Origin of the sequence: Bradyrhizobium sp. WSM471 (assembly GCF_000244915.1) — a bacterium.
GTDB lineage: Bacteria > Pseudomonadota > Alphaproteobacteria > Rhizobiales > Xanthobacteraceae > Bradyrhizobium.
In genome coordinates this window covers 7,251,012-7,305,695 of record NZ_CM001442.1, presented here as the reverse complement: position 1 = coordinate 7,305,695, position 54,684 = coordinate 7,251,012, and the positions used below count along the sequence as shown (strand labels likewise).

Genomic DNA, 54,684 nt, shown 5'->3' with positions numbered 1-54,684 from the left:
GGGCGCTGTTATCAGCGGTGCCGGTACCCGATCCCAAGCTCAAGCGCGAGCGCATCCGCCTCAAGGGCGACGTTCCGAGCCCGATGAAGCCGCCGTCGGGCTGCCACTTCCACACCCGCTGTCCTATCGCCCAGCCGCGTTGCGCCGAAAGCGCGCCGGAGCTGAAGGAGGGAGCGGGCGGGCACTTCGTGGCGTGTCATCTCGCCTGACGCCGGGAAAAGCGGAGCGCGCATTCATGCGTGAAGCAGGCCGTGCTCCGAAAGGGCCTGCCTGAAAGCCTCAACCGAGGTATGGTGATGCGCGAACAGACCCGCCTCTCGCGCGCCGGCGACATTGGCCATGAGATCGTCGACGAACAGAACGCTCTCCGGTTTGAAGTCGAGCTCCGATAGACAGAGGCGGAAGCAGCGCGGGTCCGGCTTCGCCGTCTTGAACCGGGCCGAGGCGTAGATTCGCGAGCCGAACAGCGGCGGCAATTCTGGCAGCAGCGCAGCGATATGGTCGGCTACCAGCGTGGTGTTGTTGGTCAGGACGGCAATGTCGACGGTTTGACGCAAGCTGCCGGCAATCTCCAGCATCGCACGATTGGCCTGCATTGAACGGCGTCGCGCCTCAATCCACTCGTCCAGTGACAGCGGATAGCCGATGCGCTCGCCGAAACCCCGCAAATAGTCCGCGGCGTCGAGAGTGCCGGAATCGCCGAGCAGCTCGAAGCCGCTGTCCCAGATCGCCTTGTGGACGGATTCGCTCGTGGTCCCCGCAACCTTCGCCAGCCATGCGACACGTTTTGCCCTGTCGTACTCGCAGAGGACATTGTCCATGTCGAAGAGGACGAGTTTGATTTGACCAGTCACAGCAGCACTCTCGGATTGGCCGGACATCCGGCCGTGATCCAAGCCATACCGCGCTGGAGCGCAGGCGACAAATCCGGGGCAGCGCCTGATTACCGGAACTCGCGAGGCCCGTGTTCGTGACTGCCTCGCAAACGTCGTCCGCAGCTGCGCCGGCCAGGGCAGCGTGCGCAACGCCTGGTGAGCCGTATCACCCCTCCAGCGTGAAGCCGACGCGCAACGTCACCTGATAATGGCGAACGGTATTGTTCTCTATGTGGCCCCGGGTCTGCACCACCTCGAACCATTTCATTTCGCGAACGGTCTTTGCGGCGCGGCTGACCGCGTTCTTGATCGCATCCTCGATCGAGGTCTCGGACGATCCGACCAGTTCCAGGATCTTGTAGACGTGATCGTGCTCGGCTGTGGGCATCGCAAGTCTCCCCTCTTGTGCTGTGGCAGTGTGGCGTGTCGCCGACAATCGGCGCCTGTGGAAACGTCTGGCCTCGGCTTTGAACGGGCGTCGGCGCTTCAAGTTCCGTGCTTTGAGATCTGCCAGCTCACCTGGTTCGAGACGCTCCGTCTGCATCGACAGGCATGCTGATCGTTCTCGTGATCAGTGTGGTCTCCGCCGCAATCATCCATGACAAGCCGCTTGGCTCCCGCGAATGAGCGGCGCTGGCACTCACGCTCGGGGGACGCTTGCCTTGCAGCGGGTGTAGAGGCTCAACTCCGCGGACCGCAGCCTGACGCGCGGAGCCGAGATTGGTGCCGCAGTTCGGCGCTCCCCTACGGATCCAGCTCCGTATCCCAGTAGAGATAATCCAGCCAGCTGTCGTGCAGATAGTTTGGCGGGAACAGCCGGCCGTTACGGTGGAGCTGGTGCACGGTCGGCGCGAAGGCGTGCTGGCGCGGAAACATCTTGGCCTGCACCGGCGTCAGATTGCCCTTGCGCAGATTGCAGGGCGAGCACGCCGCGACCACATTCTCCCAGGTGGTCTGGCCGCCTTTGCTGCGCGGGATGATGTGGTCGAAGGTGAGGTCTTCGGGCGAGCCGCAATATTGGCAGGCGAAGCGATCGCGCAGGAAGACGTTGAATCGGGTGAAGGCAGGGTGCGTGGTCGGCTTGACGAAGGATTTGAGCGAGACGACGCTCGGCAGCTGCATTTGCAGCGTGGGACTATGGACCGCCTGATCGTAATGCGCGACGATGTTGACGCGGTCGAGGAATACCGCCTTGATCGCGTCCTGCCACGACCACAAAGACAGTGGGTAGTAACTCAGCGGCCGGAAGTCCGCATTCAGCACCAACACCGGCCAATGGCCTTGCGAGACATGTGCGTTCAAGTAACGCTCCTGGCCTCCAATGTACGCTGCGAAGCAGCACGTAACTGACATACTACATGCAGCGTGACGGGATTGTGAAGCCCGTCGAGCGACTTATTCCGGCGCAAGCAATGCGGCCGAGGGGTGGCAAAGCGCGCAAAACGCCGTGATTTCCAGGTCCGAGGCGGTGCGGGCAGCTTCGTCCTGACAGCGCGACGTGGATGTGCTGAGACAGCTACTCCCGTACCCGCTCCAGCTTCTGCAAGCACCGAGTGGCGCGCACCGCGGCCGGCATCTCCTCATCCGGAAAGCTGGTTTTCCAGTCGGTGACGCCGACCTCGCCGACATAGATGTCGCCCCTGGAATCCAGCGCGATGCCGTGCGGCGCCAGGAATTTTCCGCTCGCAACGCCCGGGCCCGCCTCGCCGCCGAGCCGCGCGATGCGGTTGCCTTTCGCGTCGACGATCGAGAGCCGCGGGCCGAGATTGGGCACCTTGCGGTTGACGGCCAGGCCAGGGCCGAGTTCCCCGATGATGAAGGTCGGGCTCTTGCCGCCGCCGCAACAGCACAGCGCACAGGGGCGGTGCAGATTGTTCCACTGCGTCTCGTACTTGCCGTTGCCGTCGAACACCTGAACGCGATGGTTCTCGCGGTCGGCGACATAGACAAAGCCGTCGGCATCGGTGGCGATGTTGTGCACGATGTTGAACTGGCCGGGATCGGTGCCGGGCTCGCCCCAGCTTGTCATCAGCTTGCCATCGGGTGTGAATTTGTGCACGCGCGCATTGCCATAGCCGTCGGAGACGTAGATTTCGCCCTTCGGCGACAGCGCGGTGTGGGTGCAGCGGTGGAAGGGATCGCCGCTCATGAACGGCGACGGTTTTTCGGGGATGCCGATCGTCAGCAGCACCTTGCCGTCGGTGGTGCACTTGCGCACGGTGTGGTCGCCGTCATCGGTGCAATAGAGATTGTCGTCGGCGTCGATGTGCAAGCCGTGGGCGCGCGAGAACAGGCCTTCGCCCCAACTGCGCAAGAAATTGCCCTCGCGGTCCAGCACGACCATCGGATGGGCCCCGCGGTTGAAGACGTAGACGCGGTCCTTGCTGTCGACCGCGACCGAAGCGACATCGGTGAGCTGCCATCCGTCCGGCAGCTTTGCGAAGTTTTCAACGACGCGGTAGCGGTGCTCGCCGGTGCCGAGAATGGCTGGCATGGGTGTTCTCCTCTTATTCGTGTCGGCGGTGCGCGATCGTCTCCACACTGTCATTGCGAGCGCAGCGAAGCAATCCAGGCTCTCTCCCCGGAAAGACGCTGGATTGCTTCGCTGCGCTCGCAATGACGAGGAGGCTCAAATTGCGCCCGCCTCACGCCCCAAGATCCCTTCTTCGATCGCCTTGATCTGGAGCGCGAGATATTTCGAGTTGATCCGGCATTGCGCGAGGCTGCCGGCGATGAACCAGAGGCCGGGCTGCCTGGTGCGCACGTACATATTGCGCAGCTCGAGGCCGTCGCCAAAGCCCCAGATCGGGCCGACCCGGTCGGCGACGCCCTCGCCGAACAGTCTCCGCACCAGATATTCCTGCGTCTTGTAGCCGGTCGAAAGCACGATCAATTCGGCCGCAACGGTCGTGCCGTCCTTCATCCGCGCGCCCTCGGGGACGAAGCCCTCGATGTCGGAAAACTGCCTGAGCTTGATCGCACCCTCGACGACGAGGTTGGAGCAGCCGACGTTGAAATAATAGCCGCCGCCGCGGGTGAGATATTTGAACTGCCAGCCAGTCCCGGCCTCGCCGAAATCGAGCTTGAAGCCGACTTTGCGCAATCCCTCGAGCAGCTCCTTGTCGAGTTCTTTCGACTGCTCCGTCAGCATCACATGGGTCTTTTTCGCCAGCGGCGTCGGCATCGAGGTCGCGATCAGATCGTTGTCCTCGAGCGTGCCCTCATTGTAGGTAGCATAGGCGAGTTGCGCCGACGGCTCGATATTGGTGACGAGTGTAGGTGAACGCTGCACCAGCGTCACGTCGGCTCCACTGGAGTGAAGATCCTGCGCGATGTCATGGCCGCTATTGCCGGTGCCGATGACGATGGCGCGCTTGCCTGTCCAGTTCTCGCCGTCCTCGTAGCGGCTCGAATGCAGCAGCGTGCCCTTGAAGTTGTCGAGGGTCGGAATGACAGGCACATTTGCGATGCCGCTGACGCCCGTTGCCATCACCACATGGCGCGGGTGCATGGTCCGTTTGCGACCGTCCGCGCCTCGCAACGTGACGGCCCAGTGGCCCTTCGCATCGTCGTAGGCGCCGCCCTCGAATTCGGTGCCGGTCCAGAAGTTCAGCTCCATCGCGTCGACGTAAGCTTCGAACCAGTTGGCGAGCTTGTCCTTGGGGATATAGGTCGGCCAGCTCGGCGGAAACGGCATGTAGGGCAAATGATTGACCTGCACCTGGTTGTGCAGGGTCAGCGCGTGGTAGCGCTTGCGCCAATTGTCCCCGACCCGTGCCTCGCGGTCGACGATCAGGGTGTCGATCTTCAACTGCTTCAGCCGCGCTGCAATCGCGAGCCCGGCCTGGCCGCCGCCGACCACCAGCACGGTGGGATCGCGATCGGCGTAGTCGCGCGAGGCGTTGCGCAGGTCGAGCCAGTTCGGTCCGCGGAAGTCGCGCGAATAGGCCTGGCCGCGCGGCCGCGAGGTGCCGAGCTGCTCCTCGAAGCCCTTAAGCTCGTCGAGCGCGGTGAGGAGCGTCCACGCTTTCAGGCGGTCGCCGTCGGAGGCGTCGGGCACGAGCCGGACGATGCCGCTGCCGCGCCCCAGTGCGGTCTCGAAATTGAAGATGGCTTCGATAGTGTTGGTCCCGGCACGCGTCACCCAGCGCGGTGGCGCCCGGTTCGGCGCGATCTTGAAGCTGCCCGGCGCGATCTTTGCGGCGAGCGTTGTCAGCTCCTGCTTGACCGAATCGCCGCCGGCGGTCGTTTGCAGGTTCCAGCTGAGTGCCAGCACGTCGCGCCAATAGCTGTCGGCGAGGAAAAGACGATCCAGCCCAGCGCCATCGGGTGCGCCAAGCGTGCGCTCGAATTCGTCGAGCCAGGCTTGCGCGGATGCGGCAATATCCTTCGTCCTGTCCAGCATGCGACCTCGTGCCGTCTTCGCGGCGTTTCCTCTGGGGTCGAACGCTATACCGTTTCGCAGGCAGTCAAAAGCCGATTACCCGAGCAGCGAGAACATGTGCCCCTGCTTCAGCGGAATGCGCCCGTTGACAGAGACCTTCCGCACTCTCGTGGTGTTCGAGGAGGGGCACACGAAAAAGGCTCCACCTTGGTGGAGCCTCCCTCGCGTTTGGGATTCACAGCCGCTCGCGTGGGGGCGAGCGGAACATCCCTATCTCACCCGCGTGCCGGCGCCGTACAGCTCACGCTCGCGGCCGACATCGTCAGGCGACAACGGCGGGCTTGCGGCATCGAAGCCGTTCCAGCCGGACTTTTGCCAGGCGGTGCTGCGTTCCTGCAGGTTCACGGCCTTCTCGTGCAGAAGGGCATCGAGACGCGTGCGGTCCTGGTCGGGTACCCGCGCCGATACCAGCGTTCCGCCGCGCCGGACGCCTTCCGCGTAGCGCGACGCATCGTCCGTGGAGACGCCGGCTTCGGTCAGCGCGCCGACGATGCCGCCTGTCGCGGCGCCGGCCGCGGCACCAACTGCCGTCGAAGCCAGCCATCCGGCAGCAACCACCGGCCCGAGTCCGGGAATAGCCAACAAGCCGAGTCCTGCAAGCAGGCCCGCCGCGCTTCCGATTCCAGCGCCGATGCCAGCACCCGTGCCGGCACCTTCGGCGCGATCGTCGACGCCGTCGCGGTCGCGGTCGACCTTGCCGGTGGAGGAGCCGTACCAATTATCGGAATTGTTCGCGACGATGCTGATGTCGGAGTGCGGCACGCCCGCGGCCTCCAGACGCCTGACCGCACGTTCCGCATCCGAATAGGTGTCATAAAGGCGAGAAATGGTGGTGGTCATGTTTTATCCTCCTTACTTGGCGGGGTTCACGTTGCCCTGAAAATCGACGCTCACGTCCGCCTTGGTCCCAGCCTTGTCGGCCTTACCGCGCCAGACGCCGTTATCGTCCTTTTTCAGTCCGGAAACATTGGAATAGCCCGCGCCCTCGATCTTCGACTTCGCCTGTCCCTCGGTGAAGCTGTTGCGGCCTGCGACGGGTGCGTTTGAGTTGTTGTGATCAGAGCTGTTGACGGCGTTGTTGCCCGGGCCGCTTTGTGCCTTTTGCGACTGTGCGCTTACGGGCATTGATCCGAGCAGCAGGACAGCCGCAGCGAGCGAAATTAGACGTGACATAGTTTATCCTCCGGCAGTGATTGTGCCGGTCGACAACAGACGAGATTCGAATTGGTTGCGGCAGCTCGGAAATCGAAGCGCGTGGATTCAGCGTTCTCGAATTCTCAAGAATCCAGGAACGATTGCCGCTCTTTCCCGTTATGCAGTCTGCACTTTGCCCGAGAAGACTGGCTCTTGCGTGAGCTGAAAGTGAGCTCCCGGCTCACGCTGCCCAATAGGGCTCCCGCAGCTTGCGCTTGAAGATCTTTCCCGTTGCCTCGCGCGGCAGCGCGTCGCGGAATTCGACGTTCTTCGGCACCTTGAAATTGGCAAGCCGCTCGCGCAGGAACGATCGGACGGCGTCGGCCGAGAGCTCGGCATCCGCCTCAGGCTCGACAAAGGCGCACAGCCGTTCGCCGAATTCCGCGTCGGGGATGCCGAACACGGCACAGTCGCGCACGCCGGGCATTCCGATCAGCGCGTTCTCGATCTCTGCGGGATAGATGTTGACGCCCCCGGAGATCACCATGTCGCGCTTGCGGTCGCACAGGAACAGATAGCCGTCCTCGTCGAGGTAGCCGACGTCGCCGACGCTGACCAGGCCGTCGCGGCCGGCCTCGGCCCTTGCCTGCGACCTGCCGTGATAGTCGAAATCGGGCACCGCCGTCTGGCGCATGTAGATTTCGCCGACTTCGTTGGCACCGCACGGGCTGCCGTCGTCGCGGAAGATCCTGACGATGCCGCCTTCGATGGCGCGGCCGACCGTGCCGGGCTTCTTCAGTGCTTCCTCGGCCGAGTGCCACACCGGGATCCCGGTCTCCGTGGAGCCGAAATATTCGTGGATGACGGGCCCCCACCAGTCGATCATGGCGCGCTTGACGTCCGGCGGGCAGGGCGCGGCGCCGTGCACGACGAAACGCAGCGACGACAGGTCGTAGCGTTGTCTGACCGCTTCGGGCAACCGCAGCAGCCGGACGAACATGGTCGGTACCATGTGAATGTGCGTGACGCGGTGGCGCTCGATCAGAGCCAGCAGTTCCTCGGCATCGAACCGCGCCTGGAGAATGATGGTGCAGCTGCTCCGAAATGCCAACATGCCGTAGGAATGCGGCGCCGAGTGATACATCGGCCCGTTGATCAGCACGATTTGGTTGTCCCGCGGCTTGATGCCGTAGGCGATCCCGCCCACACGTTCCGAGGCGGCCGCCTGTTCGGGCTGCATCGGCATGCGCCGCACGCCCTTCGGCATGCCCGTGGTGCCCGATGTGTAGATCATCGCTGCGGCCCGCCGCGGCGGCTCCTGCGCTTGCGGATGGTCGTCGCGCCAGCGGTCCCAATCGGTCAGTCCCACCGGGATCTCGGTCAGCTCTGGAGGGATCGAGAAGGTCGCTGCGAGTTCGGGCGGCGTCGCGACGACCAGGAGAAGGACATCCGCCGGTACGCCGTCGCGGATATGCGGCAGCAAATCGGCATGGCAGACGAGGATCTTCGCCCCGCTGTCAGCCAGGATGTAACGGACCTCCTCGGCCTTCAGATGCCAGTTGATGGGCACCACCGGACTGCCCAGCGCGGCCGAGGCCGCAACCACCTCGAACAGGGCGAAATCGTTGCGCAGCATCATCGCGACCGGCGCGGCCTCGGCAAGCCCCAGGGCGCGGAAGCCGCTCATCGCCCGCCTGATCCGGCCCCGGATGTCGTCATAGCTGATCTGGCGTTCGCCGCTGATGATCATGGCGTCTCCTCATTCCGCTCGTCTAGCGATCATCCAGCACGTCGCCGAAGCCGACCCAGCTCTTGCCGTTGAAGCGCCGGAGCTGAAGCTGCTGGAACGGCAGATAGTCGTCGGGGCCGGTCGTAACAGCCATTCCCGGCAGCAGCAGCGGCAACTTCACATCCTTCAACGAGGCCGCCTGGCGCATGATGTTGTCGCGGCTGATATCATCCTTGCACGCCTTCAGCACCGTCATCAGCAGCGTGGCATAGTGATAGCCCGCGGCGTAGTTGGAGTTGGAGAGGTCCGCGGTCGGCATGTAGCGCTTCATGAAGGCGAAGTATTCCTTCACGCCGGGATCGTCGGCCCATTGCGGGTCCATCGTGTCCTTCTGGTTGCTCGACGAGATCAGGCCGACCGCGTTGTCGAGCCCTGCCGGCTCCAGAAACGAGATCGAGGACGCCGAGGTCGGCACGAAGAACAGCTCCGGCTTCCAGCCGATCTCGGCCACGCCCTTGACCATCTGCGAGGTGAACTTGCCGAGCACGACGCCGAACAGCACGTTGGCGCCTGACGCTTTCAGCGTTGAGAGCTGCGAACTGATCGTCGGCGCGCTGGTCTCATAGCTTGCTTCCGCCACGATCATGCTTGCGGCCTTGGTCCCGAGCGCGCGCTTGAACCCCGCGACATAGTCGCGGCCGAAATCGTCGTTCTGCGACAGGATCGCGATCTTGGCATCCGGCTTGGTCTGCAAAATATATTTGGCATAGACCACGCCCTCGGACTCGTAGGCCGCCATGCCCGGCATCGTCCACGGGTTCTTCTGTGGATCGGCCCATTTGGTGGCGCCGGAGAGCACGAATAGCTGCGGCACTTTCTTGGCGTTGAGATAGCGCTGCACGGCGCTGTTGGTGGCGGTGCCGAGCGAGCCGAACATCATCAGCACCTCCTCTTGCTCCACCAGCTTGCGGGTCTGCTCGACGGTCTTCGGCGGCGAATAGGCGTCGTCCAGCGTGATGAACTTGATCTTGCGGCCGTTGATGCCGCCTTCGGCATTGACCTTCTCGAAGAACGCTTCCTGCGTTCGTCCGATTGTGCCGAAGCCAGAGGCCGGACCGCTATAGGGCAGGGTCTGCCCGATGCGAATCTCGTCGCTGCCTTCGGCATGGGCGCTGCCGCCAGCGAGCGTCAGCAACGACATGCCGATCAGTGCGGCTGCCAGCTTCATGGTGTCCTCCCGTTTTGGTGTTGGTCCGAGCTCGTCAGGCGCTGGCGCGCATCAGGAAATCCTGCCGGGCCTGGTCGAATTCCCGCTTCATCCGGTCGACAAGCTCGGCGACCGGCGGGGCGTCGGCGATCTGGCCGATACCCTGGCCCGAGCCCCAGATGTCGCGCCACGCCTTGGACTTCATGTTGCCGCCGGAGCCGAAGTTCATCTTCGTCTTGTCGGCCGCCGGCAGGTTGTCCGGATCGAGGCCGGCGGCGGCGATCGATGGGCCGAGATAGTTGCCGTGCACGCCGGTGAAGAGGTTGGTGTAGACGATGTCGTGCGCGGCGTGCTGTGTCAGGGCTGACTTGTAGGCTTCGTCAGCATTGGCTTCCTTCGTCGCGATGAAGCGCGTGCCCATATAGGCGAGATCGGCGCCGAGCGTCAGCGCGGAGGCGATTGCGAAGCCGTCGCTGATTGCGCCCGACAGCAGGATCGCGCCGTCGAACCATTGCTTGACCTCACGTACCAGCGCGAAAGGCGAGAGCGTTCCTGCATGTCCTCCGGCGCCGGCGCAGACCAGGATCAGGCCGTCAACGCCTTGCTCGGCGGCCTTGCGCGCGTGCTTGACGTTGATGACGTCGTGGAACACGAGGCCGCCGTAGGAATGTGCGGCCTCGACGATTTCGGCGGGCGGTCGCAGCGAGGTGATGATGATGGGCGCCCTGTGCTTCACACAGGTCTCCATGTCCTTCATCAGCCGGTCGTTGGAGGCGTGGCAGATCTGGTTGACGGCGTAGGGCGCGACCTTCTTGCCGGGATTGCGCGATTTGTATTCGCCGAGTTCGTCCTCGATGCGGCTCAGCCACTCGTCGAGCTTTTCGACCGGACGGGCATTGAGCGCCGGAAACGAGCCGACCACGCCGGCCTTGCACTGGGCGATCACCAGCTCGGGGCCGGAGACGAGGAAGAGCGGCGAGCCGACCACGGGCAGCTCGAGCGAATCCTTCAAGAGAGCGGGCAGCGCCATGATGTCCTCCCGAAAACGCAGCCCGCCGGCAGGCGGATGACGAGGCGTTTCCCTGTTGATCGTCGCGGGCGAGTTGCCGCCCATGTTTCATTTGACGCCATTATAGGGTTGGAGTGCGGCCTCCGATCGTTCAATATTGAACGGATGACTATTCAGATTTGAACAGAGGCCGCGCATGGACTGGGACCTTTGCAAGACCTTCGTCGCCGTGGCCGATACCGGCAGCTTCACCGGCGCGGCACGCCGGCTGCACAGCAGCCATCCCACTGTCAGCCGCAAGATCGCGGCGCTGGAAGCCCAGCTCGGCACCAGGCTGGTGGCGCGCGCCGCCGACGGCCTGGCGCTGACCGCGGATGGACGGACACTGCGCGAGCACGCCGAGGTGATGGCGGCGGCCGCGCTGCGGGCGGAGACGGCAGTCTCGGCCGGAGGACACAAGGCGCGCGGTACCGTCAAGCTGTCGATCGGCGCGACGCTGGCCTCGCACTGGCTGATGCCGCGCCTGCCTGCTTTCCTGCGCGCGCATGATCACGTCCAGCTCGAGATCATCACCCATCCGTTTCCGGCGAGCGTGCGCCGGCGCGAGGCGGATGTGGTGCTGCGGCCCTTCGACAGCGGCGAGGAAAATCTGGTCGGCCGCAAGATCGGCCGTCTCGGCACGGGATTCTACGCCTCGCGGGAGTACGTGGGCGGGCGGTCCTTGCCGGAACGGCGCGGCGAGTGGAAGGGGCACAGCGTCATCGGTTTCGCCGACCAGACCTCCAACGTCCAGCTTGCGCGCTGGAGCGACGTCGTCACGCGTCAGGCCAGGGTGGTGATGCGTTGCTCGTCCCAGGGCGACATGCTGGCGGCGGTGCGCGCCGGACTCGGAATCTCCGCCCTGTCGTGCTTCGTCGCGGAAAGCTATCCCGATCTCGTGCGTGTCGCGCCGCAGAAGCTCGCCAGCGTGGCGGACCTGTGGCTGCTCGCCCATCCCGACCTCGTCGAGCTGCCGGCGGTGCGGGCCGTCATCGACTTCGTCGCCGATTGCGCCCGGACCGATCGCGTCAGGTTGCGGGGCTAAGCTGATCCGGCGATGACGCCTTCGCGCTTTTTCACCGCGCGATAATAGCTCCACCACAGATGTGCCGCCGCGCCGCGCAGGGGGCGCCAGGGTTCGGCGAGCGGCGCCATCTGCTTCTCCGTCGGCCGCGCCTGCAAGCCGAGGCCAATCTTGATCCCCTCCTGCACAGCGAGGTCGCCGGCCGGCCAGGCGTCGCCATGGCCGAGGCAGAACAGCAGATAGACGTCCGCCGTCCACGGTCCGATGCCGGGCAGTGCGATCAGCGTGTGATGCGCGGCATCGGCGTCTTCTTCGGCGAGCACGTCGAGGTTCAGCCGCTCCGCCATGATCTCGCGCGCGAGATGTTTCAGCGTCTTGATCTTTGCGGCGGACAGGCCGAGCCGCCCCAGCCGGTCGGTGCGCGCGCGTCGCACCGCGTCATGGTCGAACGGATCGAAGGCAGCCGACAGTCGTCCCCAGATCGCCGCGGCGCTGGCGGTCGAGAGCTGTTGCCCGCAGACGATATGCGCAAGCCCGGCAAAGCCCGGCTCGCGCCGCCGCAATGCCGGCATGCCGGCCGTCGCTAGTACGGGCTTCAGGCGCGGATCACGCTTGACCAGCACGTGGACGGCCTCTTCGAGATCGGATTGGGTTTCGAGGTGGATGGTCATGGCTTGCTCAACTTGTCATGCGCGGGCTTGACCGCGTACCGAATATCTTACTCGGTCATTCCGGGGCGAGCCCGGAATCTCGAGATTCCGGGTTCGGTCCTGCGAACCGCCCCGGAATGACAACCGTGACGGTGAAGCCTGGCCATGATGAGTTCCGAAGCATGTCGCTACCCGTTTTCCGATTTGCCCCGAGTCCGAACGGCTACCTGCACCTTGGCCACGCCTATTCAGCGCTGTTGAATTCCGACCGGGCGCGCGAGACCGCCGGGCGGTTGCTGCTCCGCATTGAGGATATCGACGCGACGCGTTGCCGGCCGGAGTATGAGGCAGCGATTGACGAAGACCTAGCTTGGCTCGGCATTGCCTGGGAGACGCCGGTGCGGCGGCAGTCGGAGCATCTCGACGCGTATCGGGCGGCGCTGGACAGGCTCTCGGCGCTCGGCCTGGTCTATCCAGCCTTCGAAAGCCGCGCCGAGATTGCAAGGCTGGTTGCGGCGCGTGAAGCGGATGGGCCGTGGCCGCGCGATCCCGACGGCGCGCCGCTCTATCCCGGCGACGCCAGATCGCTGTCCGCCGACGAGCGCGATCGCCTCATCGACACCGGCGCGCCTTATGCGCTTCGGCTCGACATGGAGGCGGCCTGCCGCCGCGCCGTCGGCCTGAGCTGGAACGAACTGGGCGAGGGGCCCGATGGTGAGCGTGGCGTCGTCCCGGCGCGGCCAGAAGCCTGGGGTGACGTCATTCTGGCCCGCAAGGAGACGCCGACGAGTTACCATTTGTCCGTCGTTGTCGACGATGCGCTCCAGGACATCAGCGAGATCGTGCGGGGCCAGGACCTGTTCCACGCCACTTCGGTCCACCGTCTGCTTCAGGTTCTGCTCCGCCTGCCGGAACCCGTCTACCGCCACCATGGGTTACTTCGTGACGAGAGCGGCCGGAAGCTGTCGAAATCAACCAGCTCGACTGGCCTGCGTGAATTGCGCGCTGCCGGCGCCACGCCGGCCGGTATCCGCCAGCTGGTGGGATTAGGTTAAGTTTCTCTGGGGGTTAGCCAAACGCTACCGTGACTCCGGGTGTTCCGCCGTGCCATGCTCGCCTCACGGCCCGGGTTCGAAGGGGATACTTCGAAGGGGAGTTATGGCGGCGAAAACGCGCGCAGCGCGCACTACGGGGACGTCCAAGCGAGTGGCTCGGAAGCGCTCCGGGCCGACCGCCCGGTTGGGCAAGCGCAGCACCAAGCGGGTCGAGCCGGACGTCGTCCAGGCCGCGCTTGCCGCCTTTGCCCATGAGGTCCGCACCCCCCTGACCGGCATTCTCGCGATCAGCGACCTGCTCGCGACTTCGGATCTCGGTGAGCGGGAAAGACGCTGGGCGGACACGATCAAGGCCGGTGCCGAGCATCTGGCGAACCTTGCCACCCTGTTCGTCGATGCCGCCAGAACCGGCAAGGGCGTCGGGAAGGGGGGCGGGGGTGGAAGCACGCTGCGGCAGGATTTGTTCGACCTGCGGACCCTCGCCCGCAACGCCGGCGATTCGCTGGCCGGTCGCGCCGCGGCCAAGGGTCTCCAGGCCAAGGTCGATATCTCGGAGAAGCTGCCGGGGCTGGTGGTCGGTGATCCCGTCCGCCTGCGCGCCGCGCTTGAGAACCTGATCGACAATGCCGTGAAATTCACCGAGCACGGTGGCGTGGCGCTCACGGTCGCGCCTTGGCGTTCCGTCAAGAGCAAGGACAAGACCAAGAGCAAAGGCAAAGCAAAGGGTAAAGGCAGCATCGGCGTCGCCTTCGCCGTGTCCGACAGCGGGATCGGGCTCACCATGGCCGAGATCAAGCGGCTGTTCCGGCCGTTTACCCAGGCCAATGTCACCATCGCCTCGCGCTTCGGCGGCGCCGGCCTGGGCCTGTCGTCGGTGAAGCAGCTGGCGCGCGCGATGGGCGGCGACATCACGGTCGCCCCCCGGCCCGGCGGCGGCGCCACCTTCACGTTGACGGTGTCGGTGGATGCCACGGGATCGGGCAAGTCCAGCAGGGCGAAGCGCGAAGCCGGGATGGATGCAGTCCCGGCGCTGCGCTTGCTCAGCGTCGAGGACAATCCGTTCGGCCGCGTCGTGCTCAACACCATCCTGACCGAGCTCGGTCATCATGCCGAGTTCATCGGGCGCGGCGAGGACGCGGTGAACCGGCTCGCGCAGGGCGCCTTCGACGCGGTGCTGATGGATATGGTGCTGCCGGGCATCAATGGCGTCGAGGCGATCAGGCGGATCCGCACCATGGCGACGCCGTTGGCTCAGATCCCCATCATCGGGGTGTCAGGTCGCGGCGAAGACGAAGTCGCCTCACGCGAGGCCGGCGCCGACGCCTTTCTGGTCAAGCCTGTGTCTCCGCGGGCGCTAGCGACTGCGCTGCTTGCAGCGACACGCCGTGAGGAAGCCGCGACTTGATGATCGCGGCGTTGAGCTCGCCGCCGAAAACGAAGATCGCGGCGATGAAGTACAGGAACACCAGCGCGATGATCACCGAGGCGAGCCCGGCATACATCGTCACGTAATTGTTGGCGAAGCGCGCGAGGTACTGGCCGAAGACGATGCCCGAGATCAGCGACGCCACGATGGTGAAGACGATGCCGGGCAGGATCTGGAGGAACCGACGCCGTCCCGCCGGCAGCCAGGTATGCAGGATGATCAGCGCCACCACCAACGCGGCGACGGTGATGCCGTAGCGCAGCCAGGTGAGGATCCTCTCGTTGGATTCAACGAACAGAGGAATGTGCGCACGCGCCGCCTCGATGAGCAGCGGACCGAGCACGATCAGGAATGCCATGGCGAGCGCGGTGAAGGCCGCAATCAGCGTGTATGCGATCGATTCCAGCCGCAGCCAGTACCAGGGCCGCATCTCCACGACCGCATAGGCGCGGTTGAGCGCGACCCGCAGCGCCTCGACGCCGTTGGAGGCGAAGTAGACCGACAGCACCGCACCGATGGTGAATAGGCCGGTGCGGGTCGTGGTCAGCACGTCGTGGACTTCCCCCGAGATCGAATCCGCGACCTGCTTGGGCCAGACCTGGAGCATTAGGCTGGCCGCCTGATCGGCGAGTTCCTTGGAGCCGAAGAAGCCGGCGAGCGAGGTCAGCACGATCAGGAACGGGAACAGCGCCATCAGCGTCGACAGCGCGATGTGGCTCGCGATCGCCCAGCCATCGTCGGCCAGGAACGTGTAGAACGCGTCCATCACGACGACGTAGATGGTGCGGATTGCCTTCACGCGGCACCTGCACAGCTGTTGCCAAGCCCTCTTCCCGCACGCGGGAAGCGCATTCCGGCCTCTTCCCGCAAGCGGGGAGAGGCGAAGAGGATGGGCAGTTCGCGCAAATCCAGATTCATCCAGCTAGCTTCTGATATTATTGGCTTAAAAGCCAGATCGGGAACGCCATGGCGGACCGGCGCGCAGGGTGTTATCTACCCTCGGATGGCATCCCTCCTGAGTACTTTCATCCTGCCGATCGCGGCCGGCGCCGTGGCGTTGGTGCTGCTGCTCGGTCTCATCAACATGATGCGCGGCGGCTCGCCCAACACCTCGCAGAAGCTGATGCGCTGGCGCGTGCTGCTTCAGTTCGTGGCGATCGTCATCGCGATGGTCGCCGTGTGGGCGATGGGGCGTTAACATGGTCGTGCTCAACCGCATCTATACGAAAACCGGTGACGACGGCACGACAGCGCTCGGCTCGGGCGAGCGCCGGCCGAAATACGATCTGCGCATCGAGGCCTATGGCACGGTCGACGAGACCAATGCCGCGATCGGGGTCGTCCGTCTGTACACAAAGGATGCGCCGGAGCTCGACGCAATGCTCGGGCGCATTCAGAACGATCTGTTCGACCTCGGCGCGGACCTCGCGGTGCCCGAACGTGAGGGCAAGGCGGAGCGGCTGCGGGTGGTCGCGAGCCAGGTCGAGCGGCTCGAGCGCGACATCGACGCGCTCAACGACAAGCTGGCGCCCCTGACCTCGTTCGTGCTGCCGGGCGGAACGCCGGCCGCTGCCACCCTCCATGTCGCCCGTACGATTTGCCGCAGGGCGGAACGCGTGATGGTGGAACTGGCGGCCCGGCCGGAAGAGCCTGTCGGTGCCGCTGGCATTCAGTATATGAATCGCCTGTCGGACTTCCTGTTCGTGGCCAGCCGCGCCAGTAACGATGACGGCGCCGGCGACGTGCTCTGGGTTCCGGGCCAGAATCGCTGACCCATCAGGCGGCGCATTTCTGAGCGCCAAAATTACACCCCTTCGCGCGTTGACCGGGCCGGATCAGGCCTTTAGGTTCCGCGCCAGTTGATAAACCCCCTCCCAGATTGAGTGAAAGAGGATCGATGAAGGTCTTGGTGCCGGTAAAGCGGGTGGTCGATTACAACGTCAAGGTCCGCGTCAAGAGCGATGGATCGGGCGTTGAACTCGCCAATGTCAAAATGTCGATGAACCCATTCGACGAAATTGCGGTCGAAGAAGCGCTGCGCCTGAAGGAAGCCGGCAAGGCGACCGAAGTCGTGGTGGTTTCCATCGGGCCGGCGCAGGCGTCGGAAACGATCCGCACCGGTCTCGCCATGGGTGCCGATCGCGGCATCCTGGTGAAGGCAGAGGGCGCGGTCGAGCCGCTCGCCGTCGCCAAGATCCTGAAGAAGATTGCGGACGAAGAGCAGCCGGGCCTGATCATTCTCGGCAAGCAGGCGATCGACGACGACAGCAATCAGACCGGCCAGATGCTGGCCGCGCTGCTCGGCTGGTCGCAGGCGACCTTCGCCTCGAAGCTCGAGGTCGAAGGCAGTGACTTCAAGGTCACCCGCGAAGTCGATGGCGGCCTGCAGACCGTGAAGCTGATGGGACCGGCGATCGTCACCACCGATCTCCGTCTCAACGAGCCGCGCTACGCCTCGCTGCCGAACATCATGAAGGCCAAAAAGAAGCCGATTGCGAACAAGACCGTGGCCGATTACGGCGTCGACCCCACCCCCCGCCTCGAGGTCCTCAACACGACCGAGCCGGCGGGCCGCAAGGCGGGCGTCAAGGTCAAGGACGTCGCCGAGCTGGTGTCGAAACTCAAGAACGAAGCCGGGGTGCTCTGATGACGACGCTTCTGATTGCCGAACACGACAATGCGTCGCTCAAGGATGCGACCAACAAGGCCCTGACCGCAGCGGCCGCGCTCGGCGCGGACGTCGAGGTTCTGGTGGCCGGCGAGAACGCCAAGGCCGCGGCGGACGCCGCGGCAAAGCTCGCCGGTGTGAAGAAGGTGCTGCTCGCCGACGGCGCGCTTTACGCGCACGATCTGGCCGAGCCACTGGCCGCGCTGATCGTTTCGCTGGCTCCCGGCTACGAGGCCATCGTCGCGCCCGCGACCTCGCGCTTCAAGAACGTGATGCCGCGCGTCGCGGCCCTGCTCGACGTCATGCAGGTCTCGGAGATCACCAAGGTGGTCGCCCCCGACACCTATGAGCGTCCGATCTACGCCGGCAACGCCATCCAGACGGTGAAGTCGAAGGACGCCAAGAAGGTCATTACGGTGCGCACCTCCACCTTCGCCGCAGCCGGTGAAGGCGGCAGCGCGTCGGTCGAGAGCGTCGCGGCGGCGGCCGATCCGGGCCTGTCGTCCTTTGTCGGTGAGGAAGTCGCAAAGAGCGACCGTCCCGAACTGACCTCGGCCAAGATCATCGTCTCCGGTGGCCGCGCCATGCAGAGCCGCGAGAACTTCGCAAAGTACATCGAGCCGCTCGCCGACAAGCTCGGCGCCGGTGTCGGCGCTTCGCGTGCCGCGGTGGATGCGGGCTATGCGCCGAACGACTGGCAGGTCGGCCAGACCGGCAAGGTCGTGGCCCCCGAGCTCTATGTCGCCGTCGGCATTTCCGGCGCGATCCAGCATCTGGCCGGCATGAAGGACTCCAAGGTGATCGTCGCGATCAACAAGGACGAGGACGCGCCGATCTTCCAGGTCGCCGATTACGGCTTGGTCGCCGACCTCTACCAGGCGGTTCCGGAGCTGACGGCCGAACTCGGCAAGCTCGGCAAGTAAACGCGCTAAAACACCGGCCGGAGCCATAAACTCCGGCCGGTGTTGCTTTTTGAGGCGTTTTCTTTGGCGCGGGACACGCCTTCGAAGCGATCCAATCTAGGTTTCGAGGCCGGGTTCTGATTAAATCGGATCTCCCGGCTCGGGGGATAGGCAGGCGCGGTTGATAGCGCGCCGTTCCGGTGGATGAAATTATGGCGGCAGTAATCAAGAAGGTCGGCGTGATCGGCGCGGGGCAGATGGGCAATGGCATCGCGCATGTCGCTGCGTTGGCCGGCTTCGACGTGGTGCTCAACGACATTTCGACCGACCGCCTCAAGTCAGGCATGGCCACGATCAACGGCAATTTGACGCGCCAGGTCTCCAAAAAGGCCGTCAGCGAGGACGACAAAGCCAAGGCGATGGCGCGTATCGTGGCCGGCGAGAAGCTGGACGATCTCGCGGACTGCGATCTCGTGATCGAGACCGCGGTCGAGAAGGAAGAGGTCAAGCGCAAGATTTTCCACGAGCTCTGCGCCGTGTTGAAGCCGGAGGCGATCGTTGCCTCCGATACTTCCTCGATCTCGATCACGCGGCTCGCCGCCGCCACGGATCGGCCCGAACGCTTCATCGGCATTCACTTCATGAATCCGGTGCCGCTGATGGAGCTGGTGGAGCTGATCCGCGGCATCGCCACCGACGACCAGACCTTCGAGGCGTCAAAGGAATTCGTCGGCAAGCTCGGCAAACAGGTCGCGGTCTCCGAGGATTTCCCGGCCTTCATCGTCAACCGCATCCTGCTGCCGATGATCAACGAGGCGATTTACACGCTGTACGAAGGCGTGGGCAACGTCGAGGCGATCGACGCGGCGATGAAGCTCGGGGCGCACCATCCGATGGGCCCGCTGGAGCTCGCCGATTTCATCGGTCTCGATACCTGCTTGTCGATCATGCAGGTGCTGCATGAAGGTCTCGCCGACTCCAAGTACCGCCCGTGCCCGCTGCTGGTGAAATACGTCGAAGCAGGCTGGCTCGGTCGCAGGACCCAGCGCGGTTTTTACGACTACCGTGGCGCCAAGCCGGTTCCGACGAGATAAGCTGTCTCGTGCCACGGACGCTGCACAGCGCGTTAGCGATGCGCAGCAGAGCCGGGCCCAGAAGCCTCGTGCAGCTGAAGCATGGGTCCCGGCTCTGCGGTGCGTCACTTCGTGCCGCGCCGCGTCCGGGACACGGAGCAAGCCTACCTTTCATGTCCGGTTAACCGCTCGCCTCTAGGTTACGCGCGGTACGAGGGTTTGCGTAATGGACATGATGGCGATGGTCAGCAGCATGCTGGCCTCTCAGCAAGGCGCGCTGCAGTCGAATATCTCGGCGACGCTGATGAAGCAGAACGCGGATGCGGAGAAATCCACCGTCCTGACGCTGCTCGGCGCCGGACAGCCCTCGCTCGCCAATGTCGGCGCCGGTGTCGGCAGCAACCTCAACGTCACCGCCTAAAACATCGTCGCTTAGAACGACGCGGCGGCTTTGCCAGTCGCAGCCCGGATCAGCTTGAGCGCATCCTCGCTCGCCCATTCCGCCGGCCCCGCGATCGTCGCGATCTCGCAGCCTTGGGGATCGACCAGCACCGAGGTGGGCATGCCCAAAGCCCGGCCTATCGCCTTAAGATCCTGAAAAACCTTGGCTTTCTGATCGTTGAAATAGCCGAGCCTGATAAGATTGGCCTCTTTCAGGAACGTCTTGGGCTTTTCGGGGTCGCGGGTGTCGATATTGATCGCCACGACCTCGAAATTCGGGCCCGAAAGCTTGCCCTGGAGCTCGTCGAGCGCCGGCATTTCCTTGCGGCAGGGCACGCACCAGGTGGCCCAGAGGTTCACCAGCAGCGTCTTGCCGCGGAAATCCGACAGCTTCTTCGGCTTGCCGTCGGCGTCCTCGAAGGCCAGGTCCGGCAGCTTTAGCGGTGCGGTCGCCATGGTTAGCGCCGCCACCTCGCCATGGGCGAGCGGGGCGATCTTCTGTGCGGTGTTCACCGCCGCCCGGCAGGCGGGATCGCCGGATGGGGGCCGGCCCAGGCCCAGCCCGTAGAGCGCGGCAAAGCCAGCCAGGCCCCCGACCACGACGGTGGCGATGACGACGGGGATACGGCGCGTGGTCGACCGCGCTTGCGTTTGGTCGAGCCTGTCGTTGGGGTCGAGCATATCGTTTGTCATCCGGTCGCAGATATGGCTATCAGAGGCCTCTTAATACGGCTGGCAGCCGTCAGCAAACGTGCGGCGGCGACAGGCAAGGCGTGAGCAGGGGATCATGAGCAACAAGATGTGGGGCGGCCGGTTCTCGGAACGTCCCGACGAGATCATGGAAGAGATCAACGTCTCCATCGACGTCGATCGTCACCTCTTTGCCCAGGACATTGCCGCGTCCAAGGCCCACGCCGCGATGCTGGCCGCACAGGGCATCATCACGGCCTCTGATGCGAAAAATATCGGCAAGGGTCTAGACACGATTTTGTCAGAGATCGGCAAGGGCGGCTTCGAATTCAAGCGCGCGCTCGAGGACATTCACATGAATGTCGAGAGCCGCCTGTCCGAGCTGATCGGCCCCGCCGCCGGCCGCCTGCACACCGCGCGCTCGCGCAACGACCAGGTCGCGACCGATTTCCGTCTCTATGTCCGCGACGTCCTCGATGAGACCGACGCCGCGCTCGCCGCGTTCCAGCAGGCGCTGGTAGAGCGCGCGCTGGAGCATGCCGGAACTGTCATGCCCGGCTTCACGCACCTGCAGACCGCACAGCCGGTGACCTTCGGCCACCATCTGCTCGCCTATGTCGAGATGGTCGCGCGCGATCGCGGCCGATTCCAGGATGCGCGCAAGCGGTTGAACGAATCCCCGCTCGGAGCTGCAGCGCTCGCCGGGACCTCGTTTCCGATCGACCGTCACGCCACGGCGAAGGCGCTCGGTTTTGATCGTCCGATGGCGAACTCGCTCGATGCGGTCTCCGATCGCGACTTCGTGCTGGAGACCCTGTCGGCGGCCTCGATCTGCGCCGTGCACATGTCGCGCTTCGCCGAGGAGATCGTGATCTGGACCTCGCCGCTGGTCGGCATGATCCGCCTCAGCGACAAGTTCACCACGGGATCCTCGATCATGCCGCAGAAGCGCAATCCTGACGCCGCCGAGCTGGTGCGCGCCAAGACCGGCCGCGTGATCGGCGCGCTCAATGGGTTGCTGATCGTGATGAAGGGCCTGCCGCTCGCCTATCAAAAGGACATGCAGGAAGACAAGCAGGGCGCGATGGAAGGCTTCGCCGCGCTGTCGCTCGCGATCCGCGCCATGACCGGCATGGTCCGCGATCTCGTGCCCGATGAAGCGAAGATGAAGCTTGCTGCAGGCGAGGGCTACGCCACCGCGACCGATCTTGCCGACTGGCTGGTGCGGACGCTGAAGATGCCGTTCCGCGAGGCCCATCACGTCACCGGCCGCATCGTCGCGAAAGCCGCCGAGGGCGGCGTGGCGCTGCACGAGCTGCCGCTGAGTGAGATGCAGGCGATCGAAGCGAAGATCACGAAGGACGTGCTCGGTGTGCTCTCGGTCGAATCGTCGGTGAAGAGCCGGACCAGCTTCGGCGGCACCGCGCCGAAGAACGTGGCGGCGCAGGCCAAGGCCTGGCTGAGGCGGCTGGAAAAACAGCGAAAATTGGGCTGAGGGCAAAATTTCGCTTATGTTTCATGGTCATCCGGGTCTCGCCAGAGCGCGCCAATCTCTGTATGGTGCGCCGCGCGTAGTGGGGATTTCGTCGTGACGTCAAAGTTTCGCCCGGCCGGCTCGGGGTGGGCCATCATTGTCTTGAGCCTGACGGCGCTCGCGCTTGCCGGCTGTGGCCGCAAGGGCCCGCTGGATCTGCCGCCGACCGCCTCCAGCGCGTCCACGGCCAACGTCGCGCCACCGACCGATACCGAGACCGAAGCCCAGAAGACGCCGAGCGTGTTCAACCCCACCTATGGCGCGGACGCCGCACCGGCGGCGACCAAGGGCAGGAAGAAACCGTTTATCCTCGACCCGCTCCTGGACGAAAGACCCAGCCGATAGGTTGGGGCAACTGAGCCAACGCCATGAACCATTTTGACTATCGCAACGGCGTGCTGCACGCCGAGGCGGTGAACCTGTCCGAGCTGGCTGCAACCGTCGGCACGCCGTTCTATTGCTATTCGACAGCGACGCTCGAGCGACACTATCGCGTTTTCACCGACGCTTTCGCCGGCGATAAGGTGCTGGTCTGCTACGCCATGAAGGCGAACTCCAACCAGTCGGTGCTGCGGACGCTCGCCAAGCTCGGGGCCGGCGCGGACGTGGTCTCCGGCGGCGAATTGAAGCGCGCGCTAGCCGCCGGCATTCCCGCAAACAAGATCCTGTTCTCCGGCGTCGGCAAGACGGAAGCCGAGCTGCGTGCCGCGCTGGCCGCCGGCATCCTCTGTCTCAATGTCGAATCCGAGCCCGAGCTCGAGCTGCTGTCGCGCCTTGCGACCGAGATGGGGAAGACCGCGCGGATCTCGATTCGTGTCAATCCTGACGTCGATGCCGGCACGCATGCGAAGATTTCGACCGGCAAGTCAGAGAACAAGTTCGGCATCCCGATCGCGTATGCCCGCAAGGTCTATGCGCGCGCCGCAAAGCTTCCAGGCATCGAGGTCACAGGCACCGACGTGCATATCGGCAGCCAGATCACCGACCTCTCCAAGATGGAGATCGCGTTCCGCATCCTGTCCGAATTCGTGCAGACGCTGCGCGCCGACGGCCACAACATTTCGCATGTCGATTTCGGCGGCGGCCTCGGCATTCCCTATTACATGGACCGCGAGGCGCCGCCGGCGCCCGACGCTTATGCCGCCATGGTCAAGCGCGTCAGCCACAATCTCGGCTGCACGCTGATGTTCGAGCCGGGCCGCATGATCGTCGGCAATGCCGGCATCCTGGTCGCCAAGGTGATCTACGTGAAGCACGGCGACGGCAAGAATTTCGTCATCATCGACGCCGCCATGAACGATCTGATCCGTCCGACGCTGTACGAGGCCCATCACGACATCCTGCCGGTGACGCAGCCTGCGAAGGGGGCCGCGACCATCATGGCCGACGTCGTCGGCCCGGTCTGCGAGACCGGCGACTACCTCGCACTCGACCGCACGCTGCCGACACCAAGGCCCGGCGACCTCATCGCCATCATGACCGCCGGCGCGTATGGCGCGGTGCAGGCCGGCACCTACAATACGAGACCGCTGGTGCCCGAGGTGCTGGTGAAGGGCGACCAGTACGCCGTCGTGCGTCCGCGCATCGAGGTCGAGCAACTGATCGCGATGGATACGCCGGCGCCCTGGCTGTGAGGCTGTGATCGTCCACGATGAGCGCAGCTACCGCTGCGCCCATCGCTGCATTGACTCCTACTTCTTGAACCGGTCCCTGATCGCGGCGAGGCCGGAATCATAGACGCCGCCGAGGGCATCGACCGCTTCCTTCTCCCGCCCCGGGTCGGGCGTGTAGATGCCGGTCCATGTCACCACCGACGCGCCTTCACCCTTTGCCGTGACCTTGATGGTCGACTTGTACTGGCTCACCGGCAGTGGGCTCGACAGGAACGCGTAGGAATAGCTGTAGTCTTTGTCGTTCCGCGCAGTCTGCGTCTCCACGAACGAAGCCTTGCCGTCCCTGGTGACGAGCGTCCGGGTTGGCGGCGACTTGCCGTCCGCAATGCACTGCCCCACCGGCGGCAGCCAGTCCTTGATCGCGCAGAACGGCCCGATGACGGACCACACCTCGGCCGCAGCACTGCTGACCTCGATGCTCCTCGTCAGATTGGCTGCGGACGCCGGCATGACGCCGACGCCCAGGCTGAGGGCGCAAATCGCGGCGCTGCGAACCGAAACGAGCAATCTGGAAGCCGTCGAATCGTATTTCTTCATGGTAATCTCCTGTGTCCGGCGGGCCGCGATTGCGGCGGCCGGCTTGCCAATGCCGGTCGAATAGACGCTCACCACGGTCCGCGGCCAGTTCAGAGAATGAATCGCTGCTGATACAGAAACTGAACTAGGAAGCCGCGCGCCGCGGCCCTAAGGTTGCGCCTTCGCTTGTCACGGAGGCCCGCATGACCATCGGCAGCTACAGGCAGTTCTGTCCGGTCGCGATGGCGGCCGAAATATTATGTACGCGCTGGACCGTCGTGCTCCTCCGCGAGCTCATTGCCGGCTCGACGCGCTTCAACGAGCTGCGCCGCGGCGTTCCGCGGATGTCGCCTGCCTTGCTCTCGCAACGTCTCAAGGAGCTCGAAGCCGCCGGCATCCTTACGCGCCGGGCGTCGGCTTCCGAGCGCGGTATCACAGAATATCTGCTGACCACAGCCGGACGCGAACTCGGCCCCATCGTGGAGGCGTTCGGCATCTGGGGCCAGCGCCGCATCGAGTCGGATCTGTCGCTTCAGCATCTCGATGTCCAGCTGTTGATGTGGGACATGCGGCGGAATTTGAACACGACGCCGATGCCGACCCGCCGCAGCGTGCTGCAGTTCGCGTATCCGGAATTACCTTCGACGCAGCGATTGTGGTGGCTGATCGTCGATCCCGACGACAGTGTCGACCTCTGCTCGATTGATCCCGGTTTCGACGTTGACCTTTACGTGTCGGTTGATCTGCGAACCATGACGGCGATCTGGATGGGGCTCGATACCGTGCGCGCGGCCGTCGCAAGCCGGCGGATGCTGCTCACCGGCGACCGGCAGCTTGCCGCGGCCATGCAAAGCTGGCTCGGCCTCAGCCCGTTCGCCAAGGAACGCAAGCTGGCGAGCTGATGCAGGGCGGCGCAATTCAGTATTTGTATCGCCCCGCTACAGTTCCCGTACTGGCGAGCCCGCGCCGTGTTCTGGCACCCAAGTGATGCCCGCCTGTATCAACGCGGAGCTAAACTCGAGCCAGGAGACACGACATGACAGCGTATCTGATCGCGGACATCAAAGTAACCGACGGAAAATGGGTGCCGGACTATGCGGCCTCCGTTCACGACCTCGTGCACAAGCACGGCGGCAAGTACCTTTCGCGCAGCGGCAATGTGAAGACGCTGGAAGGTACCCCTCTCGACACCTCGCTGATCGCGATCATGTCGTTTCCAACGGCGAAAGCGGCCGAGTCTTTCGTCACTGATCCCGCCTACGGCCGCTTCGCGGCAGCGCGCAGGGGCGGCAGCGAGAGCCGCTTCCAGTTGATCGACGATACGGACTTGGCCGGCACGATTCCCTATCTTGCCAAGGCTTGAACTGCGTCTTCGTCAAACCCTCGGCCGCAGGCGGAGACGTGCCCGGCCAACACAGGAGATTGGAATGAACGATTCACTCGCCGGCGCCGGTCTGCTTCGCATGCTTTTCGTAGCTTGCAGCGTGGCCTTCATGCTCGGACTTTCCGGCGCCGCGTCGGCCCGGGTCACGCGGTGCGACGTTACGTGGGTCAGCTGCAACAACACCGCTGCGAAATGCTCGAGCGAGAGACGGTGCATGCGCAGGTGCGACGAGAAGTACATCAAATGCAGCGGGGGCTCGGCCTCCCTGCAACTGGAGCAGCCGATCGACCTTCTGGAACTTGGCAGACGCCACTCGTAGCAGATCGATCCAAGGAGGACAGCGCAGCGCCGGTCTTCGGCGCTGCGTTCTCGTGTTGGCGCTAGCTGGGTGGCCTGGCGCCCACCACAACACCCGCCTTCTTCTCGATCGGCTTGATCGCCGCGGTGAAATCGGACTCGGCGCCTTCCGCGCTGATGACCGTCTCCCACAACCGGCCGACCGCATCCGCGACCTCCATCGACAGGCCAAGCTGCTTCATCTCCTCCAGCGCGAGCCGCACGTCCTTCACCATCAGTCCCGTGGCGAAGCCGAAGTCGAAGCTGCGCGGCAGCACCGAGCGCGGAAACTTGTCGCGGCTCGCGGTGTTCATGCCGGAGCCGGCATTGATGACGTCGATCATCACGGCGGGATCGAGCCCCGCCTTGACGCCCATCACCACCGCTTCGGAGGTTGCCACGATCGCGGTGGCCGACAAGAAGTTGTTGGCGAGCTTCATGGTCTGCGCCGCGCCGGGCTTCTCGCCGATGAAGAACACTTTCCCGATGATGTCGAGCGCGGGCTTGAGCAGCTCGAACTCGGTCTTCGGTCCCGAGACCATCACCGCGAGCGTGCCTTTCTCGGCGCCGCCGACGCCGCCGGAGACGGGGCAGTCGATCTGCACGATGTCATGCTTGGCGAGCAGGCCGTGAATCCTCACCGCCATCGCCGAGCCGACGGTGGAGAGATCGATGAAGCGTTTGACGCGGCTCCCCTCGACCACGCCGTTCGGCCCCGTCGCAACCGCGAGCGAAGCCTGCAGCGAAGGCAGGCTCGCCATGACCGTCTCGACCTGGTCGGCGACGTCCTTCGGCGACGTCGCCGCAGTGGCGCCGCGCGCCACCAGCTTGTCGACGACCTCTTTGCGCGTGTCGAACACGACGAGCCGGTTGCCGGCCTCGATCAGCCGCCGCGCCATCGGGAAACCCATGTTTCCGAGGCCGATGAATCCGATGTCCATGGTGTTTCCTTGTGTTGAATATTCGTTGTTGTTGATCGGCGCGCATCCATCCTCGGTGTCGTCCTGGCGAAAGCCAGGAGCCATTACCCCAGGGAGATGTTGTGGTGCGAGGTGGTAACTCCGAGTGCCCGTAACCACACCTGCCGGTGGCTATGGGTCCTGGCTTTCGCCAGGACGACGTGGAGGAGGGACGTCGCGTTACCGTCCCTCACACGGGCGCGGCTCACGCCTTGGCGTCGATCTCCGCGAACACCTCGCGCGCGATCCGAAAACTGTCGACTGCGGCCGGCATGCCGCCATAGATCGCGACCTGCATCAGGATCTCGCGGATCTCGTCGCGGCTGACGCCGTTGGTGAGTGCGCCCTTCAGATGCGCGCGGAATTCGTGCTGACGATTGAGGATCGCGATCATCGCGATGTTGAGCATGCTGCGGGTCTTGCGCGGCAGCTCCTCGCGGCCCCACACCGTGCCCCAGCAATATTCGTTGAGCATCTCCTGGAACGGGCGGTTGAAATCGTCGACGGTCTTCAGGGCGTTGTTGACATAGGCCTCGCCCAGCACCGCTTTGCGGACTTCCAGGCCCTTGTCGTGCATCTTCTTGTCCATGGCGTTTCCTTTGTTTTCCTTGGCTGCCGGCGCGGAAATTACGGGGTTGCGGCGGGCCAGTCACGTCCTCGTGTTATGCGGGAAAAGGGGTGTCTCCCGTACAGGAACGGATGCCTCAGTGCTGCCGTTGTGGTACGCTTCTCTACCGGGCAACCTGGAGAGTTGATTGAACGGCGTCACCCCCGACCCGTCAGACCCGATCCGCGATGGCGACGCTCTGTCGCGGCTGAAGCTGGCGCAAGCCCTGCAGCGGGCCACTTATGCCATCGCGTGGGAGCGTGCCTGGCCAAATTTGGCGCGGCTTCTTACCGTCGCTGGCCTGTTCCTGGTGGTGTCATGGGCCGGCCTCTGGCTGGCGCTGCCGTCCATTGCCCGCGCCATCGGGCTCCTTGTCTTCGCCGGCATCGCGATTGCCGTCCTGTTCCCGTTGAGTCGCTTTCGCTGGCCGAGCCGCGAGGAGGCGCTGGCCCGGCTCGACCGCGGCTCCGGCATCCGTCACCGGCCGGCCACCACGCTGACGGACACGCTGAGCTCGCAGGACCCGGTTACGCAGGCATTGTGGCGGGCGCAGCGCGAGCGCACGCTGGCTTCGATCAAGCGCATCCGCGCCGGTCTGCCGAAGCCCCGGCTCGCTCTGCATGATCCCTGGGCGCTGCGCGCGCTGGTCATGGTGATGCTGGTTGCGACCTTCTTCGCCGCTGGCGACGAGCGTGCGATGCGGCTCGGGGCCGCCTTCCACTGGAACGGCGTGCTGGCCCCGACGAATGTCCGCGTCGATGCCTGGGTCACGCCGCCGCTCTACACCGGCAAGCCGCCGGTCATCCTGTCGGCCGCGAACAAGGAGGCCGCCGCGCTGCCGGCCAGCGGCCAGCTTGCCGTTCCCGCAGGCTCGACCCTGATCGTGCGCTCCTCCGGCGGCAGCCTGGATGTTGTCGTCTCCGGCGGCCTCAAGGAAGTCGCGCCCACCGAAGCTGCGCCCAAGGGCACCAACGAGAAGCATTTTACCATCAGCGGCGACGGCACCGCGCATGTCCGCGCGCCCTCGGGCCAGCCGCAATGGGCGTTTGCGGCAACGCCGGACCGGGCGCCGACGATTGCGCTGGCCAAGGATCCCGAGCGCCAGGCCCGTGGCGGACTCCAGCTCACCTACAAGGTCGAGGACGATTACGGTGTCACCGGCGCCGACGCGCAAATCGGGCTGCGTCCCGGCGATGCCAAAGATGGTGTCAAGGATGGCAGCAAGGAGGCCGACACCAAGGCCGCCGCGCGGCCGCTATTCCAGCCACCGCAATTTCCGCTCGTGTTGCCGAATGCGCGCACCCGCAACGGCGTCGGCCAGACGGTGAAGGATCTCAGCGAGGATCCCTATGCCGGCGCCGACGTCACGCTGACCCTCACCGCCAAGGACGAGGCCGGCAACCAGGCCAGGAGCGAGCCCTTCAACATGCGCCTGCCCGAGCGGCTGTTCACCAACTCGCTCGCGCGCGCGCTGGTCGAGCAGCGCCGCATCCTCGCGCTCGACGCCAACAAGAATTCGGATGTCTATGCCGCGCTCGACGCGCTGATGATCGCGCCCGAATTGTTCACGCCGGATGCGGGCTGCTATCTCGGCCTGCGCAGCCTGGCGCTGCAGCTGGAAGCCGCCCGCACCGACGACGCGCTGCGCGATGTGGTGGGAAGCATGTGGGCGTTCGCGGTCACCATCGAGGACGACGGTGTCGCCGGCAGCGTCAACGCCGCGCTGCGCTCGGCTCAGGATGCGCTCAAGCGTGCGCTGGAACGCGGCGCCAGCGAGGACGAGATCAAGGCGCTGACGCAAAAGCTTCGCGAGGCGATGGCCGGCAAGGTGCGCGATCTCGCCCGGCGCGCCGAGCAGAATCCGCTTGGACCGCGGCAGCCTTTCCCGGCAGAGGTTCAGCTCATCCTCGACAAGTCCGTCGAGCTGAAACAAAAGACCCAGAACGCCACGCCCGAGCAGCTCGAAGAGCTGGCGAAGCAGCAGGACGCGTTGCGCGAGCAGCTTCAGGCCTATCGCAAGTCGGCGAACAACCGGGCGAAGCCGGGCAACGACGGTGCCAACCAGTCGACGCGAGACCGTAAATGCGGAAGCTAGCACGCGTGCCAGTCTTGAAGGCGATCTCGATCGCCTGCCTCGCCTTCCTGTTGGGAGGCGTCTCGCCCGTGGCTGCCCAGCAGGATCAGGATGTCGATGCCCTGCTCGATGGCGCTGAAAAGGCGATGCAGGATTCCGGCGACAGCCTCAGGCAGAAGGAATCCGGCAAGAGCCTGAACAATCAATCCGATGCGATTCAGAAGCTCGAGGACTACAAGCGCGCGACGGAAAAGAGCCAATCCTCCAATCGCGATCGTTCGGTCATCACGCAGCGCGACCTCGACGAATTGCTGAAGCAAATCGAGAAGGCGGCGCGCGAAGGCAATAAAGAAGCGGCCCAGCGCATGCTCGAGCAGCTCGCGCAGATCATGGAAAACCTCCAGATGGCGCAGCCCGGGCAATCCGGCGACAGCGATATGGAGCAGGCGCTCAACGAGCTCAGCGACATGATCCGCAAGCAGCAGCAATTGCGCGACAAGACTTTCAAGCAGGGCCAGGATTCCCGGCGTGAGCGCTCGCGCGGCAAGCAGCAGGGCGACCAGTCGATGTCGGATCTCCAGCGGGATCAGCAGTCGCTGCGGGATCGCCTGAAGAAGCTGCAGGACGAACTCGCCAAGCGCGGCCTCACGCAGAAGGGGCAAAAGGGCCAGAAGAGCCAGGGCCAGAAAGGGCAGAAGGGTCAGCAGGGCGAGCAGGGACAGCCGGGCCAGGATGGCGATCAGGACGGCGACGAGGGCGATGACGACGGCAGTCTGGACGCCGCCGACGGGGCCATGGGCGATGCCGGCTCGCAGCTCGGCGAAGGCAATTCGGACGGTGCGGTGGACGCGCAGGGGAAAGCGCTCGAGGCCTTGCGCAAGGGCGCGCAGAAGATGGCCGAGGCGATGCAGCAGGGCGATGGCGACGGGCAGGGCGATGGCCCCGGCAACCGTGCCGGCCGCCAGCAGAGCGGGGGCAATCAGACCGATCCGCTCGGCCGCCCCCTTCACGGCCGCGATCTGAGCGACGACTACACGGTCAAGATTCCCGGCGAGATCGACGCCCAGCGCGTCCGCCGTATCCTCGAGGAGCTCCGCCGCCGCTTGGGGGATAGCTCGCGCCCGCAGATCGAGCTCGACTATATCGAGCGGCTGCTGAAGGATTTTTGAGGCTGTCGCAGCTTTCGTAGCCCGGATGAGCGAAGCGATATCCGGGGCCGCCGGTCCCGCATGTCGCTGCGCTCATGCGGGCTACAAGCTACGAACCCGAGGCCGTTACCCCTTCTTCGCCGCCAGCGCATCCGCCACCGCCGTGCGGATGTCGGCGACCGAGAATGGCTTGGTCACGACGTCGTGCACCAGCGCATTGAGGTTCGAGGCGCGCTCGCGCTGGTCGGCAAAGCCGGTCATCAGCAGAATGGTCAAATCGGGGAAATCGCGTGCGACGGAAAGCGCCAGCGCGATGCCGTCCATCACCGGCATCTGGATGTCGGTGAGCAGCAGGTCGAACCCGCCGTCCGCGCGAGCGAGGATCTCCAGCGCCTCGGCGCCGTCTTGCGCGGTGACGATCTCGTGGCCATCCATGGCGATTGCGCGCGCCACCAGCTGGCGCATCGAATCCTCGTCGTCGGCGATCAGGATCTTGGACATGAGACGAACCTCGGGATCAATCTCGCGACCAACTTTGCCTGCGAGACCTGCGAAATCGATTATACGCTGCCGCCGGCGATGTCGCGCCGGTTGAAGAAGCGAACGTCGATATTGCGGCCCTCCGGCGGCGGCGAGGCCAGGCGCGAGCGGAAAAAGGCGCGCTCGCCGGGCTGTAGCACAGTCTGTTCCAGAACGGCGTTCCAGGCGTAGATTTCTGCGCCCTGCGCGTCGCGCACCGCGAAGCGCAGCCGGGGAATGTCGAGCGGCTTCTTGCCCTGGCCCACGATCACGCCCTCGATTACCAGCACCTGCTTACCGTCTACGGTTTCGCTGGAGAGCTTGACGTCCTTGAAGGCCAGTGCGCGCAGGTTCACTTCGAGGCCGACCATCTTGTAGAAGGCGGCCGTCTGCGGCAGCAGCCGCACCATGTCGCCGCGCCAGATCACCAGCGCCAGCACCAGCGCGCCCATGGCGGCGCAGGCGGTTGGCAGACCGAAATGGGATTTTCGCGGGGCCGCGGTGGCCACCGGACGGCGCACTCGCGCGCCGCGGCGGCGGCCGAACAGGCCGCGGAACCAGGACTGGTGCTGTTCGCCGACGACTTCCTCCTCGACGGACCGGGCGGCCGCGGACCATTCGTCCTCGGTGTCGGTGGCTTCCTGGTCCGGCCAGTCGCTGGCGATCGAGGGACTGTCAACGACAGGCGCGTCAGCGGCGCCGTCGTCCTGGGCATAGGAGTTCCACTGCTCGGCGAGATCGGACTGGTCGTCGCTCCGGCCGGCCGCGGCCATGGCCGGGACAGATGCCTCCTCGATGGCATCCTCGGCATGGGCGACCCAGGTTTCCTTGCAGCGGGAACAGCGCACGGTCCGGCCGTTTGCCCCAAGGCTCGCGGGCTTGATGGCGTAGGATGTCGTACAATGAGGGCAGACGATATGCATGGACGAGCCTTGATGCATCGACAAGTCTTGACGGTGACACGGTCGCGGAGAACCGAGCGGGAAAGATGCTGCCAATTATGCTACAGGACGACCGTTAACGAACCGGAAACCATAACGGCCGCAAAACCCGCTGATCGCGTATGGCGGAGCACAGCCGTGCGGCCCGCGGCCTCTCTCGAACGGAGCTGAGCTTGGTTCGGTTCGAAAATGTCGGATTGCGTTACGGCCTGGGGCCCGAGGTCCTGCGCGACCTCAACTTCCAGATCCCGGCGCATTCTTTCCAGTTTCTCACCGGCCCGTCCGGCGCCGGCAAGACCTCGTTGCTGCGCCTGTTGTTCCTCTCGCATCGCCCGACGCGGGGCCTCGTCAATTTGTTCGGTCACGACATCTCGCAACTCGGCAAGGACGAGATCGCAGACTTGCGCAAGCGCATCGGCATCGTGCTCCAGGATTTCCGCCTGCTCGACCACATGACGACCTATGAGAACGTCGCGCTGCCGTTCCGCGTCATGGGCCGCAGCGAATCGAGCTACCGCAAGGAGGTCATCGATCTCCTGAAATGGGTTGGGCTCGGCGAGCGCATGGATGCGCTGCCGCCGATCCTGTCCGGCGGCGAGAAGCAGCGCGCGGCGATCGCGCGCGCCGTGATCTCGCGGCCGCAGCTGCTGCTGGCCGACGAGCCGACCGGCAGCGTCGATCCGACGCTCGGCCGCCGCCTGCTGCGGCTGTTCATCGAGCTCAACAAGTCAGGCACCGCCGTCATCATCGCCACCCACGATATCGCCCTGATGGACCAGTACGAGGCGCGACGCTTCGTGCTGCACCAGGGACGGCTGCACGTCTATGAATAGGCCCGACGAGCGCGGCGTGCTGGTCGATCTCGGACAGGAGGGGCCGCCGCTCCCGGCCAGGGCGCGCAACATGTCGCCGATCGTGCCGCGCGCCTCGATCCACGGCCGCGCGCTGGTCGCCGTCGTCGCTATCATGACCTTCCTGGCCTCGATGACGACCGGCACGGTGCTGCTGGTAAGCGCCTCCGCCGCCGAATGGCAGTCGGATGTCGCCAGCGAGATCACCATCCAGGTCCGCCCGCAGACCGGCCGCGATCTCGAACGCGACACCGCGGCGGTGACCGAGGCCATGCGCGCGCAAGCCGGCATCGTCGAGGTCAAGCCGTTCACGAAGGACGAGAGCGGCAAGCTGCTCGAGCCCTGGCTCGGCACCGGGCTGTCGATGGACGATCTGCCGGTGCCGCGCATGATCATCGCGCGCGTGCAGCCCGGCACGGCGCTCGATCTCGGCGCCTTGCGCGCCCGCGTGACCCAGGTGGCGCCAAGCGCCAGCGTCGACGACCACCGCGCCTGGATCGAGCGCATGCGCTCGATGACCAACGCCACCGTGCTCGCCGGCCTCGGCATCCTCGCGCTCGTCATCGTCGCCACCATCATCTCGGTGTCGTTCGCGACCCGAGGCGCCATGGCGGCGAACCGTCCGATCGTCGAGGTGCTGCATTTCGTCGGCGCCGGCGACCGCTACATCGCCAACCGCTTCCTGCGTCATTTCCTCAGGTTGGGGCTGGAGGGCGGCGTGATCGGCGGTGGCGCCGCCATGCTGGTGTTCGGCTTCTCCGAGTCGATTGCAGGCTGGTTTTCCGGCACCCCCGTCGGCGACCAGTTCGCCGCGCTGCTCGGCACCTTCTCGCTGCGGCCGTCCGGCTACATCGTGCTTGCGGTGCAGGCCGTGCTGATCGGCGCCATCACCGCGGTCGCCTCGCGCCAGACGCTGTTCGCGACGCTGAATGATGTCGATTGAAATGGTTTCTTCCTTCTCCCCTTGTGGGAGAAGGTGGCGCGAAGCGCCGGATGAGGGGTTCTATCCACGTGCACGAACGTCGATGCCAGTTCGCGGAGACATACCCCTCACCCGTCTCGCCGCTATCGCGGCGAGCCACCCTCTCCCACAAGGGGAGAGGGGAAATCTAGTTCGCGGCCCCAGTGCTTCGCCACATCGATTGAGGCCGACAAACCGGACTCCACTTCGCCTCAAAACGTCCTAAAATCACCTCTGGGAAGGGATCACCGACATCGCATGACCGCGCCGACCGACGATCGATCGCCGAAACTGCCGCGCGGCTGGCTGCGCGCGGCCGTGATATCGACGATTGCGCTCGCCTTTGTCGGCGCGGCGGCGGGCTTCATCGCGTTTCTGTCGCAATTGCGGGGCGCCGAGATCGCGCCGGACCGCAAGGCGGACGGCATCGTGGTGCTGACCGGTGGCTCCTCGCGGGTGTCGGATGCGATGGAGCTGCTCGCTGCCGGTTACGGCAGGAGGCTCCTGATCTCCGGTGTGCACCCGACCTCGACGGCGAGCGACATCTCCCGGACGCTGCCGGAGAACCAGTCCTTCATGCGTTGCTGCGTCGATCTCGACCGCACCGCGGTCTCGACCCGCGGCAATGCCGCGGAAGCGCGGCGCTGGGCCGCGGGACGCGGCTTCAAATCGCTGATCGTGGTGACCTCGAACTATCACATGCCGCGCGCGCTGGTGGAATTCTCGCATGCGATGCCGGAGACGACACTGATCCCGTTCGTGGTGGTCGGCGACAAATGGCGCGAGGAGCCGTGGTGGACCTCGGCGTCCACCTTGCGGCTGCTGTTGTCGGAATATGTCAAGTACATCGCGGCCGAGCTCAGGGTGCGGCTGGAGGATTTCGGGATTGACCTTTCGCCCGAGATGTCGGAGCAGCCTTCCGGGCTGCAGCCGAAGCGGCCCGCCACCGCACAGGCCAATTGATCGGCAACTGATCGGCAATTGATCGGATCCTCGATGTTCTTGATTTTCCTGCGATCGCTCGTGTTCAACGTGCTGTTCTACGCCGTGCTGGTGTGCCTCGCGATCGTGGCGCTGCCGACCTTCGCATTGCCGCCGCGCGCCATGCTCACGGTTGCGCAATGGTGGGCGAAGGCGACGCTGTTTCTGATGCGGGCCGTCTGCAACATCAAGGTGGAATTCCGCGGCCTCGAAAGGATACCGACGGGACCATTGGTCGTCGTGGCGAAGCACCAGTCGTTCTGGGAGACGTTCGTCCTGCCGGGCTTTTTCGACCGTCCGATTTTCATCCTCAAGCGTCAGCTCATGCAGATCCCGGTGTTCGGTCAGTTCCTGGTCAAGACCGGGATGATCGCGATCGACCGCAACGCCGGCGTCAAGGCGCTGCTGGACATGACGCGGCGTGCGCGGGAAGCGGTGCGCAGCGGCGCGCAGCTCGTGATCTTTCCCGAAGGCACGCGCCGCGCTCCGGGCGCGCCCCCGGACTACAAGAGCGGATTCGCGCAGATCTATTCGTCCTGCGGCGCGCCGTGCCTGCCGATCGCGCTCAATTCCGGCCTGTTCTGGCCGCGCCGCACCTTCATGCGCTATCCCGGCACGCTGGTGGTGGAATTCCTCGATCCGCTGCCGCCGGGCTTGCCCAAGGACGAGTATCTCTCCCGTGTGCAAACGGTGATCGAAGACGCGACCGGCCGCCTCGTCGAAGCGGGCCGCAAGGAGCAGGAGCAGCTGATCGGCTCGGCGCCGAGCTATGCGCCGTCGGAGAGCTAGCGGTTTTCCCGATCGTCCACCGGAGCCGGCGCGTGCGGAGAATGCGCATCCCCATGCAGCATCATGGCAAGCTGATGCAGCGGCGCATCGCGAAAACCTTCGGCCTCGATCGCCTTCACCGTCGCGGTCACGTAGTCGCGGTTGGCGCCGGACTGGCCGTGGCCCTGGAGCACGTGGCGATGCTGGTCGGTGAGCGACAGCCGGCCGGCATATTGCACATGGCCGCGATCGACGACATAGGCGAGCGCGGAGACGCGCTGCCGCGCGTCGTTCTCCAGCCACACCGAGCGCATGACTTCGCGATAGACCGACGTCACCTGCTCGCGCGCGCGCAAATAGGCGACGACGTCGGCGCGGTTCTTTTCGGCGACGCGGAAGGCGATGCCGCGACAGGCGCCGCCGCGGTCGAGTCCGAGCACCAGACCCGGCTTCTCCGGCGTGCCACGGTGGACGAAGGAATAGACACAGAGCGCACGATGCTCGCCGACCAGCCGCGCCGGGACGCGCTCCTCGAATTCGAAGCCCGGCCGCCACATCAGCGAGCCGTAGCCGAACACCCAGAGGTCGCCTTTGGCTGTGGTGACGGAGGGGAGGGTGATTTCCGACATTTCGGGCACGGCTACCAGAACCGCGCCCCCAAGCGAAGCGAATTCTCAGCCTTTCGTCGCAGCCGCACCTCGCTTACATTTGACAAAATCAGGGGTCAAAGGATCGCCGCATGTCCGATATGACCGTTGCCGCGCGCCGGCGCTCCCGCTGGGGCCTTTTCATCGCCCCTGTCATCCTCCTGATCCTCGCGGTGGCGTGGAGCTGCTTCTGGTTCTATGCGGCGTCGCAGGCCGAAATCGCCGCCGACGCCTGGCGCGCGCAGGAGGCCAAATCCGGCCGCATCTATGATTGCGCCAAGCGCTCGATCGCGGGCTTCCCCTTCCGCTTCGAGGTCCAATGCTCCGGCGCCAGCGTCGCCCTGGTGTCGCAGAACGCCAGCAAGACGCCGTTCACGGCGAAGCTCGACAACATCCTGGTTGTCGCCCAGGTCTACGATCCCAAGCGCGTCATCGCCGAATTCACCGCACCCGCGACGCTCACTGACGGCGTCACGCAAAGCACCTTCGTCGTGAACTGGAGCAAGGGCCGCAGCAGCGTGTTCGGCCTGCCCGCCGTGCCGGAGCGCGCCTCCATCGTGTTCGAGGACCCGACCGTCAATCGGGTCGACGGCAGCGTGCAGGTACCGCTCGCGCGCGCGAAACAGGTCGAACTGCATGGACGTCTTGCGGATGGATCGACGTCCGATCATCCCGTGATCGAGACCGTGCTCCAGATCGCGCAGGGCAGCATCCAGGGCGTTCATCCGCTGCTCGCCGAACCGTTCGAAGCCGACACGCGGGCGAAGATCACCGGACTCTTCGACCTCACGCCAAAGCCGTGGCCGCAGCGCTTCCGCGAGATCCAGGCCGCCGGCGGCCATATCGAGATCGTGCAGTCCCGAATCCAGCAGGGCGAGATGATCGCGGTTGCGGCAGGCACGCTCGGGCTCTCGGCCAACGGCCGCCTCGACGGCGAATTGCAGATGACGGTGACGGGTCTCGATCGCGTGATCCCCGCGCTCGGCATCGAGAAGATGCTGGAGGAGGGGGTGCCGCAGGCGACCCTCGATCGCGTTGCGCCCGGCGTGAAGTCACAGGACCTCAACAATCTGTTCGGTGCGCTCGACCGCGCCGTTCCCGGCCTCGGCAAAGTCATCAAGCAGAACGCCAATGCCGGCGTTGCCGCCGGCATCAATTCGATCGGCACCGAGAGCACGCTGGAAGGCAAGAAGGCCCGCAGCTTCCCGCTGAAATTCGTCGACGGCGCTGTGCTGCTCGGCCCGGTCAAGGTCGGCCAGATCCCGCCGCTGTATTGATTGCTGTAGCCCGGATGGAGCGAAGCGCAATCCGGGGGTTCTTCAATACAGCCGCAGGTCCCGGATTACGCTTGCGCTCCATCCGGGCTACTTCAGTGCTACGGCTTGTTGCCGAGCTGCGCATGCGGCCGACCGAAGTCGGGCGCGGCCGAATCCTGGCCGATTTCGACGATGCCGCGGCGGATGGCGCGGGTGCGGGTGAAGTGGTCGAACAGCGCCTCGCCGTCGCCGCGGCGGATCGCGCGAGTGAGCTTGGCCAGATCCTCGGTGAAGGTGCCGAGCATCTCCAGCACGGCTTCCTTGTTGGCGAGGAAGACGTCGCGCCACATCGTCGGATCGGAGGCGGCGATGCGGGTGAAATCGCGAAAGCCGCCGGCGGAGAACTTGATGACCTCGGACTCCGTCACCTGCGCCAGCTCGTCGGCGGTGCCGACGATGGTGTAGGCGATCAGATGCGGCAGATGGCTGGTGATCGCGAGCACGAGATCATGATGATCCGGCGTCATGATTTCGACCTTGGCGCCCATCGCGGTCCAGAACGCACGCAGGCGATCAGTGGCAGCCGCATCAACGCCCTCCGGCGGGGTGAGGATGCACCAGCGGTTGATGAAGAGCTCGGCGAAGCCTGAATCGGGGCCCGAATGCTCGGTGCCTGCGACAGGGTGCGCCGGCACGAAATGGATGCCGTTCGGCAGATGCGGCGCCATATCCCTGACGATGGCGCCCTTGACCGAGCCGACGTCGGAGATGATCGCGCCTCGCTTGAGATGCGCGGCGATCTCCTGCGCCACCGGCCCGCAAGCGCCGACGGGAATGCAGAGGATGACGAGATCGGCGTCCTTCACGGCTTCTGCATTGGTCGCCACGACCTGATCGACGATGCCGAGCTCGATCACGCGTGCGCGCGTCTTCTCCGAGCGCGCGGTGGTGACGATCTCGCCAGCCAGGCCCTGGAGCTTCGCAGCGCGCGCGATCGAGCCGCCGATCAGGCCGAAGCCGATCAGCGCGACGCGCTGGAAGTGCGGGGTCGCGCTCATCGTCCGGCCATGAAGTCGCGCAGGCCCTCGACGACGAGGCGGTTGGCCTCCTCGGTGCCGATGGTCATGCGCAGCGAATGCGGCAGGCCATAGTTCTTCAAGCCGCGCAGCACCAGCCCGCGCTTGGTGAGGAAGGCGTCGGCTGCGTCCGAAGTCTTGCCCTCGGTCGGAAAGTGGATCAGCACGAAATTGGCGACGCTCGGCGTCACCTTCAGCCCGAGCTTGCCGATCTCCTCAGCGAGCCAGTTGCGCCAGGTCTCGGTGAACTGCTTCGACATGGCCTGGTGCGCGGTGTCCTCGATCGCGGCAACGGCAGCGTACATCGCCGGCGTCGACACGTTGAAGGGACCGCGGATGCGGTTGACCGCGTCGATGATATGCTCGGGGCCGAACATCCAGCCGATGCGCAGCGCGGCGAGACCGTGGATCTTGGAGAAGGTGTGCGTCACCACCGTGTTCTCGGTGGTCGCGACCAGCTCGATCCCCATTTCATAGTCGTTGCGCGAAACGTAGTCGCAATAGGCCGCGTCCAACACCAGCAGCACGTGCGACGGCAGGCCGGCGCGCAGGCGCTTGACCTCGTCGAACGGCAGATAGGTGCCGGTCGGGTTGTTGGGGTTGGCGAGCCAGACCAGTTTCGTCCGCGGCGTCACGGCTTTCAGGATGGCGTCAACATCCGCGGTGAGGTTCTTCTCCGCCGCGACGACGTTCCTGGCGCCGACCGCCATGGTCGCGATCGGGTAGACGAGGAAGCCGTGCGTGGTCGAGATCGCCTCGTCGCCATGGCTCAGATAAGTGTGAGCGAGCAGGTTGAGGATCTCGTCCGAGCCGGCGCCGCAGATGATGCGGTTGGGATCGAGCCCGAAGGTGCGCCCGATCGCTTCGCGCAGCACGCGCGAGGTTCCTTCCGGATAGTCTTCCAGATGATCAGCCACGTGCTTGAACGCCTCGATCGCCCTCTGCGAGGGCCCGAACGGCGTTTCGTTGGCCGAGAGCTTGAACACCTTGCGGCCCGGCTCCGGCACCGGGGTCTTGCCGGGCGTGTAGGGCGCAATATCGAGAATGCCGGGGTTCGGCACGGGGCGGGACATCTTTAACTCCGGAATGGCTTAAGCGGTTCGCGACTTACGATTTCGACCCGGTCGGGGGCACCGTATAGCGGGTTGCGTGGCTGCCGACGAGGGCCGTGGAGCGCACCGAGGCACCCGCTTCGATCAGGGCAGTCTTGATTTTGTCGAGGCTGCTCGTCGCGGTGACCGAGACCAGCAGCGCGGCGCCGTCGAAGGCGGTATCGGGCACCGCCACGATCTCGGCGAGCGGCGACAGGGCGCGCGCGACCTCGGCGTTCCACCCCGACACGCGCACGCTGAAGGTCTCGACCTCCGTCACCAGGGCGCTGTCGGCGACGCGCGAGACCGCGAACACGGGCAACGCCGCCGGATGGTCGGCGCGCTCGACGAAAGGCAGCCGTGCGATGATCTTCGGTGCGCCTTCTGCTTCCAGCTCCAGCCACCATGGTGTGCGGCTGGAGGTCGCCGAGACCAGCGCAAGGTCGCCCTTGGATTTCGCCACCGCCTCGACCGCCGCCTGCGCGCTGAAATGCGCGACGTAAGGCACGGTGAATCCGAAATGGAAGCGTACGGAATCGCGCATCGCGGGCTCGCTTGCCGAAATGTCGGCATGCACGGAGAACGGCGCCTGAACGTAAGTGAACGTTGCGATGATGACGCGCCAGATGCTCTCGACGGTGTCGAGCGGCAGGATGCCGCGATGGCGCTGGACGAGGTCACGCATCATGGCGGCCTCGCGCGCCGGACGGAACGCCGAGCCGACCTCCTGGGTCTGCTTCACCTGGATCAGGCGGTCGATGATGTCGCCGCGCTGCATCAGCAGGCGATGCATGCCCTCGTCGATCGCGTCGATCTCCTTGCGCAATTCCTGGAGCGATGGTGGCGCGGGCGGACGTTGGGACATGTCTGTGAGGTGCTGTTGCGAGGCGTTCCAATGCGGATCAGTCGAGCCGTCACCGCTGCGATGGATGTCCTGATTAGGCAGTCGGGGCTGCGAAAGCAAAGAGAATTGCAATGGGAAATCGGGCCTTTTCCGCCCGCGGCGCGACGGGCGAATTTGGGCGATCCGGGCCGCGACTTGACGAAAACCGCCTGAGACGGTAGTTTTTACCCGTTCCGTGGTCATTTGAGCCGGCCGGCTTGCAGCCACGTTAAAAAACTCGCTAAACAGGCCGGGGACGCTTTCGATCCCGGCCGAACCTATCGTTCAGGCCGGGTTTTTCATGGCCTGATGTCAATGCGGTCACTTCTACGATCGCAAACGAGGTCGATGGTCAGATGGTTGGCGTCCAGTCAATTCCGAGTCCCGCGATCACCGCCGACGAGCGGTCGCACGAGGTGGATCATCCGAGCTCGCAGCTCGCGCAGTTCGGCTCGGAGCAGCCGCTGCGGCTCGATTGCGGGGTCGATCTCAGCCCGTTCCAGATCGCCTACCAGACTTACGGCGAGCTGAATGCCGATCGCTCCAATGCGATCCTGATCTGCCATGCGCTGACCGGCGACCAGCACGTCGCCAATGTGCACCCTGTCACCGGCAAGCCCGGCTGGTGGGAGACCTTGGTCGGCCCCGGCCGACCGCTCGATCCCAGCGAGTATTTTATCATCTGCTCCAACGTGATCGGCGGCTGCATGGGCTCGACCGGTCCGGCTTCGATCAATCCCGCGACCGGCAAGGTTTGGGGTCTCGATTTCCCCGTCATCACCATCCCCGACATGGTGCGCGCGCAGGCGATGCTGATCGACCGGCTCGGCATCGACACGCTGTTCGCGGTCGTCGGCGGCTCGATGGGCGGCATGCAAGTGTTGCAATGGACTGCGGCCTATCCGAGCCGCGTGTTCTCCGCGCTGGCGATTGCCTGCTCGACACGACACTCGGCGCAGAACATCGCGTTTCACGAGCTTGGCCGCCAAGCGGTGATGGCCGATCCCGATTGGCACCATGGCGGCTATGCCGACCACGGCCTCCATCCGCATCGCGGGCTCGCTGTCGCCCGGATGGCGGCGCACATCACCTATCTCTCGGACGCCGCCCTGCATCGAAAATTCGGACGGCGCATGCAGGACCGCGAACTGCCGACTTTCTCGTTCGACGCCGACTTCCAGGTCGAGTCTTATCTGCGCTACCAGGGCTCGTCCTTTGTCGAGCGCTTCGACGCCAACTCCTATCTCTATCTGACCCGCGCGATGGACTATTTCGACATCGCCGGCGACCATGGCGGCGTCCTGGCGAAGGCGTTCGCGGGGATCCAGACCCGCTTCTGCGTGGTCTCCTTCACCAGCGACTGGTTGTTCCCGACCTCGGAATCGCGCGCGCTGGTGCACGCCCTGAATGCGTCGAGTGCGCGGGTGTCGTTCGCCGAGATCGAAACCGATCGCGGCCACGACGCGTTCCTGCTCGACGTGCCCGAGTTCTTCGACATCGGCCGTGCCTTCCTGCAATCGGCAGGCAAGGCGCGCGGGCTCACTGCCAAGAAAGCTTAAAGGACGGCTAGCCATGTCTGTACAGGAAGCGTTGCCGCTGGGCGGCGTTGCGACCGGGCAGCCCGGTGATTTTCGCGCCGACCATGTGCTGGTGGCCGAGATGGTCAAGCCGGGCTCGAAGGTGCTCGACGTCGGCTGTGGCGAGGGCGACCTGCTCCAGCTGCTGGAAACCCGCGGCGTCGACGGCCGCGGCATCGAGCTGTCGCGCGAGGGCGTCAACCGCTGTGTCGCCAAGGGCCTTGCAGTGGTGCAGGGCGATGCCGACACTGACCTCGTGAACTATCCGGATGACGCCTTCGACTACGTGATCCTGTCGCAGACGTTGCAGGCGACGCGGCAGCCGAAAGTGGTGCTGGAGAATTTGCTGCGCATCGGCCGCCGCGCCATCGTGTCGTTCCCGAATTTCGGCTTCTGGAAGATGCGGCTCCAGCTCCTGATCGGCGGCCACATGCCGCGGACGGAGAATCTGCCGGCAAGCTGGTATGACACCGCCAACATCCATTTCTGCACCATCAAGGATTTCGTCGAGCTTTGCGACGCGATCGACGTCAAGATGGAACGTGCCGAGGCGCTCGACCTCTACGGCCGTCCGCTGCGGCTGCGGATGCCCTGGTGGGTGTGGAATCTGTTCGGCGAGCAGGGCGTGTTCTTGCTGACGCGAGGCGGCAGGAAGTAGGATTCCCGTAGCCCGGATGAAGCGTAGCGCAATCCGGGATTCTATCCGCGGAGGCGAAGGCCCCGGATTACGCTTGCGCTCCATCCGGGCTACGCGACGGCGCGTATGATGACGTCTTCGCGCTAATGCGCCGCCAACGTCCGCGCATCGCGCACCGGCCATCTTCCCGCTTCCACCAGCGTGACGAACCGTTCCACCGCTTCGTTGAATAGGGCGGGCTCTTCGAGATTGAGCACGTGGCCGGACTTCGGAAACATGGCGAGCCCTGCCGCAGGCAGATGCTTCTTCAGGAACAGGCTTGCGCCCACGCACGGATCGTCCTCGTCGCCGCAGATGATGAGTGCCGGCGTCGTGGCGGCCCTGATCGCGTCCGTGATCGTAAAGATCGAGGGACGGCCGGCCTGGAAGCCGCGCATCGTCCGCGCCGATCCCTGGGCGTCGTGCCGCGCCAGGGCGGCGTAGAAATCGGCGTGGCCGCGCGGGTCCTTCACCAGGAAGGGAATCCGGCTCGGCGCCTCGCGCGTGACTTTTGCGACTTCGGTCGAGCCGAGCATCTCGAATTGCTCCGCGTTGGCGCGGCACTGCTGGCGCCAGGCGTCGAGGTTCTCGATCTCCGAGCCTGAGCCGACGCCGGCGAGCGTCATCGACAGCGCACGTTGGGGCGCGTTGAGCCCGATCTGGAGCGACGAATAGGCCCCCATCGAGAGGCCGACGAAGTGCGCGCGTTCGATCTTGAGATGATCGAGCACCGCGAGCGCATCGGTGTAGAAATGCGTGTAGCCGTAGACCTCGCCATCAGGGACGTCCGATGGCGTGTAGCCGCGCGCGGAATAGGTGATGCAGCGATGGCCGCGCGAGAAGTAGCGCATCTGCGGCTCCCAATTGGTGTAGTCGGCCGCGAATTCGTGCAGAAAAAGTATCGGCGTGCCCGTGCCTGCTTCTTCGAAATAGAGGCGGCAATTGTCTTTCGTGAGGGCGTGAGGCATCCGGTTTTCTCCCTGAGGTGGCTGCGGCATTGGAATGCCGTCCTGCGGTCAGCGCATACGATCCTAACACTTGTTAATCATCGTCCAAATTCTTCGGGACCGCGTCTTGTTCTTGCCACATCGGGATACTGATACAGCCCGCGGATGTCGGCCACCGCACGGGCCGATTGGGAAGTGGGGGTGTCAACGAAGGATGAAGAATGTTCGAGTTGTTTGCGTCTCGCCTGTCGCGCTGTGTCGTCGCGCTGGCTGTTTTCTTCGCGGCGGTCGCCGCGCTCACCTCTCCGGCGTCAGCACGATCTCATCGTCATAGCGCAGAGCGGCACGCTTACGCGCATCACGCCAGCAGACATCATCATTTCCGGTATCATGCACGCAGCTCGCGCTTCGAGCGCGGTGCGGCGCAATTGCAGGCGAGCGGCTTCGGCAACACCTTCGCCAGCTATGACCCGAACGCCAATAGCGGCGGCATCGCCATGAGTGGAAGCGGTGGAATGGCCATGATGGGCAGCGGTGGAATGGTTACCAGCGGTGGGATGACCACGCGCGCCAGCCGTCGAATCGCCACGAGGCGTGGGGGTGGGATGGCCATCAACGCGAATGTTGGCGGCTTGGCCAATAGCGCGACGAGCAGCGGCGGCTTCGGCGGCGGGTCGGGCCTCGTGTCCGAGGCACGCCGCTATGTCGGCGGCAATCCGACCGGGCGCGGCAGCCTGTGGTGCGCGCGGTTCATGAACATGGTGCTTGAGAAGACCGGTCACCGTGGCACCGGCTCCGATATGGCGAATTCGTTCGCGCATTACGGCACGCGCGTCTCCGGTCCGCAGGTCGGCGCCATCGCGGTCATGTCGCGCGGCGGCCGGGGCGGTCATGTCGGCATCGTCACCGGCGTCGACGCGCAGGGCAATCCGATCATGATCTCCGGCAACAACGGCAACCGCGTCCGCGAAGCACCGGTCTCGCGCGGCCGGATCTATGCGTATGTGATGCCGAACTGACGGCCTCATTGCGAGCGAAGCGAAGCAATCCAGAAGCCCTCCGCGGGTGCCCCCTGGATTGCTTCGTCGCTTCGCTCCTCGCAATGACGGAGTACGGGCCGCGTCACACCAGCTTCGGCTCTTCCAACGCAACCGTATCGCCCACGCCGATGTCGCCGTCGGCGATCACCTCGGCATAGATGCCGCAGTCCATGTGGCCGAGATTGCTCGATAGCGTGGCCGGGATTTCGAGATCGCGCCTGGCGGTATCAGGCTCGACATTAGTGGCCGGGCAGCGCTTGATGCGCTTGACCACTTGCAGCCGGGCCTGTCCGATCGCCAGCGTCTGGCCGACGAGGTCGAGCTCGGACCAGGCCGGCCAGCCCTTCACGTAGAGATTGGCGCGGAAGCGCAGCGGGTGGACGGCGGTGCCGCCGAGCATGGTCTCGAGCGCGCGGACGCTGTCGAGATTGATGATGGACACGACCTTGCGGGCGACATCGGAAAAGCTGTGGTCGCGGCCGGACAGGATCTTGGGCGGGCCCTTCAGCTCCGGCTGGAAGTTCTCGCTGAAATAGCCCTCGATGGCGGCGCGCCCGGCGGCGGTCTCGAGGTCGCCGCTGGCGACGATCTGGCCGTCCTTGCGGATGGTCAGGCGGTTGGTCGCGTCCTCGAACCGGCTCTCGAGCGAAGCCAGCCGCTCATTGCGCGCCAGCATCAGGAACTGGATCTTCGGCTTCCACTGCGGCTCTTCCGGATCGAAGCCGCTGGGGCCGTTCTCGATGGCGTAGCGGCGGTCGGCAGGCAGGGTCTGGCCGGCTCGCAGGGAGACGCGGGGCAGGGGCTCCGGCGTCAGGCCCTTGATCGGGTAGCGGTAGAGGCCGGTGATCTCGGCGGTCTGGCTGGCTGTGATTGCGCTCGGTGTCATGCCGCTACTTAGGGGATTCGGCCCACGGGCGCCAAGCGGGCGGATATGCGCACGAAATTGTGAACTCGCCTCTTCCGGTCCGAGGCCTCGCTTCCCACATCTGGGTCAGGCCGGCGCCAGCGCCGGCTGATAACGACCGTTGCCGGTTGAGAAACGTCAATGCGGTCATCGGAAACCCAATGAAGATGCCGTTTGGAGTGCCTTTGAGGGCTCCAGGGGCAGGCCGAGGGAAAGATCACGATATGAACATCGAAAAATACACCGAACGCTCCAGGGGCTTCGTCCAGTCCGCGCAGTCGCTTGCGGTGCGCGAAGGGCACCAGCAGTTTTCGACCCTGCACGTCCTGAAAGGATTGCTGGACGACAATGAAGGCCTCGCCGCCGGTCTGATCGACCGCGCCGGCGGCAATTCCCGCGCAATCCTGAAGGCGACCGAGGACGCCCTGAACAAGGTGCCGAAGGTCTCTGGCGGCGGTGCCGGCCAGATCTACCTGGCGCCCGAGCTCGCCCGCACCTTCGACGCCGCCGAAAAGGCCGGCGAGAAGGCCGGCGACAGCTTTGTCACGGTCGAGCGGCTGCTGCTCGGCCTGGCGCTGGAGAAGACCAGCGAGGCGGGCACGATCCTGGCCAAGGGCGGCGTCACCCCACAAAACCTCAACGCGGCGATCGAAGCGCTGCGCAAGGGCCGGACCGCGGACTCCGCGACGGCCGAGAACGCGTATGACGCGCTGAAGAAATATGCCCGCGACCTGACCCAGGCGGCGCGCGACGGCAAGCTCGATCCGGTCATCGGCCGTGACGAGGAGATCCGCCGCACGATCCAGGTGCTGTCGCGCCGGACCAAGAACAATCCCGTCCTGATCGGCGAGCCCGGCGTCGGCAAGACCGCCATCGCCGAGGGCCTGGCGCTGCGCATCGTCAACGGCGACGTGCCGGAGAGCCTGAAGGACAAGAAGCTGCTGTCGCTCGACCTCGGCTCGCTGATTGCAGGTGCAAAATATCGCGGCGAGTTCGAGGAGCGGCTGAAGGCCGTGCTCCAGGAGGTGACCGGGAGCGAGGGCAATTTCGTCCTGTTCATCGACGAGATGCACACGCTGATCGGCGCCGGCAAGGGCGATGGCGCGATGGACGCGTCCAATTTGCTCAAGCCTGCACTCGCCCGCGGCGAGCTGCACTGCATCGGCGCCACCACGCTCGACGAGTACCAGAAGCACGTCGAAAAGGACGCGGCGCTGGCGCGGCGTTTCCAGCCGATCTTCGTCAGCGAGCCCTCGGTCGAGGATACGATCTCGATTCTGCGCGGGCTGAAGGACAAGTACGAGCAGCACCATGGCGTGCGGATCACCGATTCCGCGCTGGTCGCCGCCACGACGCTGTCCAACCGCTACATCACCGACCGCTTCCTGCCGGACAAGGCCATCGACCTCATGGACGAGGCGGCCGCGCGGCTCAAGATGCAGGTCGATTCCAAGCCGGAAGAGCTGGATTCGATGGATCGGGAAATCATCCGGCTGAAGATCGAACAGGAAGCATTGAAGAAAGAGAGCGATGCCGGTTCGAAGAGCCGCCTGCAGACGCTGGAGAAGGAGCTGGCCGACCTCGAGGAGAAATCCGCGGCGCTCACGGCACGCTGGAGCGCGGAGAAGAACAAGCTCTCCGACGCCCAGAAGCTGAAGGCCGAGCTCGACGGCTTGCGGGTCGAACTTGCCAACGCGCAGCGGCGCGGTGAATTCCAGAAGGCCGGTGAGCTGGCCTATGGCCGGATCCCCGAGCTCGAAAAGCAGCTTGCGGAGATCGAGGCCAAGGAGAATTCCGGCGAGATGATGGAGGAGGCGGTCACCGCCAACCACATCGCGCAAGTGGTCTCGCGCTGGACCGGCGTGCCCGTCGACAAGATGCTCGAAGGCGAAAAGGACAAGCTCCTGAGGATGGAGGACTCGCTCGGCAATCGCGTCGTCGGCCAGGCCGAAGCCGTGCATGCAGTCGCGACCGCCGTGCGCCGTTCGCGCGCGGGGCTGCAGGACCCGAACCGGCCGACCGGCTCGTTCATGTTCCTGGGACCCACCGGCGTCGGCAAGACCGAGCTGACGAAGGCGCTCGCCGAATATCTGTTCAACGACGAGACCGCGATGGTCCGCCTCGACATGTCCGAGTACATGGAGAAGCACTCGGTCTCGCGGCTGATCGGCGCGCCTCCGGGCTATGTCGGCTATGACGAGGGCGGTGCGCTGACCGAAGCGGTGCGGCGCCGGCCCTACCAGGTGGTGCTGTTCGACGAGATCGAGAAGGCGCATCCTGACGTGTTCAACGTGCTGTTGCAGGTGCTCGACGACGGCCGCCTCACCGACGGCCAGGGCCGCACCGTCGACTTCCGCAACACGCTGATCATCATGACCTCGAACCTCGGTTCGGAGTTTCTGGTGAACCAGCCGGAAGGCGAGGACACCTCGGCCGTGCGCGAGCAGGTGATGGGAATGGTGCGGTCGCACTTCAGGCCAGAGTTCTTGAACCGCGTCGATGAGATCATCCTGTTCCACCGCTTGCAGAGGAGCGAGATGGGCCGGATCGTCGAAATCCAGTTCGCGCGGCTGCAGAAGCTTCTGACCGATCGCAAGATCGTGCTGACGCTCGACGCTGCCGGCCGCGACTGGCTCGCCGCCAAGGGCTGGGATCCCGCCTACGGCGCACGACCGCTCAAGCGCGTGATCCAGCGTCACGTCCAGGATCCGCTCGCCGAGATGATCCTGGCCGGCGACGTCAAGGACGGCGATACCGTTGCGATCTCGTCCGAAGGCAACGTGCTGACCTTCAACGGCAAGGCGCCGCAGACCGCGGAGATCGCCCAGTTCGAGGCGCCGGTGTCGAAGCGGAAGTTGAACTGAGCGCCGGCATTCGACGCCTGAAGCAACAAGCCGCCCCGGAGAGGTCAGTCTTTCCGGGGCGATTTGTCTTGCGGGTTGTCGGCGAACTTACTGCGGCGACCTATTTCTTCGTGACCTTGTAGATCGCGTTCTCGATGTCAGACGAGAAATAGATCGTGCCGGATTCCCCGATGCCGACGCCCGTCGGAATATGCGTCGGCAGCCCTCCGGGCGCACCCGTCAGGCCGAATGGAAGATGGCCGCGATCTCGGTGATTGTGCCGCTCTCCGGTGCGATCTCGATCAACCGCTTCGCACCAACCTCCGCCACGATCAGCTTGCCGTCGCTGGCGCGGGCGATGCCTTCGGGCATTTTCAGGTCCTTGGCGATGACCGTCTTTTCGCCGTTGCTCTCGATCATCGAGACGACACCGGAAAAGGCTTCGGTCAGATAGACCTCACCGCGCGATCCGACGACGAGCCCGACCGGGCCCTCGAGGCCACCGATCAGCGGGGTGCGATCCCTGCCGTGCTCGCCGCTGACACGGACCAGCGACTTGGTGCCGAGCTCGGCCACCAGGATGCTGCCGTCCGCGAGCACGAGCGCGTCGTGCGGCGCCTTGAAGCCGTGTAGCATGTTGCGCGTGGCTCCGGTCTTGCCGTCGACCACCTGCACCGTGCCGGTGAACCAGCTCGACAGCACCACGTCGTTGCCCTTCGCCGTCGCGCTCATCGGATATTCGAGCGTGACGCCGGCGGCGTGCATGCGCGCCTTCTCGGTGACCTCGCCGGTCGCGCCGTCCACCGTGCGATAGGCGAACACGTCGGCGACGTGGATCGTATCCTTGCCGCTCTCCGACGTGACGCCGATGCCGCCGGGTAAGGCGAGCTTGCCGATGATGACCTGCCGCGCCTGGCCTGTCGCCGGATCGACCTCCTGGATGCCGTTGTCGGCCATGTTGGAGACGTAGATTCGGTCCTTGTCGTCGATCGCGAGATTGTCCAGCGACGGCTTCAATTGCGCGACCATGGTCTTGGCGCCCGATTTGGGATCGACGCTAACGAGTTGCCCGAGCGCGGTGTCGACCACCCAGAGATTGCCCCTGGAATCGAAGTTCACCGCGGCCGGGACCTTGAAGCCGTCGGCGACGACGGTCAGCTCGGCCTTGTCGACGTCGACCTTTGCGATCTGTCCCTTGAACCAGAGCGGACCATAGAGCTTGTCGTCGGGACCGAACTCGAAGCCGTTGAGGCCGCCCATCTTCTCCATGATCTGGCGCGGCGGTTTGACGCCCTCGACGTCGATCTCATAGAGCGTGTCGCCGAGGAAGACGGTGGTGGCGTACAGCCGGCCGTCCTTGCGGAAGGCGAGCGAGTTGATGCCGGGAAGGCCGGAAGCGAGTTTCTTGATCGGCCGTCGCCCTTGCGCGAATAAAGATCGCCGGCCAGGAATCCGGTCCAGGCCATGGTGCCGTCGGGGGCGAATGCGATGTCGTCGGCCATTCCGATCGGGGCGGGGATTGCAACCTTCGCGCTACCGCCAGCAATGTCGACCTCGTAGAGCGCCGCGCCCGCGACGCTGCCGGCAAACAGATGGCCGGCCTTGTCGATCGCAAGCCCGTGCACGCCGTGGAACGCCGAGCCTGGTGACCTCCCAGTTTTCGGCCGAAACGCTGGTGGCGGAGACGATCGCAGCGACGAAGGTTGCGCAGGCGAGCCTGTTCTTCATGGCGAGACCTCCCATTTTTTGGAAAGTATTCGCTCCTCATGCCGCTTTAGCAAACGAAACTTGACGTTGTGATGCGGCCAAGCGGGCCTGGCGCGACGACGTCAAATCCGGATCGTGTTTGAAGATGACCGGCCGATCTAGGCCGGTCGCCGGCTTTACCGGTTCGTCACCTGCAACGGTCCGCCGGTGGCGTCCGACATCCGGGCGATGGCGCCGGCGCGGCCGCTCATCATGCCGTCGAGCCGGTCGCGCTCCTTCTCGAAACCGGCCAGCATCGGGCCTTCCAGGGAGCGCCCGCGCGGCAGTTTCACGCGCAGCGGATCGACGAAGCGGCCGTTGACCAGGATTTCGTAGTGGACGTGCGGGCCGGTCGACGCGCCGGTCGAACCGACGAAGCCGATCACCTGGCCCTGCCGCACCTTCTTGCCGGGCTCCATGCCCTTGGCGAAGGCCGACATATGGCCATAGGCGGTCTCGTAGCCGTTGTTGTGCTTGATGCGGATGTATTTGCCGTAGCCGCCCTCGGGGCCGGCCTTCTCGATCACGCCGTTGCCGGAGGCGAAGATCGGCGTGCCGTAGGAGGTGGCCCAGTCGACCCCGGTATGCATCTTCACAAAGCCGAGGATGGGGTGACGTCGACCGCCGAAGCCGGAGCGCATGATCGCGTTGTTGACGGGCTTGCGCACCAGGAACTTCTTTGCGCTCTTGCCGGTCTCGTCATAGTAGTCGACGACGCCGTCGTCCGGGCTCTGGTAGCGGTAGTATTTCTTGGTCTCACCGCCGAGCGTGAGCGAAGCGAACAGCACGTCGTTCTTTTCGATCGCGGTCACGCCTTCGTCTTCGCCGGCGTAGAACACGTCGAATGAATCGCCCGGCGCCACCTTGCGCTGGAAATCGACGTCGTAGGAATAGATCTTGATCATGTCGTCGATGACGGGCATCGGCACTTTGTTGCGCATCGCGGTCTCGTAGATGCTCTGGTAGAGCCGCACGCCCGTGCCGTCATCGTCGTCATCGTCGTCGCTGTTGGCGTTCGCCGCCGCGTCGGCGACGGTGTTCATGCTGGAGACGTCGACCGCGACGTATTTGCCGAGATCGGACAGCGCCGCGATCGCCTCGACCATGGTCTCGTTGGCGATCACGACGCGGTAGGGCTGCAGACGGGCGCCGGGGCTGGCGGGCGCCATCAGGATGCGCAGCTTCTCGCCTTCCTTCAGGCCGCCGTCGCGGCCGCGCGGACCGAGCGTCGCGGTGATCGCCTTGATCTCCTCGGCCGTGGCGCCGAGATCGCGCAGCACGCCGGCGACGCTGTCGCCCTTCTTGACCACGTGGACGCGTTCGCCGTTGGGATTGCCGCCGGTGATCTGTTCCTTGGTCTTCGGCAGCAGCGTGACGTTTTCCGGCACCACGCGCGTCTCGAAGCCGGCATAGGGATCGGACGGCGACACTTCGGTGGCATAGGCGCTTCTGATCTCCGACGGGCCGGTCGCGCCGGAGACGTCGGCCGCAGCATTGGAGAGCGCGGCGTAGCGCACCCCGCCATTGCCGCGCCAGTTGGCGGCATCGCGGACCCGCATCAGGATGTCGTCGAGCGCCACCACTGCAGAAATCTTGGCTTTCGGCAGCACCTGGGAGAGGTCCTTGGTGACGAACGAGACCTCGGCGTCGGGTTCGACGGCTTCTGGATTGTTGGGATCCTCAGATGCCGTCTTCGGATCGGAGCCGACATCGGTGAGAAGGCGCTGGGCGTTGAAAGGCGGGATCTTTGCCGACAGGTCGCTCGTCGTCATCGACAGATTGCCGGCAATCCGGATGAAGGGACGCACCCGCATCACGTCGCGGTTGCCGACGCGAGCGACGGTCGAGACGCGTACAATGTTGCGCGAGGCCGTGGATTCGCTCGGCGGCGGCAGGCGGTCGCTCTTGTGCAGCGTGGCGGCGCGGTCGGCTGCGCCGAATGCGCCGCGCAGCGCGCCTTCGACGCGCTCCGGCACCTTGGCGAAGGTCATCTCGCCGTCGAGCGAAGCGAAAACGGCGCCGCCGATCAGGGCTGCGCCGCAAAGTCCGGTTAGAATCGTCCCGCTGAACCATTGCACCGAGACGCGGCGGCGATCGATGACCGCGGCTTCGGAACCATCGACGGACAGCGGCGGCTCGTGGCCGAGATCGATGATCCCGGTCTCACGCCCGTAAGCGCCGCGTGACGTCCTGTGGTTCAACTCAAGTCCCCCAATCAACGACCCGAGAGCCCGATGTCGAGCAGCCCCGTTCCGAGCAACCCTGTTTCGAGCCTCTCCTTACGCCGCCCTCTTCAGGGCGTCTCTGGAAAAGGCAAGCCGCATAGGCGTCCGCGGTCAGAAGGCCCAGATGACGGACCGGCCGAAATTACGAACAGCTAAGCGGAAAAAGATCTCTCGATGTGTCTCGAATGTCTGAAGAAGGCTGCTTCATCGGATGATCGCCTTCCTCTGACCCCACACAAACCGCCGGCAGCCCCCACTGGCATCCCTGCGATTCAAGCTTTGTCTGTACCAGAACGCCGGGGGATTGTGGCTCAAGTACGGCGCCTAATATGGAAAAGTTTCCGGAACGGCCGAGCGCCAGCGGTCTTCCAGGGACGAGCGATCCAAGTCGCGTCCAAGCCGCGTTGAGGCGCCTCCATGCCGCCTCCGGAGCCCCCTCGAGCCCAAACTTTTTTTGAGTTTTTTCTCCGCGCCGGCCCGATCCGGCCGCTCGGCGCCCTTCTAACCCGCTGTAATCGCGCAGATTTTTTCAACAATCCACCGTGCGACGATTTTCTGACAATGGTCGTTGACAACCCCGATGGGTGGGGCCTATAACCCGACCACTGAGCGCGGCGCCGCCGGGTCACTGACCAAGGCGAGCGAACGCGCCACTGATGCTCCTCACCTTGTTGAGTGACACAACAGTCGACGTAAGTCGATTGGAGTTCATCCATCGTCGGTAAGGGTGTCGGAACCCTTCCTCTCTGGAAGGTTGGGGCCTCCTGGTCCCGGGCTGTTTGACAAGTGAAGATGAAGAAAGAGAAACGTGGACGGCGGAGTCCTTGCGGGTCTCGCATTTAAAGAGCTTCGGCTTTTTGGATCGGGACCGGACGAAAGACTTCGGCGGTACACGTTTTAAGGTTACACCATCGTTGCCAGCGATGTGAATCGCGGGCAGCTCATCGACTTCGGTCGATGAAAAATGGTGGGACCTCGTCAAAACGTTGTGATCAGCCGGTTCAAAGTTCAAGTCCAACTTGAGAGTTTGATCCTGGCTCAGAGCGAACGCTGGCGGCAGGCTTAACACATGCAAGTCGAGCGGGCGTAGCAATACGTCAGCGGCAGACGGGTGAGTAACGCGTGGGAACATACCTTTTGGTTCGGAACAACACAGGGAAACTTGTGCTAATACCGGATAAGCCCTTACGGGGAAAGATTTATCGCCGAAAGATTGGCCCGCGTCTGATTAGCTAGTTGGTGAGGTAATGGCTCACCAAGGCGACGATCAGTAGCTGGTCTGAGAGGATGATCAGCCACATTGGGACTGAGACACGGCCCAAACTCCTACGGGAGGCAGCAGTGGGGAATATTGGACAATGGGCGCAAGCCTGATCCAGCCATGCCGCGTGAGTGATGAAGGCCCTAGGGTTGTAAAGCTCTTTTGTGCGGGAAGATAATGACGGTACCGCAAGAATAAGCCCCGGCTAACTTCGTGCCAGCAGCCGCGGTAATACGAAGGGGGCTAGCGTTGCTCGGAATCACTGGGCGTAAAGGGTGCGTAGGCGGGTCTTTAAGTCAGGGGTGAAATCCTGGAGCTCAACTCCAGAACTGCCTTTGATACTGAGGATCTTGAGTTCGGGAGAGGTGAGTGGAACTGCGAGTGTAGAGGTGAAATTCGTAGATATTCGCAAGAACACCAGTGGCGAAGGCGGCTCACTGGCCCGATACTGACGCTGAGGCACGAAAGCGTGGGGAGCAAACAGGATTAGATACCCTGGTAGTCCACGCCGTAAACGATGAATGCCAGCCGTTAGTGGGTTTACTCACTAGTGGCGCAGCTAACGCTTTAAGCATTCCGCCTGGGGAGTACGGTCGCAAGATTAAAACTCAAAGGAATTGACGGGGGCCCGCACAAGCGGTGGAGCATGTGGTTTAATTCGACGCAACGCGCAGAACCTTACCAGCCCTTGACATGTCCAGGACCGGTCGCAGAGATGTGACCTTCTCTTCGGAGCCTGGAACACAGGTGCTGCATGGCTGTCGTCAGCTCGTGTCGTGAGATGTTGGGTTAAGTCCCGCAACGAGCGCAACCCCCGTCCTTAGTTGCTACCATTTAGTTGAGCACTCTAAGGAGACTGCCGGTGATAAGCCGCGAGGAAGGTGGGGATGACGT

The 54,684-nt window shown here is 64.7% G+C and carries 52 protein-coding genes, 1 rRNA gene, 1 pseudogene and 1 riboswitch (2 of these 55 running past the window's edge); of the genes and pseudogenes, 28 read left to right on the top strand and 26 right to left on the bottom strand.

Translation table 11 applies throughout. From position 1 onward, the window contains the following. Positions 1-209, top strand: the end of a protein-coding gene (locus tag BRA471DRAFT_RS33345) for an ABC transporter ATP-binding protein (RefSeq protein ID WP_007597389.1). 760 nt of this gene lie to the left of the window's left edge; the window shows 209 of its 969 coding nt (coding positions 761-969); its start codon lies beyond the left edge, outside the window; its stop codon occupies positions 207-209. Between the two features lie 24 nt (positions 210-233). On the opposite strand, the gene BRA471DRAFT_RS33340 is transcribed toward BRA471DRAFT_RS33345, so the two are convergent. The 10 genes from BRA471DRAFT_RS33340 to BRA471DRAFT_RS33295 all read right to left on the bottom strand — a co-directional run bounded on the left by BRA471DRAFT_RS33340 (position 234) and on the right by BRA471DRAFT_RS33295 (position 10,419). Then, on the bottom strand, positions 234-881 hold the full coding sequence (locus BRA471DRAFT_RS33340; protein ID WP_007615331.1) for an HAD family phosphatase: 648 nt from the start codon (positions 879-881) through the stop codon (positions 234-236). A gap of 160 nt (positions 882-1,041) precedes the next feature. Continuing rightward, positions 1,042-1,263, bottom strand: a complete 222-nt coding sequence (locus BRA471DRAFT_RS33335; RefSeq protein WP_007615330.1) for a dodecin — start codon at positions 1,261-1,263, stop codon at positions 1,042-1,044. Between the two features lie 356 nt (positions 1,264-1,619). Continuing rightward, entirely contained in the window at positions 1,620-2,177 is a 558-nt protein-coding gene (locus tag BRA471DRAFT_RS33330; protein ID WP_007597381.1) for an HNH endonuclease, read from the bottom strand. Between the two features lie 214 nt (positions 2,178-2,391). Further along, positions 2,392-3,369: a peptidyl-alpha-hydroxyglycine alpha-amidating lyase family protein gene (locus BRA471DRAFT_RS33325; protein WP_007615329.1), complete on the bottom strand. Its 978-nt coding sequence runs from the start codon at positions 3,367-3,369 to the stop codon at positions 2,392-2,394. Positions 3,370-3,504: 135 nt separating this feature from the next. Beyond that, complete coding sequence (locus BRA471DRAFT_RS33320) at positions 3,505-5,280, bottom strand: NAD(P)-binding domain-containing protein (protein WP_007615328.1); 1,776 nt, start codon at positions 5,278-5,280, stop codon at positions 3,505-3,507. Positions 5,281-5,529: 249 nt separating this feature from the next. Continuing rightward, a complete protein-coding gene (locus BRA471DRAFT_RS33315; RefSeq protein WP_007615327.1) occupies positions 5,530-6,159 on the bottom strand; it encodes a general stress protein in 630 nt (209 codons plus the stop codon). 12 nt (positions 6,160-6,171) lie between these two features. Then, the gene (locus tag BRA471DRAFT_RS33310; RefSeq protein WP_007615326.1) at positions 6,172-6,492 is read right to left on the bottom strand and encodes a PepSY domain-containing protein; all 321 of its coding nucleotides are present in this window, start codon (positions 6,490-6,492) and stop codon (positions 6,172-6,174) included. Positions 6,493-6,694: 202 nt separating this feature from the next. Next, positions 6,695-8,203 carry an acyl-CoA synthetase gene (locus BRA471DRAFT_RS33305; RefSeq protein WP_007615325.1) on the bottom strand — a complete coding sequence of 503 codons (1,509 nt, stop codon included), beginning with the start codon at positions 8,201-8,203 and terminating at the stop codon, positions 6,695-6,697. 22 nt (positions 8,204-8,225) lie between these two features. Next, positions 8,226-9,410 (bottom strand): ABC transporter substrate-binding protein, encoded by a 1,185-nt coding sequence (locus BRA471DRAFT_RS33300; RefSeq protein WP_007615324.1) that lies wholly within the window; start codon positions 9,408-9,410, stop codon positions 8,226-8,228. Between the two features lie 34 nt (positions 9,411-9,444). Further along, on the bottom strand, positions 9,445-10,419 hold the full coding sequence (locus tag BRA471DRAFT_RS33295; protein ID WP_007615323.1) for a nitronate monooxygenase family protein: 975 nt from the start codon (positions 10,417-10,419) through the stop codon (positions 9,445-9,447). A gap of 175 nt (positions 10,420-10,594) precedes the next feature. Here BRA471DRAFT_RS33295 and BRA471DRAFT_RS33290 point away from each other — a divergent pair, with 175 nt between their 5' ends. Beyond that, positions 10,595-11,482, top strand: coding sequence for a LysR family transcriptional regulator (locus tag BRA471DRAFT_RS33290; RefSeq protein WP_007615322.1), 888 nt, complete (start codon positions 10,595-10,597; stop codon positions 11,480-11,482). On the opposite strand, the gene BRA471DRAFT_RS33285 is transcribed toward BRA471DRAFT_RS33290, so the two are convergent. Further along, entirely contained in the window at positions 11,479-12,132 is a 654-nt protein-coding gene (locus BRA471DRAFT_RS33285) for a DNA-3-methyladenine glycosylase (protein ID WP_007615321.1), read from the bottom strand. The two genes, BRA471DRAFT_RS33290 and BRA471DRAFT_RS33285, sit on opposite strands and share 4 nt — an antisense overlap. A 161-nt stretch (positions 12,133-12,293) precedes the next feature. On the opposite strand from BRA471DRAFT_RS33285, the gene gluQRS reads away from it, so the two are divergent. Together gluQRS and BRA471DRAFT_RS33275 are read left to right on the top strand one after the other, a co-directional pair. Beyond that, complete coding sequence (gluQRS, locus tag BRA471DRAFT_RS33280; RefSeq protein WP_007615320.1) at positions 12,294-13,166, top strand: tRNA glutamyl-Q(34) synthetase GluQRS; 873 nt, start codon at positions 12,294-12,296, stop codon at positions 13,164-13,166. Positions 13,167-13,269: 103 nt separating this feature from the next. Then, positions 13,270-14,571 carry an ATP-binding protein gene (locus tag BRA471DRAFT_RS33275; RefSeq protein WP_007615319.1) on the top strand — a complete coding sequence of 434 codons (1,302 nt, stop codon included), beginning with the start codon at positions 13,270-13,272 and terminating at the stop codon, positions 14,569-14,571. Here BRA471DRAFT_RS33275 and BRA471DRAFT_RS33270 read toward each other — a convergent pair. Beyond that, positions 14,498-15,391: a YihY/virulence factor BrkB family protein gene (locus BRA471DRAFT_RS33270; RefSeq protein WP_007615318.1), complete on the bottom strand. Its 894-nt coding sequence runs from the start codon at positions 15,389-15,391 to the stop codon at positions 14,498-14,500. The genes BRA471DRAFT_RS33275 and BRA471DRAFT_RS33270 overlap by 74 nt on opposite strands. A gap of 204 nt (positions 15,392-15,595) precedes the next feature. Between BRA471DRAFT_RS33270 and BRA471DRAFT_RS33265 the strand changes: the two genes are divergently transcribed. The 6 genes from BRA471DRAFT_RS33265 to BRA471DRAFT_RS33240 all read left to right on the top strand — a co-directional run bounded on the left by BRA471DRAFT_RS33265 (position 15,596) and on the right by BRA471DRAFT_RS33240 (position 19,656). Then, positions 15,596-15,790, top strand: a complete 195-nt coding sequence (locus BRA471DRAFT_RS33265; RefSeq protein WP_035974492.1) for a twin transmembrane helix small protein — start codon at positions 15,596-15,598, stop codon at positions 15,788-15,790. Position 15,791: 1 nt separating this feature from the next. Continuing rightward, complete coding sequence (locus BRA471DRAFT_RS33260) at positions 15,792-16,364, top strand: cob(I)yrinic acid a,c-diamide adenosyltransferase (protein WP_007615316.1); 573 nt, start codon at positions 15,792-15,794, stop codon at positions 16,362-16,364. A gap of 125 nt (positions 16,365-16,489) precedes the next feature. Continuing rightward, positions 16,490-17,239, top strand: a complete 750-nt coding sequence (locus tag BRA471DRAFT_RS33255; RefSeq protein WP_007615315.1) for an electron transfer flavoprotein subunit beta/FixA family protein — start codon at positions 16,490-16,492, stop codon at positions 17,237-17,239. Then, complete coding sequence (locus tag BRA471DRAFT_RS33250) at positions 17,239-18,183, top strand: electron transfer flavoprotein subunit alpha/FixB family protein (protein ID WP_007615314.1); 945 nt, start codon at positions 17,239-17,241, stop codon at positions 18,181-18,183. The genes BRA471DRAFT_RS33255 and BRA471DRAFT_RS33250 overlap by 1 nt, the downstream gene beginning before the upstream one ends. A 191-nt stretch (positions 18,184-18,374) precedes the next feature. After that, complete coding sequence (locus tag BRA471DRAFT_RS33245) at positions 18,375-19,256, top strand: 3-hydroxybutyryl-CoA dehydrogenase (protein WP_007615313.1); 882 nt, start codon at positions 18,375-18,377, stop codon at positions 19,254-19,256. A gap of 205 nt (positions 19,257-19,461) precedes the next feature. Further along, on the top strand, positions 19,462-19,656 hold the full coding sequence (locus tag BRA471DRAFT_RS33240; protein ID WP_007615312.1) for a hypothetical protein: 195 nt from the start codon (positions 19,462-19,464) through the stop codon (positions 19,654-19,656). A gap of 11 nt (positions 19,657-19,667) precedes the next feature. On the opposite strand, the gene BRA471DRAFT_RS33235 is transcribed toward BRA471DRAFT_RS33240, so the two are convergent. Next, the gene (locus tag BRA471DRAFT_RS33235; protein ID WP_231170996.1) at positions 19,668-20,369 is read right to left on the bottom strand and encodes a TlpA disulfide reductase family protein; all 702 of its coding nucleotides are present in this window, start codon (positions 20,367-20,369) and stop codon (positions 19,668-19,670) included. 94 nt (positions 20,370-20,463) lie between these two features. Here BRA471DRAFT_RS33235 and argH point away from each other — a divergent pair, with 94 nt between their 5' ends. From argH to lysA, 3 genes are all read left to right on the top strand, one after another. After that, a complete protein-coding gene (gene argH / locus BRA471DRAFT_RS33230; protein ID WP_007615310.1) occupies positions 20,464-21,861 on the top strand; it encodes an argininosuccinate lyase in 1,398 nt (465 codons plus the stop codon). A 93-nt stretch (positions 21,862-21,954) separates the two neighbouring features. Then, complete coding sequence (locus tag BRA471DRAFT_RS33225; protein ID WP_007615309.1) at positions 21,955-22,245, top strand: lipoprotein; 291 nt, start codon at positions 21,955-21,957, stop codon at positions 22,243-22,245. A 23-nt stretch (positions 22,246-22,268) separates the two neighbouring features. Next, the gene (gene lysA, locus BRA471DRAFT_RS33220; protein WP_007615308.1) at positions 22,269-23,534 is read left to right on the top strand and encodes a diaminopimelate decarboxylase; all 1,266 of its coding nucleotides are present in this window, start codon (positions 22,269-22,271) and stop codon (positions 23,532-23,534) included. Between the two features lie 57 nt (positions 23,535-23,591). On the opposite strand, the gene BRA471DRAFT_RS33215 is transcribed toward lysA, so the two are convergent. Next, positions 23,592-24,110 carry an SRPBCC family protein gene (locus BRA471DRAFT_RS33215; RefSeq protein ID WP_007615307.1) on the bottom strand — a complete coding sequence of 173 codons (519 nt, stop codon included), beginning with the start codon at positions 24,108-24,110 and terminating at the stop codon, positions 23,592-23,594. 182 nt (positions 24,111-24,292) lie between these two features. Between BRA471DRAFT_RS33215 and BRA471DRAFT_RS33210 the strand changes: the two genes are divergently transcribed. The 3 genes from BRA471DRAFT_RS33210 to BRA471DRAFT_RS33200 all read left to right on the top strand — a co-directional run bounded on the left by BRA471DRAFT_RS33210 (position 24,293) and on the right by BRA471DRAFT_RS33200 (position 25,792). Further along, positions 24,293-24,991, top strand: a complete 699-nt coding sequence (locus BRA471DRAFT_RS33210) for a helix-turn-helix domain-containing protein (protein WP_007615306.1) — start codon at positions 24,293-24,295, stop codon at positions 24,989-24,991. Positions 24,992-25,125: 134 nt separating this feature from the next. Further along, positions 25,126-25,452, top strand: a complete 327-nt coding sequence (locus BRA471DRAFT_RS33205) for a DUF1330 domain-containing protein (RefSeq protein ID WP_007615305.1) — start codon at positions 25,126-25,128, stop codon at positions 25,450-25,452. A 64-nt stretch (positions 25,453-25,516) separates the two neighbouring features. Beyond that, positions 25,517-25,792 (top strand): hypothetical protein, encoded by a 276-nt coding sequence (locus tag BRA471DRAFT_RS33200; RefSeq protein ID WP_007615304.1) that lies wholly within the window; start codon positions 25,517-25,519, stop codon positions 25,790-25,792. A 61-nt stretch (positions 25,793-25,853) separates the two neighbouring features. Here BRA471DRAFT_RS33200 and BRA471DRAFT_RS33195 read toward each other — a convergent pair whose 3' ends face one another. Both BRA471DRAFT_RS33195 and BRA471DRAFT_RS33190 read right to left on the bottom strand, forming a co-directional pair. Then, complete coding sequence (locus BRA471DRAFT_RS33195; protein WP_007615303.1) at positions 25,854-26,750, bottom strand: NAD(P)-dependent oxidoreductase; 897 nt, start codon at positions 26,748-26,750, stop codon at positions 25,854-25,856. 223 nt (positions 26,751-26,973) lie between these two features. Continuing rightward, entirely contained in the window at positions 26,974-27,357 is a 384-nt protein-coding gene (locus BRA471DRAFT_RS33190; protein ID WP_007615302.1) for a carboxymuconolactone decarboxylase family protein, read from the bottom strand. Positions 27,358-27,523: 166 nt separating this feature from the next. On the opposite strand from BRA471DRAFT_RS33190, the gene BRA471DRAFT_RS33185 reads away from it, so the two are divergent. Next, the gene (locus BRA471DRAFT_RS33185; RefSeq protein WP_007615301.1) at positions 27,524-29,470 is read left to right on the top strand and encodes a TIGR02302 family protein; all 1,947 of its coding nucleotides are present in this window, start codon (positions 27,524-27,526) and stop codon (positions 29,468-29,470) included. After that, positions 29,458-30,618, top strand: a complete 1,161-nt coding sequence (locus tag BRA471DRAFT_RS33180) for a DUF4175 family protein (protein ID WP_007615300.1) — start codon at positions 29,458-29,460, stop codon at positions 30,616-30,618. The genes BRA471DRAFT_RS33185 and BRA471DRAFT_RS33180 overlap by 13 nt, the downstream gene beginning before the upstream one ends. Positions 30,619-30,723: 105 nt before the next feature. Here the strand turns inward: BRA471DRAFT_RS33180 and BRA471DRAFT_RS33175 are convergent, their stop codons facing one another. Beyond that, positions 30,724-31,098 (bottom strand): response regulator, encoded by a 375-nt coding sequence (locus BRA471DRAFT_RS33175; protein WP_007615299.1) that lies wholly within the window; start codon positions 31,096-31,098, stop codon positions 30,724-30,726. Positions 31,099-31,157: 59 nt separating this feature from the next. Further along, positions 31,158-32,039: an MJ0042-type zinc finger domain-containing protein gene (locus BRA471DRAFT_RS33170; protein WP_007615298.1), complete on the bottom strand. Its 882-nt coding sequence runs from the start codon at positions 32,037-32,039 to the stop codon at positions 31,158-31,160. A 191-nt stretch (positions 32,040-32,230) separates the two neighbouring features. Here BRA471DRAFT_RS33170 and ftsE point away from each other — a divergent pair, with 191 nt between their 5' ends. The 4 genes from ftsE to BRA471DRAFT_RS33150 all read left to right on the top strand — a co-directional run bounded on the left by ftsE (position 32,231) and on the right by BRA471DRAFT_RS33150 (position 35,639). Further along, on the top strand, positions 32,231-32,890 hold the full coding sequence (ftsE, locus tag BRA471DRAFT_RS33165; protein WP_008135325.1) for a cell division ATP-binding protein FtsE: 660 nt from the start codon (positions 32,231-32,233) through the stop codon (positions 32,888-32,890). After that, positions 32,883-33,851, top strand: a complete 969-nt coding sequence (locus tag BRA471DRAFT_RS33160; RefSeq protein ID WP_007597308.1) for an ABC transporter permease — start codon at positions 32,883-32,885, stop codon at positions 33,849-33,851. The genes ftsE and BRA471DRAFT_RS33160 overlap by 8 nt, the downstream gene beginning before the upstream one ends. Before the next feature lie 276 nt (positions 33,852-34,127). Beyond that, complete coding sequence (locus tag BRA471DRAFT_RS33155; RefSeq protein WP_007615296.1) at positions 34,128-34,832, top strand: YdcF family protein; 705 nt, start codon at positions 34,128-34,130, stop codon at positions 34,830-34,832. Positions 34,833-34,865: 33 nt separating this feature from the next. After that, complete coding sequence (locus BRA471DRAFT_RS33150; RefSeq protein WP_007615295.1) at positions 34,866-35,639, top strand: 1-acyl-sn-glycerol-3-phosphate acyltransferase; 774 nt, start codon at positions 34,866-34,868, stop codon at positions 35,637-35,639. Here BRA471DRAFT_RS33150 and BRA471DRAFT_RS33145 read toward each other — a convergent pair. Then, the gene (locus BRA471DRAFT_RS33145; protein ID WP_007615294.1) at positions 35,636-36,247 is read right to left on the bottom strand and encodes a gamma-glutamylcyclotransferase; all 612 of its coding nucleotides are present in this window, start codon (positions 36,245-36,247) and stop codon (positions 35,636-35,638) included. The genes BRA471DRAFT_RS33150 and BRA471DRAFT_RS33145 overlap by 4 nt on opposite strands. Before the next feature lie 110 nt (positions 36,248-36,357). Here BRA471DRAFT_RS33145 and BRA471DRAFT_RS33140 point away from each other — a divergent pair, with 110 nt between their 5' ends. Next, positions 36,358-37,542 carry a DUF2125 domain-containing protein gene (locus tag BRA471DRAFT_RS33140; protein WP_007615293.1) on the top strand — a complete coding sequence of 395 codons (1,185 nt, stop codon included), beginning with the start codon at positions 36,358-36,360 and terminating at the stop codon, positions 37,540-37,542. A 98-nt stretch (positions 37,543-37,640) separates the two neighbouring features. Here the strand turns inward: BRA471DRAFT_RS33140 and BRA471DRAFT_RS33135 are convergent, their stop codons facing one another. From BRA471DRAFT_RS33135 to BRA471DRAFT_RS33125, 3 genes are read right to left on the bottom strand one after another with little or no spacing between them, the layout of a single operon-like run. Beyond that, positions 37,641-38,579 (bottom strand): prephenate/arogenate dehydrogenase family protein, encoded by a 939-nt coding sequence (locus tag BRA471DRAFT_RS33135; RefSeq protein WP_007615292.1) that lies wholly within the window; start codon positions 38,577-38,579, stop codon positions 37,641-37,643. After that, positions 38,576-39,670, bottom strand: a complete 1,095-nt coding sequence (locus tag BRA471DRAFT_RS33130; RefSeq protein WP_007615291.1) for a histidinol-phosphate transaminase — start codon at positions 39,668-39,670, stop codon at positions 38,576-38,578. The genes BRA471DRAFT_RS33135 and BRA471DRAFT_RS33130 overlap by 4 nt, the downstream gene beginning before the upstream one ends. 34 nt (positions 39,671-39,704) lie before the next feature. Next, positions 39,705-40,553, bottom strand: coding sequence for a chorismate mutase (locus BRA471DRAFT_RS33125; protein WP_007615290.1), 849 nt, complete (start codon positions 40,551-40,553; stop codon positions 39,705-39,707). A 204-nt stretch (positions 40,554-40,757) separates the two neighbouring features. Further along, positions 40,758-40,837, top strand: a riboswitch (SAM riboswitch). A 90-nt stretch (positions 40,838-40,927) separates the two neighbouring features. On the opposite strand from BRA471DRAFT_RS33125, the gene BRA471DRAFT_RS33120 reads away from it, so the two are divergent. Both BRA471DRAFT_RS33120 and metW read left to right on the top strand, forming a co-directional pair. Beyond that, positions 40,928-42,130, top strand: a complete 1,203-nt coding sequence (locus BRA471DRAFT_RS33120) for a homoserine O-acetyltransferase (RefSeq protein WP_007615289.1) — start codon at positions 40,928-40,930, stop codon at positions 42,128-42,130. Between the two features lie 13 nt (positions 42,131-42,143). Further along, a complete protein-coding gene (gene metW / locus BRA471DRAFT_RS33115) occupies positions 42,144-42,806 on the top strand; it encodes a methionine biosynthesis protein MetW (RefSeq protein WP_007615288.1) in 663 nt (220 codons plus the stop codon). Positions 42,807-42,928: 122 nt separating this feature from the next. On the opposite strand, the gene BRA471DRAFT_RS33110 is transcribed toward metW, so the two are convergent. Continuing rightward, positions 42,929-43,792: an alpha/beta fold hydrolase gene (locus tag BRA471DRAFT_RS33110; RefSeq protein WP_007615287.1), complete on the bottom strand. Its 864-nt coding sequence runs from the start codon at positions 43,790-43,792 to the stop codon at positions 42,929-42,931. A gap of 200 nt (positions 43,793-43,992) precedes the next feature. On the opposite strand from BRA471DRAFT_RS33110, the gene BRA471DRAFT_RS33105 reads away from it, so the two are divergent. Further along, positions 43,993-44,790, top strand: coding sequence for a TIGR02594 family protein (locus tag BRA471DRAFT_RS33105; protein ID WP_007615286.1), 798 nt, complete (start codon positions 43,993-43,995; stop codon positions 44,788-44,790). 103 nt (positions 44,791-44,893) lie between these two features. Here the strand turns inward: BRA471DRAFT_RS33105 and BRA471DRAFT_RS33100 are convergent, their stop codons facing one another. Beyond that, on the bottom strand, positions 44,894-45,697 hold the full coding sequence (locus BRA471DRAFT_RS33100; protein WP_007615285.1) for an MOSC domain-containing protein: 804 nt from the start codon (positions 45,695-45,697) through the stop codon (positions 44,894-44,896). A gap of 242 nt (positions 45,698-45,939) precedes the next feature. On the opposite strand from BRA471DRAFT_RS33100, the gene clpB reads away from it, so the two are divergent. After that, positions 45,940-48,579: an ATP-dependent chaperone ClpB gene (clpB, locus tag BRA471DRAFT_RS33095; RefSeq protein ID WP_007615284.1), complete on the top strand. Its 2,640-nt coding sequence runs from the start codon at positions 45,940-45,942 to the stop codon at positions 48,577-48,579. 100 nt (positions 48,580-48,679) lie between these two features. On the opposite strand, the pseudogene BRA471DRAFT_RS33090 reads toward clpB, so the two are convergent. Both BRA471DRAFT_RS33090 and BRA471DRAFT_RS33085 read right to left on the bottom strand, forming a co-directional pair. Continuing rightward, positions 48,680-50,286: pseudogene (locus BRA471DRAFT_RS33090) on the bottom strand (hypothetical protein). A gap of 155 nt (positions 50,287-50,441) precedes the next feature. Next, the gene (locus BRA471DRAFT_RS33085; RefSeq protein ID WP_007615283.1) at positions 50,442-52,505 is read right to left on the bottom strand and encodes a M23 family metallopeptidase; all 2,064 of its coding nucleotides are present in this window, start codon (positions 52,503-52,505) and stop codon (positions 50,442-50,444) included. 1,039 nt (positions 52,506-53,544) lie between these two features. Between BRA471DRAFT_RS33085 and BRA471DRAFT_RS33080 the strand changes: the two genes are divergently transcribed. Beyond that, positions 53,545-54,684 (top strand): 16S ribosomal RNA (locus BRA471DRAFT_RS33080) (it continues 349 nt past the right edge of the window).

Coding starts and splice junctions, on each gene's coding strand:
- BRA471DRAFT_RS33205 (WP_007615305.1), top strand. CDS start 25,126: ATGACAGCGTATCTGATCGCGGACATCAAAGTAACCGACGGAAAATGG.
- BRA471DRAFT_RS33315 (WP_007615327.1), bottom strand. CDS start 6,159: ATGACCACCACCATTTCTCGCCTTTATGACACCTATTCGGATGCGGAA.
- BRA471DRAFT_RS33325 (WP_007615329.1), bottom strand. CDS start 3,369: ATGCCAGCCATTCTCGGCACCGGCGAGCACCGCTACCGCGTCGTTGAA.
- BRA471DRAFT_RS33170 (WP_007615298.1), bottom strand. CDS start 32,039: ATGCATATCGTCTGCCCTCATTGTACGACATCCTACGCCATCAAGCCC.
- BRA471DRAFT_RS33125 (WP_007615290.1), bottom strand. CDS start 40,553: ATGTCCCAACGTCCGCCCGCGCCACCATCGCTCCAGGAATTGCGCAAG.
- BRA471DRAFT_RS33235 (WP_231170996.1), bottom strand. CDS start 20,369: ATGACAAACGATATGCTCGACCCCAACGACAGGCTCGACCAAACGCAA.
- BRA471DRAFT_RS33250 (WP_007615314.1), top strand. CDS start 17,239: ATGACGACGCTTCTGATTGCCGAACACGACAATGCGTCGCTCAAGGAT.
- BRA471DRAFT_RS33110 (WP_007615287.1), bottom strand. CDS start 43,792: ATGCCTCACGCCCTCACGAAAGACAATTGCCGCCTCTATTTCGAAGAA.
- BRA471DRAFT_RS33135 (WP_007615292.1), bottom strand. CDS start 38,579: ATGAGCGCGACCCCGCACTTCCAGCGCGTCGCGCTGATCGGCTTCGGC.
- BRA471DRAFT_RS33310 (WP_007615326.1), bottom strand. CDS start 6,492: ATGTCACGTCTAATTTCGCTCGCTGCGGCTGTCCTGCTGCTCGGATCA.
- BRA471DRAFT_RS33180 (WP_007615300.1), top strand. CDS start 29,458: ATGCGGAAGCTAGCACGCGTGCCAGTCTTGAAGGCGATCTCGATCGCC.
- BRA471DRAFT_RS33195 (WP_007615303.1), bottom strand. CDS start 26,750: ATGGACATCGGATTCATCGGCCTCGGAAACATGGGTTTCCCGATGGCG.
- BRA471DRAFT_RS33145 (WP_007615294.1), bottom strand. CDS start 36,247: ATGTCGGAAATCACCCTCCCCTCCGTCACCACAGCCAAAGGCGACCTC.
- lysA (WP_007615308.1), top strand. CDS start 22,269: ATGAACCATTTTGACTATCGCAACGGCGTGCTGCACGCCGAGGCGGTG.
- BRA471DRAFT_RS33285 (WP_007615321.1), bottom strand. CDS start 12,132: ATGACCATCCACCTCGAAACCCAATCCGATCTCGAAGAGGCCGTCCAC.
- BRA471DRAFT_RS33340 (WP_007615331.1), bottom strand. CDS start 881: ATGTCCGGCCAATCCGAGAGTGCTGCTGTGACTGGTCAAATCAAACTC.
- BRA471DRAFT_RS33150 (WP_007615295.1), top strand. CDS start 34,866: ATGTTCTTGATTTTCCTGCGATCGCTCGTGTTCAACGTGCTGTTCTAC.
- clpB (WP_007615284.1), top strand. CDS start 45,940: ATGAACATCGAAAAATACACCGAACGCTCCAGGGGCTTCGTCCAGTCC.
- BRA471DRAFT_RS33190 (WP_007615302.1), bottom strand. CDS start 27,357: ATGGACAAGAAGATGCACGACAAGGGCCTGGAAGTCCGCAAAGCGGTG.
- argH (WP_007615310.1), top strand. CDS start 20,464: ATGAGCAACAAGATGTGGGGCGGCCGGTTCTCGGAACGTCCCGACGAG.
- BRA471DRAFT_RS33245 (WP_007615313.1), top strand. CDS start 18,375: ATGGCGGCAGTAATCAAGAAGGTCGGCGTGATCGGCGCGGGGCAGATG.
- metW (WP_007615288.1), top strand. CDS start 42,144: ATGTCTGTACAGGAAGCGTTGCCGCTGGGCGGCGTTGCGACCGGGCAG.
- BRA471DRAFT_RS33295 (WP_007615323.1), bottom strand. CDS start 10,419: ATGGCGCTGCCCGCTCTCTTGAAGGATTCGCTCGAGCTGCCCGTGGTC.
- BRA471DRAFT_RS33160 (WP_007597308.1), top strand. CDS start 32,883: ATGAATAGGCCCGACGAGCGCGGCGTGCTGGTCGATCTCGGACAGGAG.
- BRA471DRAFT_RS33105 (WP_007615286.1), top strand. CDS start 43,993: ATGTTCGAGTTGTTTGCGTCTCGCCTGTCGCGCTGTGTCGTCGCGCTG.
- BRA471DRAFT_RS33215 (WP_007615307.1), bottom strand. CDS start 24,110: ATGAAGAAATACGATTCGACGGCTTCCAGATTGCTCGTTTCGGTTCGC.
- BRA471DRAFT_RS33155 (WP_007615296.1), top strand. CDS start 34,128: ATGACCGCGCCGACCGACGATCGATCGCCGAAACTGCCGCGCGGCTGG.
- BRA471DRAFT_RS33335 (WP_007615330.1), bottom strand. CDS start 1,263: ATGCCCACAGCCGAGCACGATCACGTCTACAAGATCCTGGAACTGGTC.
- BRA471DRAFT_RS33255 (WP_007615315.1), top strand. CDS start 16,490: ATGAAGGTCTTGGTGCCGGTAAAGCGGGTGGTCGATTACAACGTCAAG.
- BRA471DRAFT_RS33240 (WP_007615312.1), top strand. CDS start 19,462: ATGGACATGATGGCGATGGTCAGCAGCATGCTGGCCTCTCAGCAAGGC.
- BRA471DRAFT_RS33130 (WP_007615291.1), bottom strand. CDS start 39,670: ATGTCCCGCCCCGTGCCGAACCCCGGCATTCTCGATATTGCGCCCTAC.
- gluQRS (WP_007615320.1), top strand. CDS start 12,294: ATGTCGCTACCCGTTTTCCGATTTGCCCCGAGTCCGAACGGCTACCTG.
- BRA471DRAFT_RS33320 (WP_007615328.1), bottom strand. CDS start 5,280: ATGCTGGACAGGACGAAGGATATTGCCGCATCCGCGCAAGCCTGGCTC.
- BRA471DRAFT_RS33100 (WP_007615285.1), bottom strand. CDS start 45,697: ATGACACCGAGCGCAATCACAGCCAGCCAGACCGCCGAGATCACCGGC.
- BRA471DRAFT_RS33290 (WP_007615322.1), top strand. CDS start 10,595: ATGGACTGGGACCTTTGCAAGACCTTCGTCGCCGTGGCCGATACCGGC.
- BRA471DRAFT_RS33120 (WP_007615289.1), top strand. CDS start 40,928: ATGGTTGGCGTCCAGTCAATTCCGAGTCCCGCGATCACCGCCGACGAG.
- BRA471DRAFT_RS33305 (WP_007615325.1), bottom strand. CDS start 8,203: ATGATCATCAGCGGCGAACGCCAGATCAGCTATGACGACATCCGGGGC.
- BRA471DRAFT_RS33260 (WP_007615316.1), top strand. CDS start 15,792: ATGGTCGTGCTCAACCGCATCTATACGAAAACCGGTGACGACGGCACG.
- BRA471DRAFT_RS33175 (WP_007615299.1), bottom strand. CDS start 31,098: ATGTCCAAGATCCTGATCGCCGACGACGAGGATTCGATGCGCCAGCTG.
- BRA471DRAFT_RS33210 (WP_007615306.1), top strand. CDS start 24,293: ATGACCATCGGCAGCTACAGGCAGTTCTGTCCGGTCGCGATGGCGGCC.
- BRA471DRAFT_RS33275 (WP_007615319.1), top strand. CDS start 13,270: ATGGCGGCGAAAACGCGCGCAGCGCGCACTACGGGGACGTCCAAGCGA.
- BRA471DRAFT_RS33140 (WP_007615293.1), top strand. CDS start 36,358: ATGTCCGATATGACCGTTGCCGCGCGCCGGCGCTCCCGCTGGGGCCTT.
- BRA471DRAFT_RS33200 (WP_007615304.1), top strand. CDS start 25,517: ATGAACGATTCACTCGCCGGCGCCGGTCTGCTTCGCATGCTTTTCGTA.
- BRA471DRAFT_RS33300 (WP_007615324.1), bottom strand. CDS start 9,410: ATGAAGCTGGCAGCCGCACTGATCGGCATGTCGTTGCTGACGCTCGCT.
- BRA471DRAFT_RS33265 (WP_035974492.1), top strand. CDS start 15,596: ATGGCATCCCTCCTGAGTACTTTCATCCTGCCGATCGCGGCCGGCGCC.